Genomic DNA, 50,175 nt, shown 5'->3' with positions numbered 1-50,175 from the left:
TGTTCGGGATTTGTAATCCCGAACCCTGATACCATGTATTTTAGAATCGGTTTTTTTACCACATATTCACAGTAGATCACTACCAGTCCCGTAACCTGCTGTCACGCGGTTGCACCGCGGGACAATTGAATATGGAGCTTTCAGCTCATTTTTTTAACCGCTAAGGGCGCAAGGGTTTTCGCAAAGGAAACAAGGAAAAGAGGTTCTACGTTGTCACGCGTTTCCGAACGCGGGACCAATGATCCCTGAAATTCCGAATGCAGGAACCGAAAAACCGATCTCCTTTGTGTCTTTCAGTCTTTGTGGCCCATTATTCTATCTTAAATGCCTCATTCTTTTCTTCTATAGCGCCACTCCATTAAAAGGGTTGAAACGTCTTCTTCCTACCTGCATGCCAATGGCCCGGCAGACAGTTTTGTCTCCGTATTTCACGTTGATTTTGTCCAGGGCCTGATACAGACGGATCTGCTCTTCGGTGTCCTCAAAGAGGTTGATTTGATAATTTCCATGCACGAGATTACTGAAGCGCACGCCGATCAAGCGGATAAGCAGCCGGCGCGTGTACAGCTTTTTGAACAGCTCTTTCACCGTTTTGATGAGCGTATGGTCTGCAGAGGTATAGGGTATGCGTTGCTGTACCGTATGCGTATCAAAGTCCGAATAGCGGATCTTCACAGTGACAGAGGCTGTGAGCTGCTGCTTTTGCCGCAATTTACCCGCCAATTGCTCTGTCATCGCAATGAGGTTGGCCTCTAGCATCTTCACATCTATGGTGTCCTGTTCGAAGGTGTTTTCCGAAGAGATGGACTTGGCTTCTGAGTAGGGCACCACAGGGGAGCGGTCGATCCCATTGGCTTTTTCCCAGATGCTCAATCCGTTTTTGCCAAAAGTAGCTTCCAGTAATTCTGAGGGCATGACCTGCAGGGTCTTGACGGTCTTTACGCCCATATTGTAGAGGGTAAGGGAAGTCTTTTCCCCGATCATGGGGATTTTCCGCACAGAGAGGGGAGCAAGGAACGGTTTCTCTGTGCCCCGGATTACCTCTTTGTAATTGTTGGGTTTGGCTTCTCCTGTGGCCACTTTGGACACGGTCTTGTTTTCGGAAAGGCCCAGAGAAATGGGTAGGCCGCTTTCCTTCAGGATCTTTTCCCGCAGTTCTTTGGCCATCTTGAAGCAACCAAAAAACCTGTCCATACCAGTATAATCTATGTAGAATTCATCGATGGAGGATTTTTCAAATAGGGGTACATCCTCCCGGATGATTTCCGTGATTTCATGGGATTTTTGGCTGTATTTCTCAAAATCCCCCCGGATGATCAAGGCTTCCGGGCAGAGCTGTCTTGCAGTCCGCATCGGCATGGCCGAGTGTACCCCAAATTTTCTCGCTTCATAGCTGCAGGAAGCCACCACTCCCCGGTCTCCCGATCCCCCGATCAGGATGGGTTTACCATTCAACCTGCTGTCGTACAGTCGCTCCACCGACACAAAAAACGAATCCAAATCCATATGCACTATACTTCGCCCACTGCTCATTTTGTCAAATATTTTAACATTTTACTGTTTATAATTTAGACATATTTTGTATATTTGGAAAGTGAAATCAGAATGTATGACAGTAGCTGACATAAAAAATGCATCTCAACGCCAATATTAAATTTCTACGCAAGCAGAAAGGCCTCACGCAGGAAACTTTGGCCAATGCTTTAGGTATTAGTAGGTCCAAACTGGCAGGCTATGAGCTGAACATCAATCCTCCTTTGGAGACCATTTTGGAGATGGCGGATTATTTCGGGGTTTCGGTGGATATCCTTTTGAGGAAGGATCTGGGCGCACTTTCTGAATACAAACTCCGGCAGCTTTTGGAGACAGATCAGTTTCTCCGGGGTCGCAACCTCCGTATTCTCAGTACCACGGTAGATGCTGAGGGAAAGGAGTTGATCGAAGTGGTCTCACAAAAAGCCAAGGCTTCCTATCTGGCAGGCTTTTCTGATCCGGATTTTATAGAAGAGTTGCCCAGATTTTCCCTGCCCTTTTTGCCCCAGGATAAGAAGCACCGGGTTTTTCAGGTGGATGGGGATTCCATGTTGCCCATTCCCGAAGGCGCCTGGTTGGTATGTGAATATGTGGATGACTGGTTTTCCATCAAGGATGGGGAAAAATATGTGGTGGTCACCGAACAGGATGGGGTGACGTTTAAAATTGCCTACAATCAGATCAGGGAAAAGGAGCGCCTCTTGCTTTGCTCCAGCAATCCTATTTACAAGCCTTTCTATGTCAATATCTCAGATGTGAGGGAAGTGTGGAGGTACAGGTTGATGATGGTTTGAGTTTGGCTTAGCCAATCTAATTGACTAATTTGCATATAACCAGAATATTAAAGCCTTAGCGATAATGAAATGCAACTAATTTCAAGGAAAATCGGTAAGCTAAGCATAACATGTTGTTGTTCACATTCAAAATTTACTGGACTAATGAAATTACAAATGATACAAGACAGTAATGGTGAGGATATGGGGGTTTTTATTCCAATTAAGGACTGGCTTGCCATAAAAAATCTATATCCGGATATTGAAGAAATAAGTAAAGATCTTCCAAAATGGGAGAAAGATTTGATTGATCGGAGACTTGAAGAGATTTCTCAAAATCCAGAAAGGTTGATAGAGGGAAAAAAAATCTTTGAAGAGCTGAAGAGAAAATTATAATACCTTATAGTCTGCTATTTTTTGATGAAGTACTTAGGGCGTGCTGAAAAACGCCAATTGGAGAATAATTTCTTTAAATTTTGATGAATACCCCATTTATTAAGCGTTATCTTTTTAAGCAGGTGCAAACTTATTAAATGATCCAGTTTGATTTGCGTGCACCTGAAAATTTCAAAATTTGAAATTTTCAGGCTAGTCTCAGGCATACCATCTTCTTCATTGGGCTCATTCGAAGTATAAGCATACATCTTCAATCGCCCGCTTCGAAGCTGGCATACCTGAGACTTTTTCAGCAAGCCCTACTTAATGATGTAGAGCAGGCAAAAGAGTGGTATAAAACTCAACGCCAAGGCTTGGAAGAAGAATTTGCCCTGGCTGTGGAACTTGCTATCCAACAATTATTAAAAGAGCCATTCGCTCATGCGGTTCGATATAGAAATGTTCGGATTGCCCATCCAAAGAGATTCCCTTATAATATTCATTTTTACATAGATGAGCCCAATTTAACGGTGGTGATTACCGCTATTGTGCATAGTAAAAGAGATCCGCTTAGGTTTTTTAATCGAAAAAGTTGATTCTTTTATTGTTGTCTATCACTTTTTGGGTTTGTGAAAACTCGATCGGAAGAGGTGGTATTTTTTCTACGGAAGAAATAAAAATCCTATTTCCAAGACAAAATCTATTTAAATCCGTTATACCTTGTAACACGTTTGTGTATTCACCCGGAATAGCATTTTAATTTCTACGCCACGGTGCACCAATAATTACGAGTTATAATGCATAATCAGGGTTTAATTGACATGTTGAATTATCCTCACCCTTTAAAGAGTAATGGAATGAAAGAATTTGCAGTGATGGAAACTCCTTTGGGTAATGTCCGGGCAGAGGCTTGGGATGGATACCTGGTCAGGCTTCAATTTACAGACGAACCTGTAACTGACACCTTTTTGGATGGCGTTCTGATGGACGTTAGAATACAACTTGGGCTCTACTTTCAGGGCAAACTAGAGACATTTGATATACCGGTGGCTTTTGGAGGCACAGATTTCCAGCATCAGGTCTGGATGGAAGTCAATAAGATCCCCTTTGGTGAAACTAGTACCTATGAAAAGATCGCCAATAATATGGGAAAACCTTCTGCCATTAGGGCAGTGGGTACAGCCATTGGTGCAAACCCCATTTTGATTATGCTGCCTTGTCACCGAATTGTGGGGAAGAAAGGGCAACTCACCGGCTATGCCGGAGGACTTTGGCGGAAATCAAAGCTATTGGAAATGGAGCAGAAGGAAAAAGTAGGAGAGCAAGTGAAGCTTGAGTTTTAAGATACAAACTATGCTTCATTTAAATTTGGAATGAGGTTTTACATCTCATTTCCATTTTTTTCTCTGCCCAAAAGCTTTATTTTTGCGTAGCTTATTTGAAAATTAAACTTTAAAAATATGTCTTCGACGAAATATGATTTGATTGTTGTAGGGTCGGGTCCAGGTGGGTATGTAGCCGCTATTCGTGCTTCACAGCTGGGTTTGAAAACTGCAGTAGTGGAAGCCGCTGAATTGGGTGGTATCTGTTTGAACTGGGGTTGTATCCCTACCAAGGCCTTGATCAAAAGTGCCCAGGTTTTTGAATATATCAACCATTCCGAGGACTACGGCATTAAAGTCAAAGGTGCCGAAATGGATTTTGGTGGCATGATCAAAAGAAGCCGTGATGTGGCTGGAGGCATGTCCAAAGGGATACAGTTCCTGTTTAAGAAGAATAAAATTGACCAATTGTTGGGTTGGGGTAAAGTGCAGCCGGGCAAAAAAGTCGAAGTTGAAGATAAAGATGGTAAGAAAACAGTTTATACTGCTGATCACATCATCATCGCTACCGGGGGAAGGGCGAGAGAACTTCCGGCATTGAAAATTGACAATGAAAAAATAGTCGGTTACCGTAAGGCAATGGTATTGGACAAAAAACCTGAGAAAATGGTGGTAGTGGGTTCAGGAGCCATCGGTGTGGAATTTGCCTATGTCTACAGTGCTATTGGTACGGAAGTGACCATTGTCGAATTTATGGACAGGATTGTACCCAATGAAGACGAAGAGGTGTCTAAAGCTTTGGAGCGCATCTACAAGAAAAAAGGAATCAACATCATGACTTCTACGGAAGTTACTGGTGTGGATACCAAAGGTAAGGGTTGTAAAGTGACCGTTAAGGACAAAAAAGGCAAAGAATCCGTCATCGAATGTGATGTGGTGCTTTCTGCAGTTGGTGTAGTATCCAACGTGGAAAATATCGGTTTGGAGGATGTAGGGGTCTTGGTGGAAAAAGGAAAGATCAAAGTAGACGAGTACTACAGAACCAACATGCCAGGATACTATGCCATTGGTGATGTAACGCCTGGTCAGGCTTTGGCCCACGTGGCCTCTGCAGAGGGGATCATTTGCGTAGAGAAAATTGCAGGCCATCATCCTGAGCCTATGGATTACAATAACATCCCAGGTTGTACTTATTGTGTGCCTGAAATTGCTTCTGTAGGTTATACCGAAGCCCAGGCCAAAGAAGCGGGTTATGAAGTGAAAGTGGGTAAGTTCCCATTCTCAGCTTCCGGTAAAGCATCAGCTGCTGGTGCCAAGGATGGATTTGTGAAATTGGTGTTTGATGCCAAATACGGAGAGCTTTTAGGAGCCCATATGATCGGTGCTAATGTAACTGAGATGATTGCTGAGATTGTAGCCATCCGCAAGCTGGAGACTACTGGTCATGAGCTCATCAAAACAGTTCACCCACACCCAACCATGTCCGAGGCGGTGATGGAAGCTGCTGCGGCTGCCTATGATGAGGTGATTCATATTTAAAAATGAAGTGATTTTTATTTGATTATCAGTAAAATAGAAATAAGCCTGACTTCGAAGTCAGGCTTATTTTTTTGTTTTTTGGTATGTAAGTAGGATTGAGTTGTTTTTAGAAAAAATTTACTAAAGTTTAATTTAAGGGTTTTTTAATGGTATATTGGGGAAAAACGAGATTAGATTATGTCCAATACGAAAGCCCCAAAGTCAAGTAAGAATGTAAGAGGTACAATTACCTGCGACAATACCACTATCCATTTGCTGCAAGCCAATGATTTTGTTGCAGAAAGTATCCGAAACCAAATGTCAGAAAAAAAAGTACTGATGATCAACATCACCTCATCTGCTGGAAGTGGAAAAACCACTCTTATGCAGGAAACAGTAAAGCGATTGAATGATGAGATAAATATAGGGATTCTTGTTGGTGACCTTGAAACGGAGAGAGATGCCGACCGCATCAAGGAAGTAGGCGGGAAAGCTTTACAGATTGTGACAGGAGGTATTTGCCATTTGGAGGCCCAGATGGTGTGGCAGGCTCTAAAGAGTTTTGATATTTCCGGTTTGGATGTGCTCTTCGTCGAAAATGTAGGCAATTTAGTTTGTCCAGCCTCTTTTGATCTTGGGGAAGATTATAGGGTTACACTTATTGCCACCACAGAAGGTGATGATAAGCCTCAAAAGTATCCCAAAATGTTCCTGACCAGCGAGTTGATGTTGGTTTCAAAGGCAGATCTTTTGCCTTATCTCCCTTTTAGCGTTGAGGCGGTCACCAATGACGCAAGGGCTATTAATCCAAATATTGAAGTCATTGAAATTTCATCTGTGAACGGAACGGGCATTGAAGCTTGGTGTGATTGGCTAAAAGCAAAAATCAAAGAGAAAAAATCATCAGATTCAGTTGCTGTCTAGTGCCATTTTGGAGCGTTCATATTGAAGGACAGGTGCAGGGAGTGGGGTTTAGGCCACACGTTTCGCGCATTGCTCAAGCAAAGGGCTTGGGCGGTAAGGTATTCAATACAAGCAAAGGAGTAACCGTAGAAGTCTATTGTTCAAAACTTGATCTCGATGAGTTTTTGGAAGAATTACAATCCAAGCTTTCGCCACTGGCAGTAATTTCCAATTTACAGATTGAGCAAATTTCCAACATAGGAGACATTACCAAGGATTTTCAGATTCTACCCTCTCAAGAAGGTGAGAGTAAGAGTGCCAACGTCAGTCCAGATTTTGGAATTTGTATGTCCTGTCAATCGGAGTTGTTAAATCCAAAAAGCAGGCGCTATCAATATCCTTTTATTTCCTGTACACAATGCGGTCCCAGGTATTCTATTCTAAGAGGCATTCCTTATGATAGGCATCGCTCATCCATGGGGAATTTTGGGATGTGTTCTTCTTGTATGGATGAATATCACGACGAACATGACAGGCGCTTTCACTCCCAAACCAATTCATGTCCTGATTGTCCAATAAATTTGAGGATTTTTCCCGAAACGGATCCTACTATTTCTAAGCCTATTGATTTTGTAGACCATGCCGTAACTATTATCCAATCAGGTGGAATTCTTGCAGTAAAGGGAACAGGAGGCTTTTTATTGCTAACAGATGCTACCAATTCGGATGCTGTAAAATTACTCAGAAAAAGAAAGCAGAGGCCCAGAAAACCCTTAGCCTTGATGGTTCATGATGAAAATATGCTTTCAGATTTTTTCACAGTTTCACATGAAGAAATAGAGTTGTTAAGATCAGCTGCCCGGCCAATTGTGCTTTGCAAACCGAAGGAATATACTTCTCTTCATGGCACTCAAGCTTGGGTTGCTCCAGGTCTTTCTCTTTTAGGTGTTTGCTTGCCTGCAGACCCATTGATGTTCCTTATTTCCAGAAAAGTTGGCAAACCAATTATTGCCACTAGTGGTAACCTTCACCTAAGCCCCTTGCAATTTAAAGATCAAGAAGCCATACAAAATCTTCTCGGAATTGCCGATGCCGTCATTTATCACAATAGGGAAATCCATTTCCCTCAAGATGATAGCGTTTTGCGCATTGCTGAAAATTCCCAACAAAAAATAATTCTGAGAAGGAGCAGGGGCTTGGCCCCGACTTTTTGGAATAAGGTCAGGATAAAAACTGAGCTTCCGATTTTAGCATTAGGGGCTGATTTAAAAGCTACTTTTGCCCTTTGGGATGTGTATAATGTTTATGTGAGTCAGTACTTAGGAAACCTGGACAGTTTTGATACACAGGAGAGATACCTGGACACTTTGACCAAGTTTTTAGACCTTACTGGTATCCAACCTCAGCAAATATTGATGGATAAGCATCCCTTGTACCATAGCAGAAGGTTTGCAGGCAATTTCCCTCATGTGAATGTTACAGAAGTTCCCCATCATGAAGCACACTTTGCCGCCTTGCTTTGGGAATATGCCGCTCTTGATGCTGATGAACCCATCTTGGGAGTGATTTGGGATGGGCTGGGATTTGGAAATGATGCAGCTTTATGGGGCTCAGAGTTTTTTGTTTTCAATTCAGGAGAATTTGAGCGGGTTTGTTCTTTTGACTATTTTGATTATATCCTGGGGGACAAAATGTCCATTGAACCACGACTTTCGGCTTTGGTGCTTTATTATCATACAGGAGAACCGCTTGACTTCCTCAAAGAAAAGTATTCTACTACCGAATGGGTACTTTATACCAAAATGCTTGATAAAGGTGGCCATGCCCAAACCAACAGCATGGGGAGGATTTTTGATGCAGTCTCTTCCATATTGGAGCTTTGTGATTTCAATACCTATGAAGGGGAGGCCGCCATGCTATTGGAACAATTGGCCAGGAACTACTTTGACGCAAATGGTCATGCTGCCACCCAATCTTATTTTATGGATTCCATTGTAAAAGATAAGATTTCGGGTGCTGATTTAATTTCTCAAATAATAAAGGATAAGTCAAACGGCTTGGATTCAGGCCTTATTGCTGCCAAATTTCATCTGACCTTGGTTCACATCATTTCTCAAGTCATCCAAAATACATCTTGTAGGAAAATTGGATTTTCAGGAGGAGTTTTCCAAAATGCCCTTTTGGTTGATTTGCTTCAGCAATACTTGGGGGATGATTATCAACTTTTATTCCATGAACAGTTGTCACCCAATGACGAGAATATATCCCTTGGCCAAATGGCCTGGTATCATATAAAAAATAGATCACAAAACCTTAAAATAAAATCTTATGTGCTTGGCGATTCCCGGTAAAATAAAAAGTATAGAGACCATGTATGATGGTCTGGTCAGAATGGCTAAAATCCAATTTGGAGGCATCATGAAGCAGGCCAGCCTTGAAATGGTTCCCCAAGCAAAAGTTGGGGATTATGTGCTTGTCCATGTAGGCGTTGCCATCAGTATTGTGGACGAGGAGGAAGCCAAGAAATCATTTGAATACCTAGAGCAGATTGGTGAAATTGATGAATTGATCGAACATACCCAAACCGATAGAAACGACCTGCCCTCCATCAATTCAAGTAAAAGCCAATCGGCGGATGGTGCTTAAGGTTATATTATAAGCAAGGCTTGATTTTTAAATTTCTTGCTCTAAAAACAATAAACTCACTTAACCACAAAATCTGATCGAAATGAAATACCTATCGGAATACAGAAATCCTGAATTGGTAAAGAAATATTTAGATGAAATACACCAATCCTGTACAAAACCTTGGATGATCATGGAAGTGTGTGGAGGACAGACCCACAGTATTGTGAAAAATGGATTGCTCCAATTGCTTCCCAAAGAAATTACCATGGTTCATGGACCAGGTTGTCCGGTTTGTGTGACGCCCATGCACCTGATAGATAAAGCAGTTTATCTGGCGCTTAAAGAAAAGGTGATTTTGTGTTCCTTTGGAGATATGTTAAGGGTACCGGGGTCTACAGATAGTTTATTGGAAGCCAAGTCCAAGGGAGCGGATGTAAGGATATTGTATTCTCCTTTGGAAGCTGTGAAATTGGCCAAGGATAATCCTGATAAACAGGTGGTTTTCTTTGCGGTGGGTTTTGAGACCACTGCGCCTGCCAATGCCCTTTCTGTGCTTCATGCCCACAGGGAGGGATTGGAAAATTACTCCATTCTGGCTTCTCATGTACTTGTGCCTCCTGCCATAGATGCAGTGATGAATGATGATTTGGTAAAAATACAGGGTTTTCTTGCAGCAGGACACGTATGTACAATTATGGGAATTGGGGAATATGGCCCTCTGGTAGAGAAATACCAAGTGCCTATTGTCGTTACAGGGTTTGAGCCTGTAGATATTTTGCATGGGATATTAATGGTAGTCAAGCAATTAGAAAAAAGTGAACATAAACTTGAAAACCAGTATGCCAGAGTAGTCAGGCCTGAGGGCAATCCGGAGGCAAGAAAAGTGATTGAGGAGGTTTTTGAAATTACGGATAGGGAATGGAGAGGAGTGGGGAATATCCCATTAAGTGGATATCAAGTAAAAGAACAGTATGCAGCATTTGATGCCAATAAAAAATTCTCTATCAAAATGCCCAAAGTGGAGGAAAACCCGGAATGTATTGCAGGTCAGGTCCTGAAAGGGATAAAGAAACCACATGAATGCCCACAGTTTGGAAAAGGTTGTACACCGGAAAGACCACTTGGTGCGCCTATGGTAAGCAGTGAAGGCGCCTGTGCTGCTTATTACCATTTTTCCAAAATCAGCGGTCAGTTAACTGAAGCCTGATACGTAAAACCAGATTAAACTTAATTTATGTCGGATTATAAAAGTATTTTATCGGCTTCTTGTCCAATGCCCAAGCTAGATTTTGAGATCATCACTATGGGACATGGCAGTGGGGGCTTGCTTACCCACAAACTTCTGGATGCAGGGGTTTTTGATGTCCTTTCCAATGAATACCTCGACAAGCAACATGACGGGGCTGTCTTTGACGTAACTCCTGGAAAAATGGCATTTACCACAGATAGCTATGTGGTTTCTCCCATATTTTTTCCGGGAGGAAATATTGGGGAACTGGCGATCAATGGGACGGTGAATGACCTTTGTATGTGTGGTGCCAAAGCGGCGTTTATTTCATTGTCTTTTATCATTGAGGAAGGTTTACGGGTAAGTGATTTTTGGGAAATATTATTGCATATCAAACAGGCAGCAGATCATGCCGGAGTCAAAATAGTAACAGGGGACACCAAGGTGGTAGAGCGTGGAAAAGGGGATAAGATTTTCATCAACACAAGTGGTGTTGGGAAGGTACATCCAGAAGCAGCTATATCGGTTGACCGAATCAAAACAGGGGATAAAGTGATTATATCCAATGATATTGCAAGGCATGGTATTGCCATCATGAGCGTGAGGGAGGGCTTGGAATTCGAATCCGATATAGAAAGTGATACCTGTCATTTCAATCATATAGTAGAGCAGCTTTTGGAAGGTTTTGGAAATGGAATTCACTTTTTAAGGGATGCCACTAGAGGCGGATTGTCCACCATTTTGAATGAGGTCTCCCAGTCTTTATCCAAAGGAATTGCCATTCACCAAAAAGACATCACCGTAGATGAATCAGTCGCAGGAGCTTGTGAATTATTGGGTTTGGACCCACTATATGTAGCCAATGAAGGAGTTTTTGTGGCTTTTGTAGAGGCTTCTATTGCGGATCAGGTGGTCCAAAAATTAAAAAGTTGGGAAAATGGGTTGCATGCAGCAGTGATTGGAGAAGTTGCCGACCAACATCCCGGTCAGGTGGTGCTGCATAGTCAAATTGGAGGGAGAAGGGTTGTCAATATGTTGGTAGGAGAGCAATTGCCGAGAATTTGTTGATATGGATGATAAGAAACCAAATATAGCGCTGAATATAACCTTGAAAAGAGCTGCAGCACCTTCCCTGAATCCTGCTAAGGAAGTTCCAAAAATTGAAGGTCCAAGCAGGTTCTTTTTAGGTGATCCTGAAAGTCCATTTCTTGCCCCCAGAGGTGTTTGGGTTAATGGAACTAAACTTCTTGTTTCTGATACAGGACAAAATAGGGTTTTCATTTGGCATCAGATTCCTGAAAGTGAGCAGCAAAAACCAGATTTAGTCATCGGTCAATCTGATCGAAAGAATACCGGTAGAAATGAAGGAGGAGATGCTTCTGCCCAATCCCTTCAATATCCTTCGGCGGTATGGACTGATGGGAAAAAGTTAATTGTAGCAGACGCATGGAACCATAGGGTTTTGATATGGAAGGAGTTTCCTCAGCAAAATCATCAACCTGCGGATGTTGTGTTGGGTCAGGAGGATTTTCGAGGTAACCTACCCAATAGGGAAGGAGTAAACTCAGACCCTTCCGCTCACTCTCTTTATTGGCCATACGGGATAGCTGTGTCTGATGAAAAATTATTTGTAGCGGATACCGGTAATAGAAGGGTACTGGTTTTTAATAAAATTCCTGAATGCTCAGGCCAAGCCGCAGATGCAGTTATCGGCCAAGAAAATTTTGGAAGTAAAAGCTATGACCCAGACAATGCCATTTGGCCCTATGGAGTTGCCCTTGGGCCAAAAGGAGAGTTGGCGATTACAGATACACAGTACTACCGGGTCCTTCTCTGGGATCATTGGAAAGATTCGTTAAATCAGCAAGCTACCTGTCTTGTTGGCCAACCCAATTTTGAATCCAATGGACAAAACCAATTTGGCTTATCACCAGGTCCAAATACATTGAATTGGTGTTATTTTGCAGGTTTTTACAAAGAGGGAATTTTTGTCAATGATACAGGGAATTCGAGAATTCTTTGGTTTGAAAAAGTCCCTAAAGAGCATGGCGTATCAGCTGATGCTTTGATAGGTAAGCCGGATTTTTATACGGGCAGTGAATTTGGAGATACAGTATTTGGAACTGAAAAGTCTTTATACTGGCCTTTTAGTTTTAGTGTGTTTCCTGGAAAAAATCAAATAGTAATTGCTGATACAGGTAATCATCGAATCGTATTGTGTGATTTACAAATGTCTTAAAAAGGTTAACATATGAATGGGACAGAGAGCTTGTTAGAAATGATGAAGCAATTTAACCTGCCGGTTTTATCTCAGCATGGGAAGCATATCGAGACACAGAATGGCTATGTGATTGAGGTAGAAGGGCCTGATCTTTATAAGCTCATCCATTTGGGTGATGTCATAGCTCCGTTTGATGATCTTGAGGAACTATGTGGATTTATTAAAACTTACAGCTGAATGAAGGATACTTTAAAACTGGTGGAAGTTTTTATTGTTGCCATGTCCCCAAGCACGAATTTCCCGGGTAAATTTGCATTGATTTTGGAGGATTTGGATAAAAAAAACAGGTTTCCTTTGCTTATTGGCGAGGCTGAAGCTTTATCCATTGGGGTTGCTTTGGAGCAGATTAAAACCCAGCGGCCACTTACCCATGACCTTTTTTTCGATGTGGTGAGTTTGTTTCACGCCAAAGTGGAATATGTTTGGATTAAAGAGATCAAGGATAATATTTTTAAGAGCGAAATTGTTTTCAAAACGACTGAGCGCAAGGAGCTGTGCGTGGACAGCAGGACATCAGATGCTATTGCCTTAGCCTTGAGGTTTGATAGCCCGATCTTAATTCCTAAGCAACTTTTGGAGGAACAACGCATAGATATGGACATTTATGTAGGGGAAAGCAAGCGAACTGCCTTTTCTTCGTATACCATGGAAGAATTGGAGAACCTCTTACAAAAGGTACTGGAAAAGGAAGATTATCAAAGCGCTGTCAGGATAAGAGAGGTAATTGCAAAGAGAAAAAATATTAATAACTAATCATGCACGAAATATCATTGGTCAAAAATATTTTCGGATCCCTTGACTCAGTCTATCCGGAAAAGGAAAGAAAAAGAATTAAAAAGATCCATATGAAAGTTGGGCTACTTTCCAATGTTGAGCCCATTTTGATGCAAAATGCATTTGAAGCGGTAGTGGCTACTGAGAGAAAAGAGTACATGGATTGCGAGCTTTGTATTGAAGTATTGCCTATTTTAGTGCATTGCGATGAATGCAATAAAGAATCGGAGGTGGTGAATTATAAGTTTGTTTGTTCTTGTAATAAACCTACCAATAAGGTAACTCAAGGAAATGAGTTGTTGATTTCAGGGGTTGAATTCCTGGAGTGATTTTTTTTACAAAAATTTCTTAGAAAGATGCCTAGAAAAGATACCAAAATAAAAATTAAGGAGGTAGCGTTGAAACTTTTTAACAGGGATGGTTTCGTCAATGTTCGATTACAACATATTTCAGATGTCTGTGGGCTAAGTTTGGGTAACATTGGTTACCATTTCAGAACAAAAAATGATATTCTTTATGCCTTATTCAGTGACTTTGTAGAAGAACAAAAGCTTTTACTGTCAGAATTTCGTGTTTTGCCACTTTTTGAAGATTTTAACCGTTTTCTCAATTCTAATTTTGAATTACAAAAACGGTATGTGTTCTTTTATAAAGATGCTTTGGATTTGACAAGGTTATATGAAAATATATCGAAGCAATACAGGGAACATTTGACCTGGCAAGAGCTACAATTACAAGGAATGTTGGTTTTCAATGAAGCAAGGGGGGCTTTAGACTCAAAAGGGAATCAGGATTTCGTACAAAAAATGTCCTCGCTTTTGGTTTGGGCCAGTGAAAGTTGGATCAGTAGGCAGGCAGTAACAGGTGCAGAAGAATTGGATAAAAGTAGCTATCTGGAAATGGTTTGGTTTTTGTTGAAACCATACTTTACGGATACAGGAATAGAAGAATTTGAAAATAGGGTTATAATACATGAACTATGAAAAAAAATCCGGTTTTAGATTTTCAAATGTATAAATGGTTACTTCGCTCCATCAATCAATTATCATTGTATGAGGATAGATTGGGAAATGAGTCGGAATTCAATTTTTTGCGATCCAACGAATGGCTTGTAGATACTGCTGTAATAGACAGGTTAATTTACAGAAGAGGAGCTTTTAGAATAGATCTTGTTTTTGCACATCATAAACAACCCTTAAAGTTCTTGGTCCGAAACATTACAGTCCAATCAGATAGAAAAAAGGCGGAAATTATGTCCCAGTTGTTTAGGCGACAAGCAGCAAAAGATCAACGGGGAACATTGATGATCAAAGAGGGGTTATTAAATTTAGATTATAATTAACAACTGGAAAAATGTCTAAAACGAAAGACAGAATTTTAGAAGCAGCGATAAGCACTTTTAATGAACATGGGGTAGCCAATGTAAGGTTGCAACAGATAGCGGATGCTGCTGATATAAGCGTAGGAAACTTAGCTTATCACTTTAAAAACAAAGAGGCAATAGTTTCTCATGTCTATGACTTCATTTTTAGTGAGTTCTCTGAAATATTGTCTGATTATCTTTTTATAGAGAACTTTCAAGGACTGGACAGAAATCTCGAGCAATACTATGCTTTTTTCATGAAGTACCGATTTTTCTTTACGGACATGTTTGAGATAGAGCGTAATTATCCCGATATCTTGGAGAAATGGCACAAGTATTCCAACCGGATGTTATTACAGGTCAAATCCAGAATTGAATTTGATGTTCAGCGCGGTGTCCTTGTTCCGCAATCTGATGAAATGAATGAGTTGCTTTCCAGCAATATCTGGATGTCTATAATTTTTTGGTTACCGCAGAGAATATTAAGAGGTCTTCCAGCAGAGGAGAAACTTTTCAAAGAGGCAGTTTGGAGCCAAATGACGCCTTACCTTACAGACAGGGGAGAAGAAGAGTTTGTAGCCTATATTTATCCTGTTCTTATATAAAGATCATTTTTAGCTCATTTATTTATTGAACCTTAGTATTTAAGATTGATGGTTTCAAAAAAAACCTCTTATTTATCATATTTCGCATTTTTAGAATATTTTTTCTAATTTTTAGAAAAAATATTCAAATAAAATTAGGAAACACTTTCTAATTTGGTTGAGAATTTTTAAATTTGATTTCGATGCTTGATTTCAAAATTTTGTTTTGTATTCAAGTTAATTTCATTTAACAATTTAACCCAAAACAACAACTCAAATGGCAAACGTTCTTTGGTTGCAAGGAGGGGCATGTAGTGGTAACACCATGTCTTTTTTAAATGCAGAGGAGCCAACTGTAGTGGAATTGGTAACCGATTTTGGTGTCAATATTCTCTGGCATCCATCTATAGGCCTTGAAATAGGTCACCAGGTATCTGATCTTTTGGAAAGCATTGTTGCTGGTAAAACCCAATTGGATATTCTGGTTTATGAAGGTTCCATCGTGCAAGGGCCAAATGGAACCGGTACGATGAATTATTTTGCTGAAAGACCCATGATGGACTGGATTAAAGACTTGTCCAAAGTTTCAGGATATGTGGTCGCTATAGGTGACTGCGCAACGTGGGGAGGTATTCCAGCAGTGCCACCAAATCCTTCTGAAAGTACCGGGATGCAATTTCTCAAAAAAGAGAAAGGTGGTTTCTTGGGTGCAGATTATGTTTCTAAAGGAGGTTTGCCTGTGATTAATATTCCTGGTTGCCCTGCGCACCCTGATTGGATTACCCAAATTTTAGTAGCTATTTCCACAGGGAGAATTGGGGATGTTTTATTGGATGAGTTTCATCGGCCTAAAACCTTCTTCACCGATTTTGTTCAGACAGGTTGTCCAAATGCCATTTCATTTGCCCAAAAAGTGGATGGTCAGTTCGGTAAGCGGGGCGGATGCTTATTTTACGAAGTAGGCTGTAGAGGTCCTATGACCCGTGCTAGTTGTAACCGGATATTATGGAACCGCCAATCCAGTAAGACCAGGGCAAATCACCCTTGCTTAGGCTGTACAGAACCAGGGTTTCCTCACAATGATCTCGTTAAAGGATCCGTATTCAAAACCATGAAATATCTGGGTTTTTTGCCAAAGTCAGTCCCGGCAGGTAATACCAAAGCAGGGTACTATGCGAGAGCCGGATTTGAAAAAGCAATGGGTACCCTGGATAAAGTGGTTGTAGGAACAAGACCTCAATTTGAAAGCTCAAAATAACCAAAGTAATGTCAACATATAAAGAATTAAATATATCTCCAGTCGGACGCGTTGAAGGAGACCTGGACGTAAAAGTATATATGGAAAATGGGGTAGTGACCAGAGCACATACCCAAGCTGCTATGTTCCGTGGTTTTGAACAAATCATGGCGGGAAAAGATCCTCAATCTGGACTTATTGTCACCCCAAGAATTTGTGGAATATGTGGTGGCTCACACCTTTATTGTGCTTCTTCCGCTTTGGATACCATTTGGAAGACCCAGCTTACTCCAAATGCCTTACTGCTTAGAGCAATTGGACAAGCGACTGAAACTCTACAGAGTATTCCTAGGTGGTTCTATGCCATATTTGCTACAGATATGGCCAATAAAAAGTTTGCTAATAAGCCGCTCTATGAAGAAGTGACCAAAAGGTTTGCAGCCTATGTGGGCACTTCCTTCCAAACTGGCTTAACAGCTTCTGCTTTACCAGTTGAAGTGTATGCAATTTTTGGAGGACAATGGCCACATTCTTCCTATATGATTCCTGGTGGGGTAATGTGTGCCCCAACCTTGAAAGATATCACGAGAGCACATGCAATCCTTAATCATTTTAGAAACAGATGGTTGGAGACGAATTTTCTTGGCTGCTCTATAGAAAGGTATTTGCAAATAAAATCCTGGGATGATATGTTGGCCTGGGTGGAGGAAAATGAAAGCCAGAGAAACAGTGATTTGGGACTGTTTATCAGAGCAGGCCTTGAATTTGGAATAGATAAGTTTGGTCAGGGAGTAGGCAAATTTATCGCCTATGGTACTTATCTGCACAAGGATAAATATAATAATCCAACCATCGAGGGCAGGAATGATGCTGTTATTTCAGCTGGAGGATTTTATGATGGGGCAAAATTTCATAGCCTAAATCACCTCGATATTCAGGAACATGTGGATCATGCTTGGTATAAACAAGTGCCACCTGCTCACCCTTGGGATGAGCCAATTCCGACACCTGTACCTTCCCAAAATTTAGAGAATACTGACTTTTCAGGTAAGTATAGCTGGTCCAAATCTCCAAGATATATGGGTTTTGCTGCTGAAGCAGGTCCATTATCCAGGGTGATTATGGCAGGAAATCCTGATAATTTGGATCACCAAAACAGAGACCCTTTGTTTTTGGATATCATGGATAAATTAGGACCTTCTGTATTTACAAGAACTTTGGCCCGGCTTCATGAGGCCCCAAGAATCTATGAATATTTGAATGAATGGCTCAGTCAGATAGATCTGGACGGTGAATTCTATATCAAGCCAGAAGAAAGAGATGGAAAAGGATGGGGAGCAACAGAAGCGGCCCGTGGTGCTTTGGCACATTGGGTTGAGATAAAAAATGGTGTGATTGAAAATTATCAAGTGATGGCCCCAACCACATGGAATGTAGGCCCAAATGATGGTAAAGGAAACCCTGGCCCTATCGAAGCGGCACTCGAGGGAACTGAAATCGAAGATCCGCATGATCCCGTAGAAGTGGGGATGGTGGCGAGGTCCTTTGATAGCTGCCTTGTATGTACAGTTCATGCCCATGATGGAAAGAGTGGAAAAGAATTGACCAAGTTTAAATTATAATGCCTTCCCCAGCTAAAAAGTGGAATCCTGGAAAGGCTTCCACTTTTTTATTTTCATAACTTGGCATTTGTCAAGTTTAAGGGATTTCCACTGTTATTTACTCTTTTAGAAATCATGATAAAAACTGCCATACTTGGATTTGGTAACCCTGTGAGAAGTGATGATGCTGTAGGTTGTGAGGTAATTCGCTTATTAAAAGAAAAGTTGGATCCTGTTCATGAAAAATTAACCATTATTGATATGGGGACTTCAGCCTTCGAGGTCTTGTTTTCGCTTAAAAATCATGACAGGATTTTACTCATAGACGGTGTCATACATTCTGGCCACGAAGACGGAAGTTTATTTAAATTGCCTGCTGAGGAGATCCAATCAGCCATACAAGATGATCCCATGGTTTTTCTGCACAGTCTCAAGTGGGACCAAGCGCTCTCCTACGCCAAAAAAATCTTTAGGGATGAATTTCCTGAAGACAATATCACCGTTTATTTGATAGCAATCACAGATACTAAGTTAAGCGTTGGTATGTCAGAAGTCATCCAACGATCTGCGCACAACTTGGCCAATAAAATTATTGAAGATTTAGAACTATTTGAGAAAAATGGAAAGGGCCTTTGATTTCAATCAAAATATTCCACAGCAAAGCAAAATACTGGATACTCCTGTTCAACTCCATAATCAACACCTGATTATCCAAAATGATTTGGCAAACCAGGTGATTGGTGAGGAAAGACAAACCTATGCGGCGATGATGCCAGAAGAAAAGAAAATTCTTTTGACAAAGGCCAGTAATAAGGCATTTAAGGCAAAGTATAAACCCATCATGCTATTTGTCAAACAAAAAAATATTCAGGGGGATAAATCAATTTCCTTACAGGAGTTTTTTGCTGATCACCCTGATTTATCTCAAGAAAATCATGCACTGAAATATAGTTTTGCAGATAAAGAAGCTATTTTAGAAATACATATCTTATGATTAAGTTATTCTGCCACAAAAGTTTATGGGAAGAAATAAAAGATGCTGTTTATTTCGATTTTAAAATTCAAGAGTGGATTGAATTTGCAGATATTGAGACCATGAAGCCTTCAGCTTCTGCTAACCACCTTATCGTGGATAAAGGGTATATTACCCTGCCTGTAGATTGGCAAAATGCAATGCCTCCCTATCTCCTTCCGGAAAAAATTTTATTCAGTGAAAAGGCACTTTTGGCCTTAGTCATGATAAGATTGGGGGAGTTTGAAAAATCCTTGCAACTCATTTCATTTTCCCCGACACTAAAATCAGAATTTCAAATCATTATCGGTTTGATGGAAGGTGGCGAAATAGATCCTCGGCTAATTTCTGTAGAGAGCTATGAGGAGTTTGATGACTATAGGCTGATGCATAATCATGCAGTGGTAAGACATTATGGACATGTGACAGATCCCGCCAAAGTTGACTATTATTACCAGGAAGCTACGATGTCTGCCCCAACTGAGGAATACGCTGCATTTTCAGCCTTTCATTATTTCAATTATCTGTTTGATGAAGGGAGATTTGCTGAAGCGGAGGGACAATTGAGAAGAATCCATACAGCAGAAATTTCCCAGGAAGGAAAAATGAAAATCCAGGCTACATTGGCCCATCTATCCACGCAGTTGTTAAGCCCTCCTTATGATGAGGAAGGTTTGACAGTATTGAAAGATAAGTTGTGGCAATGCGTCACCTACTATGATATTCACGGGTTTAAAGTAGAAGAAGCGCAATGTCTTTTGGACGCTGGGATGATAGCCAGCTTTTCTGAAAGCTTTTCAGAAGCATTGGGCTATTATACCAGAGCCGTCAAGCTTTTTCAGGAAGAGGGAATGGAAGAATTTGCCCATCAAACCTTGTTGCAAAAGGCCAGACTGCTAACCACCTGGGCTCAAAAAGGCAATCCTCAGTTTTTTAAACCGGCTATGGAAGCCTATCAGCAGGCCAGTAGGTTTTTTACGAAGGAATATTTCCCCTTGGCCTATGCAGAGATTCAAGAAAGCTTAGGGATCATTTATTCAGAAATCCCTGATGAAGCGAAAAAGAAAAGTGTTTGGGCGGCAGTTTCAGCTTCGTGCTTTGCAGAGGCCTTGACCATTTTTACCAAAGAAGAATTCCCTTACGATTATGCCAGAGTCTGTACCCATTATGGGAACGCTTTGATGAAATACCCACAAGCTGTAAGGTCAGATAACTTTGTAAAAGCACTTAGCTATTTTCAAGAGGCTTTGGCTGTCAGGGATGCAGAAAATTTTCCGATTGAAAGAAGTATTACTATATTGAATTACTTAGAAGCGTCTTGGTATGCCGATAATTCTTCTGATGAAAACAATCCTGGTAGGCTTCATGAGATGCAAATGCGGATCGATGAATTGATGGACATCCACGCAGGTGAAGAATTTATGCGTGAGGCCCAGCAACATCAAGAAAAATTGAACCAACTTAAAAATATTATTGCAGAAGAAGGTAAGAGTTAGTGGAATTCAAGCATTTATTTATGGTATGACAAAATCAATCCAACTAACTCATTCGAGGAAGGACTATCTTTTTGTTTGCAACAGCTTCCAAGGTACACATGGTACCATAAACCTGCTGTAGTAACTGCTCTGTCATCACTTCTTTTGGTGGACCGTCAGCGATCAACTTCTTATTGTCCAAAATGAGTACGCGGTCACAAAACCAAAGTACATGATTGGGGTCATGGGTGCAGACCAAGACTGACTTTCCCTCCTTCTTCAATTGTAACAATGTACGCCAAATCAGCAATTGATTTTTAAAATCCAAAGAGGAAGTGGGTTCATCCAATAACATCAATTTGGTCTCCTGGGCCAGTGCCCGTGCGATTAATACCATTTGCCGCTGTCCACCACTAAGCTGATTAAAGGGTTTATCCGCTAAATCCCCTAAAGAAAGTGCTTGTAATGCCTCTTCTACTTTGAAGTATTGCTCATCTGATATTTTTAAAAAATTAGCAATGTGTGAAGTTCTTCCCATGAGAACCATTTCTCTGACCAAGTAAGGGAAAGTAATGGGATGATCTTGAGGGACATAAGCTACTTTTTTTGCGATTTCGATGATTTTATGTCGTTTGACATTGATTCCATCAAAAGAAATGCTCCCCCTTTTTGCATGTATAAAGCCCATAATACACTTAAAGAGTGTGGACTTTCCACTTCCATTAATACCCAAAATAGCACATAGTTCCCCGGCTTTCAAAGCAAAACTGACATCCTGAAAAATAGGTTTGGTATCATACTGAAAACTTAATTGATCTACCTCCAGCAACATGTTATACGGTTTTGGTTCTTAGTAAATAAATCAGATAAGGAGCACCTAAGATTGAAGTAAGAATACCAATCGGGATTTCTCCAGTGGCCATATTTCTGGCAAGGGTATCACAAAAAAGTAAGAACAAGGTTCCAATTAAAGCGGATAATGGAATTACATAACGGTTATCAGGCCCAATGATCATTCTTGCTGCATGGGGAACCATCAATCCTACCCAGGCTATAATGCCTACGTAGGCCACCGAAAGGGATGTTAAAACTGTAGCACACAGGATCAGGATAATCTTATTTTTTTTCGGGTCCACACCTAAGCTCTTGGCTTCTTCATCTCCAATCGAAATCACATTCAACTTCCATCCTAACAACCAAACGAGTCCGGATACAGGAATGATTATTGGAGCTAAAAGATAGATTTCATTCCAACCGCTGTGGTAGAATCCTCCTAAAAGCCAAAATACTATTTCTCTTAGAGCAGCATCATTGGATAAATATTTTAAAATAGAAACTAGGGATGAAAAGAAAGAACCTATGACCACCCCTGCTAAGATTAAGGATAATGTTTGAATCTGTCCCCTGACAACTCCCAGGGACAAGGTCAGTAAGACCGTCAATCCGGCAAAAAGAAAGGCGGATAATGGAATAGAAAAAAACATGGCAGGAAAAACGATGGCCATCGAAGCCCCGAAAGCCGCACCACTGGACACTCCAAGGATATAAGGCTCCACCAAAGGATTCCTAAAACAAGATTGGAAGATGTTTCCGGAAATGGATAAGGCACTGCCAACCAAAACTGCCAATATGATTCTTGGCATTCGAATTTCCCAGATGATTAACCTTGCCAAACCCCCTCTTTCCGTGGCAGGAAGCGGAAGACTTTTGGTCTGAAAGATCCCATTTAACACCTCCTTTATTGATAAGTCATATGGGCCAATACTCAGAGAAATCAAGCCTGTCAAGATCACGAAAATCCCCAGAATTAGCAGAAGTGCCTTCTTTCTAGTGTAATGTTTTTTGGAAACAAATACCTTATGCATGGTTTTAAAAATAATCAATTGTCCAATCTAACCATTGAGCGCTTCTTAGCTTGATAGCCATTTCCCGATCTATATGGTAAGTTTTTTGATAAAAGTCTAAAACCCATTCATGAATTTGAATGTCTGCAAAAGCTTCCGGATAAGCACTTTTGGCAATCATCATTACCTCTATGGGGTATTCCAGTCTTTTGGAGCAATTGCAAGGTGTCCAAGGTAATGCGATGACTTTTTTTTCTTTAACGGCCCGAAGGTTTTGTAATCGGGAATAGTAGGATGCTTCATAGATTTCCTCAGGTGGATGATAGCCTGAAGCCGTATGTAAAATTATTACATCAGGGTCAAGAGCCAAGATCTGCTCTTCGCTAAGCATCAAGGAGGATGATCTTCCACCTCTACCCTGAATGGCATTATTGGCATTTATAACTGTTTCTATAAAATATCCTTCGATAGTATCAGTTCCTCTAGTGACACCTGCACTCCCACCTTCCCTTGCTACTGGAGATAGTCCCAGCATAAGGACTTTAGGCTTTTCATGTTCTTGGAGATCAAAGGTTCGGTTTTTGATAAATTGAATGGTTTCATTTAAATAAGTCACCAATTGCTGCGCTTCTTCTGTTTTATCAAACAACATCCCTAGTAACAGGATTTCCTGGTTCAACATATCCAAATTTGGCGGGTCGTAGGAGGTGGTGCCCTTTAAAACCACTACTGGAATACCCATTGATTTCAACATTGATAAGGCCTGTTGGCTTTTAGGGTCATCCAAATTGTTGAGGGTGCAACTTCCTTCTCTGAGAATTACAAGGTCTGGTTGTAAGGCTACCATCTGCTCTAACTGCAGTGGTAATCCAGAACTGGCGATTAAAGGTAATTGTGCAGTTTCCGGATAAAGCACGCGGACAGGATTCATTCCATCTGTATAACTGTAAGTTTTGTTCTTACCGGGAATATCGTAGGAAAAATTATGTTGCACGCATCTTGAACCTAGGGCAATTACTTTATCTAACTTTCCAAAGGCCCACAATACGGATTCTAGCATCCCATCACTTACGGTAATGATCCGTTCAGGTGAAATGGGAACATCCACTGAAACATTCCGCATATCAGTGATCGTTTTGATTCCTTCTTTAGTATTGCTGATGGCAGTATGACCTGATTTATGATTGCAGGCTCCCAAAAGTATAACAACCCACATCAATACAAAGTTGATAATACGGATATCAATCTCAGGTTTAGTCTTACACATTTTAAGTTGTATAATTGTTGCTGCTGAATAGGCAATTCATGCTCAAACTAATCATTCGAAAGTGATTCTTCACCATTCTTAATTAGTAAAAATTTTCTAGATTCAATTCAGAATTGTAGAGATTAGTGCTAGTTGTATATATTTCATAGCTTTACATTGACCTTATTTATGGAACTCCAACTCTCCACACCTGCTTTGCTTTTTTCAGCCATCACTTTGATGATGTTGGCCTTTACCAACAGGTTTTTGGCCATTGCCAATCTGATCAGGGGACTTCATAAAAAATACCTCGAAAATCCTGAAGAAGAGATCATCATTGGACAAATTCACAACTTGAAAAGGCGATTGAGCATGATCAAGTACATGCAGCTTTGTGGGGTCTTGAGCTTCCTGCTCTGTGTGATTTGTATGTACTTGATTTTCATTGAAGCCCAGGAAGCGGCCAATTACGTATTTATAGGCAGTATGCTGGCACTCTTGGTTTCATTGGGGATTTCAATGATTGAAATATTGGTTTCAAACCAAGCGTTGAATTTGGAGATTCAGGACATGGAAGAATTGTTTCAAAAACGCTCTTCCGGATTTTGGTTTAAAAAAGATAAAAATGAAGAGTAAGATTTACGGATTTTTAATATTGTTGCTTCTTTTTTCCTGTAGAAAAGAGGCCTCAGACAGTCAAACAACAGCACTTGCTTCAAATGAGCTGCATAGGATAGTACTATCTACGGTAGAAGAGGCCAGGGACTTCTACGCTTGGACTTCTGATAGGATCCCGATGGTATCTGCACACAGGGGAGGACCTTATCCGGGTTATCCCGAAAATTCCATAGAGGCATTTGAAAACACTTTAAAACATACGCATTCCATCATTGAATTTGATGTGGCGCTCACCAAAGATTCGGTCTTGGTTTTGATGCATGACAATACTTTGGACCGTACCACGACGGGTAAGGGAAGGGTAATTGATCATACTTTTGAAGAAATCAGAGAATTGTATTTGGTAGATAAAGAAGGTTTACAGACAGATTTTCGTGTACCTACCTTGGATGAGGCATTGGCCTGGGGAAAAGGAAAAACTTTATTTACCGTGGATATCAAAAGAGAGGTACCTTTTGATATGGTTGTGGATGCCATCAAAAGGCATCAATCCGAGCCCTATGCAGCGGTAATTACATACAGCGTAGATGCGGCCAGAAAGATACACAGGTTGCATCCTGAGTTGATGCTTTCTGTGACCATCCGCAATGAGGAAGAGCTGGAGCGCTTCGAAAATTCCGGAATTCCCGTTGACCGTTGGATTGCATTTACAGGGACATCAGAGAGGCCGGAAGCCTTTAATGCCATGCTTCATGAAAGGGGCGTTTTTACCATTCTTGGGGTTTTGGGCAACTTAGACCGAAGTGCCATTGCCCGTGGGGACCAAATCTATGCAGAGTTTGTTGAAAAGGGAGCAGATATTTTGGCTACAGACAGACCGATAGAAGCAGCAATGGCGATTGTGGGCTTGAGTCCGGAAAATAGTTCCAAGTTGAAGTATTTTAGGTAAGAAGCGAGAACTTAGACTTTAGATGCAAGACTTAAGACATAAGATTTTGAACAATTAAGGAGTTTAGGGATTCATTAAGAGCTAAGGTAAAAGAGGACTGAGCGTAAATAAAAGCTGTAGTAAAGCTTTTTAGCGAGGGGCCAGGTTGCAGCGCGGGGAAAAGGCGGATTTCGGAAATAGGCCTGAAGGGCCGCTCTGTAACAGCCCAGGATGCAGTCCTGGGTAAAGAAAACAAAATCATCCAGAGGTCTGAAAGACCGATCTTGTGGGAGATTTCGGATTTCGAAAGTGTGATTTCGGAAATAATTAAGGATAAAGGAAGATGGAAAGCGAGAGATCAGGTTTAAGTGTGGTTTCGAATGGCGGTCGACGGGAAGTTCTAGATCTCAAATCTTGCATCTTATGTCTTACGTCTAAGATTTTTAGTCTTTATATTTACCATTTGCGGAAAAGTCTAGCATCTCGCTTCTCGCATCTAATCTCTTAAAAAATATGATAATCGATTTACGATCAGATACCGTGACCAAGCCTACCAATGGAATGTTGGAGGCGATGTGGTCTGCCCAAGTGGGCGATGATGTCTTTGGAGAAGACCCAACCGTCAATGCTTTAGAGCAAAAACTGGCGGAAATGTTCGGCATGGAAGCGGGGATTTTCTGTCCTTCAGGCACCATGACCAATCAGATTGCCATCAAACTCCATACTGGACCACATCAGGAAGTTATCTGCCACAAATATTCCCATATCTACCTCTATGAAGCCGGTGGCATTATGGCCAATGCCCGTGCTTCGGTTAAACTGTTGGACGGAGCATACGGTAAAATCACCGCTGAATCCATCGCGGAAAATATCAGCCCTGATGATGTACATGCTTGTGAGACCACGCTGGTATCTTTGGAAAACACCATGAACAAGGGTGGAGGCAGTATTTATACTTTGGATGAGGTAAAGCCGATTAAAATCCTTTGTGAAAAACATGGCATCAAACTCCACCTGGACGGTGCCCGACTTTTTAATGCCTTGGTGGCAAGTGGTGAAAGTGCCAAAGATTGGGGAGCTCGGTTTGACACCATCTCTATCTGTCTGAGCAAAGGTTTGGGTTGCCCGATTGGATCAGTGTTATTGGGAACCAAAGCTGACATAAAACGGGCAAGAAAAATCAGAAAGTCTTTTGGCGGAGGCATGCGACAGGCCGGTTATTTGGCTGCAGCTGCCATTTATGCCCTTGACCATCATGTGGATCGTTTGGCCGAAGACCATGACAGGGCAAAGGCTATAGGACAGCTGCTGGAAAAACATCCCCTTGTGTCAGAGGTTTTCCCGGTGGTGACCAATATCGTGATCGCGAGATTGCAGGACATCAGTCCGGAAGATTTCCTGTCCAAATTATCTGAAAATGGTATCAAAGCTGTGAAGTTCGGCAAAGACCAGGTCCGTTTTGTGACCCATCTGGATTTTAATGATGAAATGCTGATGTTATTTGGGGAAAGGATAAAGGAGATATAGTAGAAATATTGTGGAAATATGCTTCGCGAAAAATATGGAAAAAGGTGCAGAGTAATGTATAGTTGATATTGGTTGATATTTATTTCATGATATTAGATCTGCCTTGGCTAAATAGGGCGTGCTGAAAAACGCCAATTGGAGAATAATTTCTTTAAATTTTGATGAATACCCCATTTATTAAGCGTTATCTTTTTAAGCAGGTGCAAACTTATTAAATGATCCTGTTTGATTTGCGTGCACGTGAAAATTTCAAAATTTGAAATTTTCAGGCTAGTCTCAGGCATACCATCTTCTTCATTGGGCTCATTCGAAGTATAAGCATACATCTTCAATCGCCCGCTTCGAAGCTGACATACCTGAGACTTTTTCAGCAAGCCCTAAATATGATTTGTGAAATAATTTGAAATATGTTTCAATTACAAATTCCACGAGTAGTTTATGTTATAGGCATAAATTAATTTACTTTACAAACGTAAGATAGTTTATTTTTACAGAATAAATATTATTTTTGTGTTGTAAATCATTGATAAACATGTTGTTTAAAGAAGATATAGCGACAGCTTATAATGGTCAAAAACGAATTTTAGCTAGAGACGTTGGTTTGATCAATCGTAATTTGTTAGAGACATTCAAACCCTCCTCCTCTCATATTGAAGTGATTTCCGGAGTAAGAAGGTCTGGAAAGAGTACTTTGATGAGACAGATTGTCAAAAAGTATTTTGGAAAAGTCGCCTACTTTAATTTTGAGGATTCAAGAGTTTTTGGTTTTGGGGTAGGGGATTTTTCAAAGTTAGATGAGGTTATGGGAGATGAAATAGAAGCTTATTTTTTTGATGAAATACAGAATGTGGAAGGTTGGGAGATTTTTGTCAGACAGCTACATGATAGAGGGGAGAAAGTATTTGTAACAGGGTCGAACGCTTCACTATTGAGTAGGGAAATGGGTACAAGATTGACTGGCCGATATCTCAGTCATGAAGTCTTTCCATTTTCATATCAAGAATACCTTGCCTTTTTAGATCTAGATGATAGTCAGGAAAACTTCAATGACTATCTCGTCAAAGGCGGATTTCCTGAATTCTTAAGAGACCAGAATCCTGAAATCCTTCAAATGTTATTGAAAGATATCTTGTATAGGGATATAGCGGTTAGATTTGGTATAAAAAATACCCATGTCCTGATGGATATTGCGCTGTTCCTAGTTTCAAACATTGGAAAAGAGGTGAGTTTCAATGGTCTTCGAAAAACTTTCAATGTAGGTTCTCCGAGCACGGTATCAGATTATTTATCATGGATGGAAGATTCCTACTTGTTGTTTTTCCTTCCACGTTTCAGCTGGTCGTCTAAAAGTATATCCAAGAATCCTAAAAAAGTATATTGTATCGACAATGGATTTGCCAAATCTAATTCTTTGAGTTTTACAAAGGATAAGGGTAGGCTTTTAGAGAATCTTGTTTATTTGAATTTCAAGAAACAGAATCAAAAAATCTTTTATTTCAAAGAGCGAAAGGAATGTGATTTTGTGGTTTTTGAGGGTAATGTCTGTAAATGGCTGATACAAGTTACAGAGAGTCTGCATCCCGATAATAGGGATAGGGAATTGGAAGGGTTAATAGAAGCGATGAACTTTTTTGAAATCGATAAGGGCTTTATACTAACTTTAGAACAAAATGATCGGTTAGTTTTAAATGAAAAATCAATCGTGATTCAAGATGTAAGATCATTTTTTGGCCTATGAAATTAACTCTTTCTTTTTATGTCTGGTTAATAGTGGTACCTGCATTGAAGAATGTATAGTGAATCATCTTCTACTCTGTAAACCAGTCTGTGTTCTAGATTGATCCTTCGAGACCACCAACCTGAAAGGTCATGTTTAAGGGGTTCTGGTTTTCCTGTCCCCTCAAATGGTGTTCTCATGGATTCTTTGATCAACTCATCGATTTTTCAACCTTAATGCAGTATATTAGATAAAAAGTTGCCAAATGATTACAAAAGAGAAAGTATTAGAAACGTTGAAAACCATGCCAAATGAATTTTCCATTGATGATTTAATGGATAAATTGATCTTGCTTAACAAAGTTCAAGTTGGCATGGAGCAGGCAAAAAAGGGGGATTCTTATACATCAGATCAGGCGAAAAAACTGATTAAAGAATGGTCAAAGTAAAATGGTCCAAACAAGCAGTTGAGGATATTTTTGAAATCCGAAAGTTTTACAGTGAAACTTCAACTGCATTTGCTGAAGAACTTGTAGATTTAATTTTTTCCAAAGAGATTTTATTGTCTCAATTTCCAGAAATCGGGAGAATTGTTCCGGAATTAAACAACCGATTTGTCAGGGAGCTTATTTTCAGAAATTATAGGATCATTTACGTTATTTTTGATGAAGCGAATATTAGTGTATTAGCTGGTCATACCAGTTCTAGACCTTTGTCTGACATTTCCTTATTTGAGGGATAGTACTTTCAATTCCCTCCTTATTATTAATTTGCATCTTCAAAATTTCCGGGACAAATGATCGACAGTACCCCCTTGGCAGAACGTATGCGCCCTTCCCGATTGGAAGAGCTAATAGGACAGGAACACCTGACGGCCCCAACGGCATTTTTGTACAAAGCCATCAAGTCTGGGAATGTACCTTCTCTGATCTTTTGGGGACCTCCAGGGGTAGGGAAAACCACCATCGCCAATATTATTGCCAATGAGATCAAAGTCCCTTTCTATACCCTTTCTGCGATAAGCTCAGGGGTAAAGGACATCCGGGAGGTTATCGAAAAGGCTAAATTTCAAAGGGGAGCCGTTCTCTTTATCGACGAGATCCACCGCTTCAATAAATCCCAGCAGGATGCGCTTTTGGGGGCTGTGGAAAAAGGTGTCATCCGCCTGATCGGTGCCACCACGGAGAACCCGTCCTTTGAGGTCAATGCCGCCCTGCTTTCCAGGTGCCAGGTCTATACCCTGAATTCCTTGGGCAAGCATGAACTTGAGTCCATATTGCAGCAGGCCATGGAAAAGGATGTAGAGCTGAAGAAAAAGCGCATCGTGCTAGAGGAAACCGAAGCACTGCTCAGAATGTCTGGAGGGGATGGTAGGAAGCTGCTCAATTTGTTTGAAATCGTCATCAATGGCATCAATGAGGATCCATGTGTCATCTCCAATGAAAAAGTGATCCAGATCGCCCAGCAGAAAATTGCCCTTTATGACAAATCCGGAGAGCAGCATTATGACATCATCTCTGCATTTATCAAATCCATCCGGGGTTCTGATCCCAATGCTGCGGTGTATTGGTTAGCCAGGATGATAGAAGGAGGGGAGGACGTGAAATTCATTGCCAGAAGATTGGTGATCTTGGCTTCCGAAGATATAGGCAATGCCAATCCCAATGCCCTTTTGCTGGCCACCAATTGCTTTGAAGCGGTGAAAATGATCGGCTATCCCGAATCCAGGATAATTCTTTCCCAGTGTGTGACCTATTTGGCTTCATCTCCCAAGAGCAATGCGTCATATATGGCCATCAACCGGGCCCAGGCTTTGGTCAAGGAAACGGGGGATCTTCCTGTTCCCCTTCATTTACGCAATGCCCCCACCAAGCTGATGAAGGACCTGAATTACGGAAAGGAGTACAAGTATGCCCATGATTACGACCAGAATTTTGTGATGCAGGAGTTTTTTCCAGATGCTATCAAAAACACCAAGCTTTATGAGCCAGGCAATAATGCGAGGGAAAATGAACTGAAGCGGTTTTTGGGGGAAAGATGGAAAGGAAAGTACGGTTACTAAGGAGGTTTTCCACCATTAAGAAGTTAAGGCAGAAAGGTTTTCATTTAGTTTTTAATCAGGTAATGATTTGAAATATTCATTTACCATTGGGATAGTGTTTTTTGAAAGGTTATCTGAAAAAAAATTCATCAATAAACCTTGTGGGATTTTCAAAAGCCTCATGTAGGTTAATAATTGGGCCTCATGAACAGGTAATAGACAATCAACAGTTTTTAGCTCAATTATCAATGATTCATTAACTATTAGGTCCGCTTTTAATTCCACCTCAAGACTAAGCTCTTTGTAATACAAAGGTGCTTTAACTTGCTGCATAACTTTAAAACCTTTTGATTTCAATTCATAGATTAGACATTTTTGATAAACGCTTTCCAAAAGGCCTGGTCCGACCTCTCTATGTACATTAATTGCGCAACCAAGCACATCATATGACAACTGAGTGATTTCCTTTTTATTCATACATGAAACTACTTTGGAATGAATTTACTCTTGTTTCAAGTATCTTTCAAATTCTAATCGGATATAATCGGATAAGTTTATAAGTAGTACTTAGAACACCTGAGGGGGCAATAGCCTTACTTACTTCTAAGGCCGGTTTACACTATATTTTTCATTAAAGAGATTTAAAGAATTACTCTTAATGAAATCCTTAAAAGCCTTAACTACTTAATGGTTTCACCTACTTTTCGAAGATAACCTCCTCACAACCCACCCTGAACCTCTCCCCATAAACCCCCTCAGGAAGTCCTTTGCCGCACCCAATGATCATGCTGATTTCAGCGCTGGATGGCAATTGTAATAGTTTTTTAACCCTCAAAGAGTCAAATCCTTCCATGGGGCAAGAGTCATAGCCTTCGGCTTTCATGGCATACATAAAGGTCATGGCTGCCAATGCCACACTTTTATGCACAGAAATCCGTACATCAGTTTCACTTACCTCCCTGACCATGGGTCTCTGTAATCCAACAAAAAATGCGATCGTTTTTTTTACAAAAGACCAGAGTGGGTATTTGGAGTAGAGCTTGGGAATCAAACTCCCAAAATAAGATAATGCCTGTTTTTGCTTATGGGCAGGCGCATTTTTAAATCTTTCTTGAATATGATCATAATTGGCCTTTGCCCTGCTTTTCCAAAGATCTCTTCTGGCCACCACGACCACCAATTCCCTTGCTGTGGTGGCTGCCTTTTGCTTCATGCAGAGTTTGGCTAGGTTCTCTTTTAAAGGGGAAGATTCAGGAACCCTGTAGAATTCCCAAAGCTGTAAATTGCTGCTGTTTGGGGCGAGGACTGCAGCTTCTAAGCATTTTTGAACCACTTCATGATCAAAAGGGGACTCCTGGTCAAAAATTCTAACTGACCTGCGTTCATTAATAACCTCAAAAAATCTTGTTTTTATTGCTTTTTCTTCCATTTGGTCAATTTTTTTGGAGCCCTTTAATGTGCTGTATTTTCTTTTTCTTATCTTCAAATGTCAAAAATAAATGTTATTCCCTAAACCACCTTGCTTGCCAGCCTATGATATTAACTTTATTGAAGTTGGAACTGTTGAAGACCATGCGGTCCACTTCATTTGCAAAGAGCATTTTGGTAGCTGCTTTTTTAGGTTTTTTAGCCATCGTTCTGCTTTCTTATGTGCTATTATTGGGGCTTTTCCTGAAAGAAATTATAGAGAAAGGGTTTGAAAGTCCCGATGCCTATGCAACCCTGAGTGGGGTTTTGATTTATTTTTATTTGTTCGAATTTATTTACAGATACTTTGTACAAAAACTTCCTGTATTGGATTTGCAGCATTTTCTTCACCTTCCGATTAAGAAAAGCTGGATAATCCATTTTCTGCTGGCCAAAAGTTTTGTTTCACCCTTAACCCTTATTGCAGTACTGCTCTTTTCCCCCTTTGCATTCAAAGAAATTGCGCCGAGGTTTGGAGATATGGCGGCTTGGTCATGGTTGGGAGCAGTGTTGATGAGCAGCTGGTCCCTGCATTGGTTGATGCTATGGTTTAAGCAAAAGTTTGAAGATAGCTTGGTAGGTATAGGAATTGTATTCGTAGTGCTTATGCTGGGAGCAGGGTCCAATTATTACGGATGGTTCAATTTGGGGGCTATCATGAAACCCATATTTGACTGGTCTCTGATCTCTGTTTTTCCTCCAGTGTTAATGACTGTATTATTTCTGGCACTCTATGTTTTGGCCTATAATTTTTATTTTAAAAATGCCTATTTAGAGGATTTGGTAGAAGAGGAGGAAGCAAGATTCCTCAATCAAAACCTGGGCATATTTAACCGATTTGGACTGGCCGGTGAACTAGCTAATCTGGAATGGAAACTGATCATCAGGCATAAAAAAAGCAGGACTTATCTTATGCTTGCAGGATTTTTCCTTTTGTATGGATTGATTTTTTATACCAATCCCCAATATAAGACTGAAGAAGGCTTTAATCACCTCTTTGTTTTTGTGGGTTCATTTATCACCGGAATTTTTATGCTTCAGTATGGCCAACTTTTCCTCAGTTGGAATTCTGCCAATTTTGATTTCTTCCTGAGTAGGAGAGATGGGGTACAGGCCTTGGTAAAAGGGAAATACCTCTTATTTATTGCCACGTCCGTATTGTGTTATTTGTTGTCTGTTCCCTATGTTTATTTCGGTTGGGATATTTTACTTATCCATAGTGCTGCGTTTCTTTTCAACATTGGTGTAGTCATGCATTTTGTAGTGTATTTGGCCCTTTGGAAACCGAAACCTATGGACCTGAACAAAGGGGCCATGTTCAATTATGAGGGTGTTGGGATAGCCCAGTTCTTGATGATTATTCCCATGCTTGTTGCTCCTTATGTCATTTACCTACCTTTTGCCCTTTTGATCAACCAATATGCGGGATTGGCTGCAATGGCTATTTTGGGTGGCGTAGGGGTCATTGCTTTTCCTTACCTGTCACAACTATCCGTTCAAAGGGTGCTTTCCAATAGATATCAGATTTCATCATCTTTTAGACAAGAACTATGATCCTCGTACAAAATCTTAAGAAACAGTATAAAGATGCCGTGGTGTTGGATGTGGAAGAATTATTTATCCCTAAAGGGGAATGCTTTGGGTTAGTGGGTAACAATGGTGCCGGAAAAACCACTCTTTTTAGGATCATGTTGGATTTGGTCAGGGCCACTGAAGGGCATGTGATGCTTGAGGAAGTGGATGTAGCCAAAAGCGAGGACTGGAAATCCAAAATGGGGGCTTTTTTGGATGAACATATGCTGCTCAGTTACCTTACACCGGATGAATATTTTGAAACTTTAAGAAAAATTTACCAACTCTCCGAAGAGGATTTACGCTTGCACCTCGAAAAGTTTGATGAACTCTTTAATGGCGAGATTATAGGGAAAAAGAAATATATCAGAGACTTATCTAAAGGAAACATTAAAAAAGTGGGAATTGCTGCTGCCATGTTGGGCAATCCTGAAGTGGTAATGTTGGATGAACCTTTTGAAAATTTAGATCCTAGTTCTCAGGTCAGATTAAAAAAGCTCGTCATACAGGAAAAAGAATTGTCCAAGGTCACTTTTTTAATTTCCAGTCATGACCTTAACCATGTCACAGAAATTTGCGATAGGATTGTCCTATTGGAAAAGGGAAAAATCATCAAGGACCTGAAGGAGAAGTCTGAAATGGTGGAGGAGTTAAATACCTATTTTGGCACTTGAGTTTATTAAATGAATAAGGAAAAACTGAAGGGAGCGCTGTTGACGCTCCCTTTTTTGATGGGCAGATTGTCATTAGTATGATTAAGCCTTAAATTAGGCTTTGAATAAAATTAAAAATGAAGAAGGGGAAGGGAAAACAAAGAAGAGCCTTTATCAAAAATTCGGCTTATTCCATTTTGGCATCTTTGGTAGGAATGGAAATTGTTTTTGCAAATAAAATGCCAGTTGGTTATGAGCCCATCATTTTCCAGGAAAAAGAATCTTTGAAATCATTGGGGAAAGAAGCTTCACTGACTGTATTGAATGATAAACCTTGGAATGTGGAAACTCCAGTTCACCTTTTAGATGATCAAGTGACACCTGCCTCCAAAATGTTTATTAGGAATAATGGTTTGCTACCAGATCGGATTAAATTGGAAGATTGGACCCTGACCCTACAGGGGGAGTCTGTAAAATCTACCAAGACCTATTCCATGAGTGATATCAAGGATAAATTCAGACATTATTCTTATCATTTGGTACTGGAATGTGGGGGAAATGGGAGGGGAGAGTTTTATCCTCCGACTGAAGGCAATCAATGGGGAGTGGGGGCTGTCTCTTGTGCCAAATGGACGGGAATTCGATTAAAAGACCTATTGCAGGATGTGGGCATCAATAACGATGCTGTATATATTGGCTATCATGGGTTGGACAGTCATCTAAGTGGAGATCCCAACAAAGAGGCTATTTCCAGGGGGATTCCCTTGTGGAAGGCGCTACAGGAAGAAACTTTGCTGGCTTTTGCCTTAAATGATGAGGAATTGCCCTTGGCTCATGGCTTTCCCCTTAGGTTAGTAGCCGGAGGCTTCCCTGCATCTGCTTCGGGAAAATGGCTAAAAGCACTTTCTGTACGGAATAAAGTTCACGATGGATCAAAAATGGAGTCTCCTTCTTACAGGATTCCTATTTCTCCCATTGAACCTGGCAGTTCCGTGGATGAGGATAATATGCGGATCATTGAGTCAATGCCTGTCAGATCCATCATCACCTATCCTAAATCAGGTGCACAGCTGCCCTTTGGTAGAAAACTGAACATCAGGGGACATGCTTGGGCGGGGGAGGAAGCGGTCAAACAAGTAGAGTATTCCATAGATTTTGGAAGTACCTGGCAGCTTTGTAACCTTGAAAAACCCATCAATAGACTGGCCTGGCAGCATTTCTCCGCAACAATTGAATTTCCCATAAAAGGTTATTATGAGGTTTGGGTCAAAGCGATAGATATGAAAGGTGTCAGCCAACCTATGGTTGTACCCGCTTGGAATCCAAAGGGGTATTTAAATAACGCCTGTCATCGGATTGCAGTCAAACTTACCTGATATGAAGGATGCAGACCTAAAAAAAATACTCGTTGCTTTGGCTGGTCTTTCTACCCTGCTCCTTTTGTTGGTTATGGCAGCCATTTTTTCTGTGGTCTTTTTGTATTTCCCACCGGTAGGTCGCTCCTTGGAAAATTCAGAAAGCATCGAAAAGTTTGAGATTCTATCTGATGAAATCCAAAATGGTTTTCATGTCGAAACAGGTTTTGTTGAAGGCGAAGGGCTTCAACTTGTAATAGCGAATTGCACCAATTGTCATTCTGCCAAGTTGGTGACGCAAAACCGCTTTACCAAGGAAGGCTGGACCAATGTCATCCGCTGGATGCAGGAAACGCAGGGGTTATGGGACTTGGGGAATAATGAAGAAGTGATTGTTGCTTATCTAGCCAAGTATTATGCCCCAGAGGCGAGGGGGAGAAGGAAGGCTTTGCAGGTGGAATGGTATGACTTGGAGTAGGAGGGTTTTTCCGTATCTTTGATTTTGTTAGTTTTAAATGAGAGCATAAAATCGATAATTTGCTATAGCATACAGTCAATAAATTAAAAAATCCCTCTCTTTTCCAAAACGTTCCGCGTTCGGGGAGGGAGGGATTTTTAGTGGAGCTGGCGAGATTCGAACTCGCGTCCAGATAGGGAAACACCGTACCGTCTACATGCTTAGTCACCTGTTGGATTTTCGACCAAACACTGCTGGATGACACACCGATGTTTGGCTTAGCCACTGGTCTTAGTTCCGCTTAGTAGCCTCACGGAAAGCAGCTCTGTCTTGTCGACACCCCAAATCCTTCCGGACAAAACAACAGAAGGTGAGATGTGGCTGGGGAATCTCTATAGAGACTCAACCCTTTAAGCAGTATCTATCCCCTTAGGGTTAGATTAGGCAGCCATGGCGTAACGAGTTTCGCCAATTATCTTTGCATGAATTATTTAAGGCCGTACATACTCCAGCCTGCATGCGAGCCCGATCTTCACACCTACTGTCAAAACCGGTCAGCCCCTTTATATAAGAATTCAAATCTATGACAAATATATGTTCAAAATAGTTCATTTGCCTATTTTTTTGGATTAGTAATGATATTTTAAAAACTTTGTATGAATCAAAAAAGCCAACGTTTTGAATCGTATCTTATTAATTGCTTTGTTTTTAACCTCTTTTTCTTCGCATGCGCAAATTCTCAACATCGAAAGGTACAGACTTGAAACAGATACCACCAAAAGCCTGATGATCAAGGCTACCGGGGGACTAAATATCTTTAATAGAAGTGCTGCCATCGATGCCCCTGTCAACCTCTTCGGTTACAAGTGGGACATCAATTCCATGTACCACACAGGCAAGCATGCCCTGATTTTCGTCACCAATTTTGATTACCTCCGGATCAATGATAATGACTTCCTTAATTTTGGTTTGATGCATGGCCGAGCCGTATATAACAGGGAAAGAAGGAAGAACTTTGAAACTTATGTTCAATACAGCTTTGATAATTTTAGGGGTTTGGCCCCCCGCTGGATTGTTGGGGGTACATTTAGAAATAAACTGGTAAAGAGTGAAAAAATAACCCTTGTCTTGGGAATCGGCGCACTTTACGAAAATGAAACCTGGGAAGACCCTTATGGAGAAGGGTTTGTACAGGTTTCATTCATTAAGAGTGCCAACTATGCCTCTCTCCGCTGGTCTATCAACGATTTTGTGGACTTGAACCTGGTGAATTATTATCAAGTGGGATATGACAGAGAAATCGCTGCTTTCCGAAACAGAATCAGTGGGACGGCCAATCTTAATACGAAAATTACAGATAGGTTTTCTTTCAACAATTCATTTGAATATTCTTATGAGGATAGACCAATCGTACCAATCACCCCATTTATTTTTGCTATCCGTTCAGGCATCTCTTTTGATTTTTAAAGTGATTAATAATCAGCCTCCTGTAAAAAAAGAACGCCATTAAGCTTGTCAGCCTGAGTACTAAATTCCAATAATTTTATATCTTGCGGTGATGGAAAATTTTGTTGTTTCTGCCAGAAAGTATAGGCCTTCCAATTTCAAAAGTGTCGTAGGGCAAGGTCATATCACCACTACCCTCAAAAATGCCATAAAAAATAATCATTTGGCCCAGGCCTTTCTTTTTTGTGGTCCTCGGGGAGTAGGTAAGACGACCTGTGCCAGAATTTTAGCTAAAACCATCAATTGTCAAAATCTAACGGCTGATTTTGAAGCCTGCAATGAATGTGACTCCTGCAAGGCTTTTAATAACAACGCATCTTTTAACGTACACGAATTGGATGCTGCATCCAATAATTCTGTGGACGATATTAGGAACCTTGTAGATCAGGTGCGTTATGCACCTCAACAGGGCCAATACAAAGTATATATCATTGATGAGGTTCATATGCTGTCCAACCAGGCTTTCAATGCTTTTCTGAAAACCTTGGAAGAACCTCCCAAGTATGCGATTTTTATTTTGGCCACTACAGAGAAGCACAAAATTATTCCAACTATCCTTTCACGTTGTCAGATATTTGATTTCAATAGAATTCAGATCAATGACATTGCTGAACACCTTAGGTATATTGCGGGAGAAGAGAAAATTGAGGCAGAAGAGGAAGCTTTAAGGTTGATTGCTACAAAAGCAGATGGGGCCTTGAGGGACGCCCTATCCATTTTTGATCTGATCGTGACCTACTCAGCAGGGGTTAAATTGACTTATCAGGAAACCATCAGTAACCTGCATATCCTTGATTATGATTATTATTTCAAGGTCGTAGAGGGATTACTTGCGGGTAATATTTCCAATCTCCTGTTGATTTTTGATGAAATTCTGAAAAATGGATTTGATGGTCATAACTTTATTGTGGGTTTATCCGAGCACTTGAGGGACTTAATGGTCTGTAAAGACCCGGCAACTGTGGAATTGATACAGGTATCTGATGGTACTAAAGAAAGGTATTTAGAACAATCCAAGCTTTGCGGCATATCATTTTTACTCTCCGCCCTTCATATCTGTAACCAATGCGATATACAATATAAGGCCAGTAAAAACCAAAGACTGCACGTGGAACTGGCTTTGATGAAAATGGCTAAAATTCCCCAAGCCATTCATTTGGCAACCGTCGCACAGGAGGAATCAAAAAAAAAAGCCTGAGTAATACCGAAAACGGTACTGAGTCCAAGGGTTCCATAGCCCCATCACTTTTTAAGAATGAAGCCAACCCATTTGCTTCAAAAAAAGTCTCCTGTTCAAAAAACCATTGCCATTCCAGGGAGTCTATCTGCGGCAAAAAAAGCAATAAACGATCAACCCACAGCAGTTAAAGAGGTATCTAAAGCGGTAGAACCGGAAATTGTTCAAGCCAAAGCACCACAATTGGCCGAGGTTTTTGATTTGGAAAAGCTCAATTATGTCATGCAGGAAGTGATAGGGCAATACAAAGACCAACATAAAAATTTGGAAGTCACCGTGCTCAAACAGCCCCTACTCTTGGAAAAGGAAACCATCACCTTTCAATTGAACGGCGAGATCCAGCAGGATATTTTCCATAAAATAAAACCGGAAGTACTTCAGGTTTTGAGAAGGAAACTGAATAATTACAGTGTGAGTCTTGAGGCAATAATAGTGGAAGAAGCAGTGGATGGGAAGAAAAAACTCTACACCAGTTCGGATAAGTTACAATTTCTGAGAGAAAAGTCACCTGCTTTAGCAGAACTTCAAAGACGTTTTGGTTTGGAAACGGACTTCTAAAATTCCAGTGCCAAACCAAAATTGATCATGTTTTGAAATTGAATGGCCTGCCGGGGGGGACCACTATCCTGCTGAATAAAAACACGTTCATCATAAATCAGGATGGTCTCAACACGTGTTGTGATATACTTATTGACTTTCATACTGATGATGGAGTTGAAGTTGACCACAAAGTTGCCTAGCTTTTCAAAATTGGTAAAGAGGTTGAGGTCAGCCCGCCAACGGATGTCTTCCATGAGGCCAATGTCAGTGGTCGAACCAAAGGATATACCTGCTTCAGGCCTAATCCGTTCTCCCGGAATTACCCCAAATGCCCCGGCATTACTCAGTGAATCATCTAGAACTACCGTAAAACGGCCTGTAAAGGGAGAAGCGATCAAGGAAATCCTGTCTTTATTATCGTATTCCTTCCTGTAATTCAAACCCGTAGACGATTGTATATATGCTGGAGCGAGTAGATCCGAAATTCTATTACGGGAATCCAGTTCTGCTCCAGAAGGGCGAAAGTAGCGATAACCTGCCAATAACTGCGTCCTTGCATCTATCTGAGTCGATAAGTACCAGGATTCAGTTAATTCCCTACCGTATTTGGTAATGAATATGAAATTGTCATTTGTTTTTCTTGTTTTAAACCTCCGATCTGCCTGCCGGTTGAAACCGGCATTCACCGTTAGCTTACTGTCCCAAATGATCTTGTCTTTTTTATAATTGGCAAACATCACCAAGCCGGTATTGATGGCGAGGTTACTGGCACCACCTGCATTCCAGTTAGATAGACTGACTTGTTGGATACTGAGGTTAAAATTTCCACCTTTTTCCCAATAAATGGGCTTGATTCTTTGCTTCATGACAATGGAATCACCGATCATAATGATGGTATCTCCTGCAATCAACAGGGTATCTGCCAAAATTAAAGGATCCTGAGCCTTCGTCAGACTCATGGATCCCAAAAGTAGAAATACTGCTAATACCAGCTTTTTAAACATGTAATTTCGCCAGAATAGTGACTTTTAGGGTTTGTTGATCCTTATTTTTTGACCCACCTGTATGGTATTATCCGGCAAATTATTCCATCTTTTAATATCATCCACACTTACGCCATAGTTTTGACTTAACCTGAACAGGGTTTCTCCTGCGGCAACGGTATGAATAATAGTTCCATCAGCTTCTCTTGCACTTGTGCCTGTAGCAGCAGCAGGTGCAGCAGCAGGAGCTGAGGCACTTGGTCGGATTTGGATTTCTTGTCCTACCTTAATGGTATTGTCCGGCAAGTTATTCCATTTTCTAAGGTTTTCGACACTTACACCGTAATTTTGACTCAGGCGGAAAAGTGTTTCTCCAGGCGCAACACGATGTACTAAGGGTTCAGTAGTTGATGGAGCGCTGACAGGTTCTGGTCTTTCAGACCTAGTACTAGGCTGCTCTCTGACCGGCTCAGGTGTTCTGACCGGCGGATTGCTTTCTGTCCTGTTGGGTGCAGGAGTAGGCTGGGTAACTGGTGGTGTTACTGGGGTAGTCGTCGGTGTTGGAGCCGGTTGGGGCTGTGCCTGGGTTTCTTGCGCCCTTACCGGTTCCGCTGTGGTTTCCCTAACTTCTTCTTTGCTGTCCCCCGTCAATGCTTCAAGCATTTTTCTGTATTCTTGGCCAGAAACCATGACGAAATCCTCACCTCTTTTTCTTGGATCCTGAAGGTTCAAGACCATGCCAGGTGAAAGGTCTTCATCGGTCCTGATTCTGTTTTTCGCTTTGAGTGCCGCTAATCGAATCCCATATTTCTGGGAAATGGACCAAAGTGTTTCCCCGGGCATCACCACATGATTGGCTACCTCAGCTTTAGCCCCTTTTTTATCCAGGTAATAATATTGACCGGCTATTACAGGATCGTTCCTGTTGAGGTCGTTCAGTTTACGAAACTTATTGGTCTTTAATCCGATTTTTTCAGCAAAGCCAGCCTGTGTTGTGGTGGTAGCCGCTTTTATACCATCAATATTATTGACTCGTATTTGATTAGGTGTGTTGGCATTTTGTTGATTGCCACTGATTTTAGGGAAACTATAAGCTGATAACTGGCTTTGTTGTGCAGATAAAGGTTCATTTCTTTGTGCCACAATAGCCCTGCTTGGAGGTGTTCCTTGTTTCAGGAATAGTACAGAATAGGTTTTATCTCCCGGAATTTCTCCTCTGGTTGCCCATTTATTAAATTCTTTTAATTGCTCTTCATTCACGCCCAGCCTGTTAGATAATTCTCTGAAGGAGGTTGGACCCTGAACCTTTGTTTCTTCCAAATAGCCTGCGCTGCTCACGAAAGAAACGCCGGTATGGTTTTCAAAGGCGATTTTATGAGCCAGGAATTTTTTAAAATACCAATGTGAATTTCTATCTACTTCGATTACCTTTTTTCCGTTAAATTGGCTGCCAAAATAGGCTTTTGCACCCCCTAAACCCATTTGATAAGAAACCAAAGCGCACATCCAATTATCAAATTGGTTGTTGTTTTTTTTCAGGTAAAGGGCTGCACCTCTGGAAGAGGCTACAATATTTTTTCGTTCATCAACCTGATTGTCGATTCGTAAAAAAACTTCTTCTGCCGTCCCTTGTTTGAACTGCCAAAACCCTACAGCATTGGAAGAAGAAACAGCATCAGGGATAAGACTGGATTCTTGTAAAACCAGGTATTTGAAATCCTCGGGTACCCCCGCTTCTCTCAACTCTCTTTCTACAAAGGGGAAGTAAAGGTGGGCTCTTTCCGCTTTATTGTTGAAATAAATTTTGTTGCGGTGCAGAGCGTCCACATCCAATTGGATTTCACGCCTGGCTTGTTCATTGATCTTCACCGTAAGGTCAGCAAACCGCATTTCCCTAGGTACTTCTGGCCCCTGAGCCATTACTTGATGCGAAAAGTCAAGTAATATGATGGTAATCAGTAATTTACAAAACAATAAAATCTTTAAGTTCTTCATATTTTTCTCGCCATCATTAAACCATCTCTAATCGGTAAAAGTACATTTTCCACCCTTGGGTCTTCCTGTACCATTTGGTTGTAATCTAATAATACTTTTGTGTCTTTGTCAATTTTTTGGCCATCTTTTAAAATTACTTTTCCGGACCAAAGTACGTTGTCTGCTATGATGAGACCTCCAGGGCTTACACGGTCTATTACCAGGTTGTAGTAATTGATATAATTACGCTTATCCGCATCAATAAAAACCATATCGAAATCCCCTTCCAAAGTAGGGATAGTTTCCATTGCATCTCCTATTCTGTAATCAATTTTATGGTTTAATCCTGATTTTTCAAAAAAATTCCGCACCATTATTTCCAATTCATCATTGACATCCAAAGTGATAAGCTTGCCTTGTGGGCCTAAACCTCTGGCCATACAGATCCCTGAATAACCTGTATAAGTTCCAATTTCCAATATAACTGAGGGCTGATGAATTTTGACCAGAAATTCCAAAAATTTACCTTGAAGTGGCCCTGAAAGCATCCTGGGCATCAAAACTTTAGCATGGGTCTCCCGGGTAATATGTTGCAAAAGTGGGTCTTCTACCGAACTGTGTAACTCACAATAGGCAAGCAAATCCTGCGAAATAAACTCCATGTTATGCGGGTAAATAGGTTAAATAACTCATTTGATGTGGATCAAATACTTCATTGGCAATCTCTAACAATTCCTCTGCAGTTGTACTTCTTATCACCTCAAATATACTGTCAAGGGAGTCTATTTTCCCTTTATCAAGAAGATTTTTTCCAAAGACTAGCATCAATGCAGCATAATTCTCCTCTGCCATCGCCATTTGTCCTATGGCCTGCTCTTTGGCCATGTGCAGTTGTAAGCTGCCTAACTGCTGTGTACGGAGTTTTTCAATTTCTTTCAACACCAACTTGCGGGCCCGGTTAGCTGTTTTTTGTTCGGTGCCAAAAAACACCCCAACAAAACCCGTATCCGAATAAGCTTGATAATGGGATTCTACACTGTATACATAGCCATGTTTTTCACGAAGGGCTAAGTTGAGACGGGAATTCATGCTTGGACCTCCCAAAATATTGTTAAGCAGGTAAAGTTTGAACCTCCTTGGGTCATATAAGGAATAAGCAGGTTTCCCAATAGCACAATGTGCCTGGGTTATCTCTTTCATTACCACTTTTGTCTTTGCATGGTAATTGGAAAAACCACAGCGAACATACAGACTTCTTTTTATAGGTACTTCGGAAAGTAGGCCTTCGATTTTTTGTAGGACCTTTTGGAAAGAAATATTTCCGATTACAGAAAATACGATCTGAGTAGTGTCAAGTCTACTGGATATAAATTCAAAAAAATCCTCTTGTGAAAATTGTCCTACCGTATCTTCAGTCCCCAATATATTCCTGCCTAATGCATGTCCTTCAAAAACCATGGCATCAAAGTCATCTTGAATGGAATCGTCGGGTGAATCCCTGTACATGGCCATTTCTTCCAGAATGACCTGCCTTTCTTTTTCTATCTGCTTTTTCGGAAAAGTGGAATTGAAGGTAATATCAAACAATAATTCTGCTGCTTTGGGATAATGCTCCTTTAAAGTGCTGGAATAAAAGCATATTTTTTCTTTCGTAGTGTAGGCATTCAGCTCTCCACCCAAGGATTCGAGCCGGTTAATGATATGGTAAGCCTTTCGCTTTTTTGTCCCCTTGAAGGCCATATGTTCCCAAAAATGGGCAATTCCCTCTTCTTCTTTGGACTCATCCCTACTTCCAATGTTCAATATGAAGCCGCAATGAACAATCCGGGTATGGTTGACTTCCTGATGAACAATCCGAATGCCATTGGACAAAGTTTTTAAATTATACTGCATGTAAAATTAAATCTGCCATCAAGGTACAAAATTATAAGAATTGTAAATCATTTGTGCTCAAGGCTTATCACTAAATTAAATAACAATGTTTTTTTAAGACGGTTTGAATTGATAATTTAGAACAATCTTTATGTATAACGCTATCCATGTTCAATTTGGATATTAAAAATCCGAAAATATCCGTATGAAGTATCAACCCCTGCCTTCAAGTCTATATGTGAAAAACCGTACTAAATTGGTTCAGAAGTTATTGCCAAAATCGCTTGCCGTTTTTCATGCCAATGACATTATGCCTACCAATGCTGATGGTACCATGCGCTTCCGTCAAAACAATGATCTTTTTTACCTCAGTGGAATTGACCAGGAAGAAAGCATTTTATTGATGTGTCCGGATTTTCCGGATCCGAATATGCGTGAGATTTTGTTTCTAAGGGAAACCAATGAGCATATTGCCATTTGGGAAGGGCACAAGTATACCAAGGAAGAGGCCATAGAAGCATCCGGAATTGGAAATATCCAATGGTTGGACAAATTCGAAAATACGCTAAACACTTTAATTGCGCTAAGCGATCATGTTTACCTAAACACCAATGAGCACCTTCGCGCTGATGTACAGGTAGAAAGCAGAGATGCCCGCTTCATCAGAAAGTGCAAAGAACGTTATCCACTGCATCATTACCATAGGGTTGCCCCGATAATGCATGAATTGAGGGCCATCAAAGAAAAAGAGGAAATAGATCAGTTACAGCTCGCCTGCGATATCACAGAAAAAGGTTTTCGCCGCATACTCTCTTTTGTACGTCCCGGAGTCACGGAATATGAAATTGAAGCTGAATTCATCCATGAATTCACCAGAAACCGAAGCAAGGGGTTTGCCTATGAACCTATCATTGCAACCGGGGCGAATGCCTGTGTACTGCATTATATTGAAAATAAAGCTACTTGTAAGGATGGGGAGTTGATTTTGTTTGATGTAGGAGCTGAATATGGCAATTATAATGCTGATATGACTAGGACCATTCCTGTCAATGGTAAATTTACCGATAGACAAAGGAAAGTTTATGATGCGGTACTTCGGGTACAACGTGGTGCCATGGATATATTGAGGCCTGGTATCAACATACAGGACTACCACAAAGAGGTTGGCTTGATGATGCAGTCCGAGTTATTGAACTTGGGTTTGTTAGATCAAACGGATATCAAAAATCAGGATCCCAAATGGCCTGCGTACAAAAAATATTTTATGCATGGAACCTCCCATCATTTAGGTTTGGATGTGCATGATGTAGGGACCATGCATGAGCCAATTGTTGCAGGGATGGTTTTTACCGTTGAGCCCGGCATTTATATCAGAGAAGAAGGCTTAGGTATTCGCCTCGAAAATGACATTTTGATCCAGGATAATGGTTACTATGATCTGATGCGTAACATTCCGATTGAGGCCGAGGAAATAGAAGATTTGATGAATAAGTAAGAGGTGAAAGGGACGAGGTAAAAGGCAAAAGGATCGAGCCACTATTCCCTTTCTCCTTTTCCCTTTTCCCTAATTTTTATAGCTTATCCTGTAAATGCAATTGGCCATGTCGTCTGATACAAGTAGGCTTCCGTCTGGCAGTTGAAGCACATCTACAGGTCTCCCCCATACTTCTTGGGTATCATGATTGAGCCAACCTTCTGCAAACACTTCTTCCCTGATCACTTTTTGATTTTCATCTAAGATGACATTGGTCACCTCATAACCGATCTTCTTGCTACGGTTCCATGAACCGTGTTTGGCAATAAAAATATTGTGATTATACTTCTCAGGAAATTGATTGCCTGTGTAAAAGCGCATACCCAAGGGAGCAGTATGGGGCCCTAACTTTGCAGCAGGAGCTACATAGGCCTCCTTAGATTTGCCCTTATTCCCAAACTCAGGATCTTTGACATCTCCGGCATGCCAGTATGGATAGCCAAAATGCAGCCCTTTTTCCGGAGCATGGTTGAGCTCACAATCAGGAATATCATCACCCATCATGTCTCTGCCATTGTCCGTAAACCATAGGTCGCCACTCTCGGGGTGCCAGTGAAATCCAACGGTATTCCGTACACCATGGGCAAATATTTCAGGTTGGATAATGTTGGCATTCACATCTATTCTTGTGATAGAAGCAAAAATTTCTTCCGACTCACAAATATTACAGGGAGCGCCAACCGGTACATACAACTTCCCGTCTGGGCCAAAGGCAATGAACTTCCAGCCATGATGTGCTTTGTCAGGGTATTGGTCAAACACGACCTCAAAACTGGGATCTGAAAGGTTTGCTTCTATATTTTTAAACCTCAGAATCCGGCTGACTTCTGCCACGTAAAGATCGCCATCTTTGAAGGCTACACCATTTGGCATACGCAGACCGGAAGCTAAGGTAAATTTTTTATCTGGTTTGCCGTCTCCATTGCTGTCTTGAAGGGCATAAACATTTTTGCCTTGTCTGTTGCCTACAAAAATGACACTTCCATCGCTATTCATGGCCAAAGACCTTGCATCAGGGATGTCTTCTGCCCATACTTCTATTTCAAAGCCGGCAGGAAGTTTCAGGGTTTCCAACTGGATGAAACCTGAATTTTTGTTTTGACCGGAACAGGCAGCAGAAATAAATAAAAAGGATAGTAACGTGAAATATCTAATCATGCCATTGGGTGTTTTTTTATAATGCCAATTTAACCAATTCATTGGTTTATTGTTCCCTTTAGAGCTAGACTTTGCCTATTTTTGCGCCTATGTTATCCATTAATAATCTTTCGTACTTCATAGGAGGCAGGGCGCTTTATGAAAATGCTTCCCTTCACATCAGACCCAAAGATAAAATAGGGCTTGTGGGATTGAACGGCACAGGGAAATCTACCTTGCTCAAAATTATCCATGGAGACTATCAGCCCAGTGCCGGTGAGGTGCAAAAAGCCAAAGATTGTACCATCGGTTTTCTTAATCAGGACCTGCTCTCTTATCAATCAGAAGATTGTATTCTGGATGTAGCATTGGAAGCTTTTCAAGAAACCCTCAAGCTGCAGGAAGAAATAGACGAAGTGCTAAAAATGATGGAAACGGATTATTCTGAAGCCACCATCAATAAGCTGGCAAGGCTTCAGGATCAATTTGAGGCCAATGAAGGCTACACGATCAAGGCAAAAGCAGAAGAAGTGCTGGAAGGCATAGGCTTTTCAACAGCAGACCTTAAAAGACCTTTGAAAACCTTTTCAGGGGGATGGAGAATGCGTGTGATGCTGGCCAAATTGCTATTGGAGAAGCCTTCATTGCTGATGCTGGATGAACCTACGAACCATCTTGATCTGCCATCCATCCAATGGGTTGAAAATTACCTCAGGACTTACGAGGGGGCAGTGATCGTGGTTTCTCACGATAAGGAATTTCTGGACAATTGTATTGAAACCACTGTGGAGGTCTCCAATGGTACCTTGACAGCGTATCAGGGCAATTACTCCTTTTATCAGCACGAGAAAAAGGAAAGGATGGAAATCCAACAAAATGCCTTTGAAAACCAACAACAAATGATCAAACAGACCGAACGCTTTATTGAGCGCTTTCGTGCCAAAGCTTCTAAATCCAATCAGGTACAATCTAGGATCAAAGCCTTAGACCGGATGGACAGGGTGTCTGAAGTGGTGGATGATAATATCGCTGTCAATTTTAAATTCAAATTTTCCCAGAAGTCAGGTAGGGATGTGGTGGTTTTGGATCATGTATCCAAATCCTATGGAGAGCTGGTCATATTGAAAAACACCTCTGCCCGGATCGAAAGAGGGGACAAAATCGCCCTGATCGGAGCCAATGGAAAAGGAAAGTCTACCTTATTGAGAATTATCGATGGGACTGAACCTATACAGGGAGAAAGACTTCAAGGTCATAATGTGATCAAATCCTTCTACGCACAGCACCAATTGGAAGCATTAGGCGTAGACAATGAAATCCTGCAAGAACTTCAGCAAGCCGGGTCTGGGAAAACAGATACTGAACTCAGGAATGTGCTCGGCTGCTTTTTGTTTACTAATGAAGATGTTTTCAAAAAAATTAAAGTATTGTCCGGTGGTGAAAAATCCAGGGTGGCTTTAGCCAAAACCTTGATTTCTGAAGCGAATTTCCTTTTGTTGGATGAGCCAACCAACCACTTGGACATGCAGTCCGTTAATATTCTTATTCAGGCAATGCAGCAGTATGAGGGCACCTTTGTCACCGTTTCCCATGACAGACATTTCATAAGGGGAGTAGCCAATAAAATCTGGTACATAGAAAATCAGGAAATCAAAGAATATCCGGGTACCTATGATGAATTTAGTTTATGGAAATCCCAGCAAGAAGAGTCTTTAAGACAGGAACCACTGCAGAAAAAGAAGGTACCCAAGAAAAAACAATTGACTGATCCGGAAATCCAACAGGCCAAAAAAGAACTCAAAAAGAAAGAGGCGGAGCTCGAACATGTAGAAGCCTTGATCATGGAAAAAGAAACCTTGAAAAAGGAATTAGAGGAAGAAATGGCCTTGCCGGAGGTCTTTTCCGATATGCAAAAGCTGGAAGGAGTCAATCAACGATATGCCCAGGTTCGGACAGAGGAGGAAAACCTGAACAAGAAATGGGAGATATTGGTAGAAGAGATTGAGGAGCTTCAACATGCCATTTGATTGTCAGGCTTGGTACAGCATTTGGAATGTAACCCTTATCATTAACCTTATAAATTTGATGTCTATGCGCAGTTTACTTATTGTCTCTTTATTTTTTATGGTGATTCAAGCAAGCTGGTCCCAAGGTAATAAGACGTATTATGACCGTATTTTTGAAGAAAACATACAGTCAGTAAGGATTTTTCCCAACAGTGGAGATTTTGCAGCTCAACTCAATTCCCCGGCAATTGGCCTCAACAGTGGTGTCGCGCTTAACCTTACTTTTGATGATCTGGCTTACGACCCTGATATGTATTCCCTTAAAATCATCCACTGTAATATGGATTGGACACCATCCGATCTCAAGGAACCTGAGTATTTGGAAGCTTTTAATGAATTTAACATCAATGATTATAATTATTCCATAGATACCCGAATTCCTTATATACATTATAATATTGTGCTCCCTAGGGTGACAAAGTCGGGCAACTATGCTGTAGTGGTTTACAGAAACAGGGATCAGAATCAGGTGATTTTGACGCGTCGCTTTATGGTTTTCCAAAATATGGTTAATCTGGCTGCAAGGGTGGTTCCTCCCAGTCAAACTGAGATGCGCCGACAAGTCCAACAGATAAATGTGAATGTCAATTATAAAAGCAGGGATTTATTTGATCCGCGGAACAACCTCCGTGTGATGATAAGGCAAAATCAGAGATGGGACAATATCAAAGTATTAGGAAATCCTACCATGCTTAGGGAGGACATCAGGATGATTGAATATAATCTCTTTGATGGCAGCAATGCCTTTTTTGCAGGCAATGAATTCAGGTTTGTTGATTTGCGCTTGGTCAGGGCAAGAGGAGTCAATGTCAGGGCAATTCGTATGGAGGAAGATGTGGTCTATGCAGAAGGTGGACTGGATAAAAGCAGGACCAATACGGTATATTCAGAGTACCTGGATCTTAACGGACAATATGCTATCATGAATATGGAAAGACTGAACCATGAACTGGAAAGTGAATACATGATCATGACTTTTAATCTTGATGCTGATGGGGTAACCGAAACACCATACATTATTGGTGCCCTTACAGAGTGGGGATTCAGCCCTGATGCCAAAATGACGCTAAATAAGAAAACCAACGCCTATGAAGCCACATTGATTCTAAAGCAAGGATGGTATGATTACCAATATGCGTATAAAGGCCCTGATGCTTGGAACCCCATGCCTTTAGAGGGAAGTTTTTTTGAAACAGAAAACGAATATGAAGTTTTGGTCTACTACAGGGATATGGGTTCGAGGTATGATGAATTGATAGGGTATCATAATTTAAATCCCAATAAGCGGAGGTTAT

51 protein-coding genes and 1 other RNA gene are annotated in these 50,175 nt (G+C 40.9%); 39 read left to right on the top strand and 13 right to left on the bottom strand.

Annotation, left to right across the window (positions count from 1 at the left end; all coding sequences use genetic code 11):
* Positions 1 to 342 precede the first annotated feature (342 nt).
* Positions 343 to 1,533: a DNA polymerase IV gene (dinB, locus tag B879_RS10330; RefSeq protein WP_009185121.1), complete on the bottom strand. Its 1,191-nt coding sequence runs from the start codon at positions 1,531 to 1,533 to the stop codon at positions 343 to 345.
* A gap of 98 nt (positions 1,534 to 1,631) precedes the next feature.
* Here dinB and B879_RS10325 point away from each other — a divergent pair, with 98 nt between their 5' ends.
* From B879_RS10325 to B879_RS10220, 22 genes are all read left to right on the top strand, one after another.
* Positions 1,632 to 2,327, top strand: a complete 696-nt coding sequence (locus B879_RS10325) for an XRE family transcriptional regulator (protein WP_009185120.1) — start codon at positions 1,632 to 1,634, stop codon at positions 2,325 to 2,327.
* A gap of 144 nt (positions 2,328 to 2,471) precedes the next feature.
* Entirely contained in the window at positions 2,472 to 2,702 is a 231-nt protein-coding gene (locus B879_RS10320) for an addiction module protein (protein ID WP_010608498.1), read from the top strand.
* A 353-nt stretch (positions 2,703 to 3,055) separates the two neighbouring features.
* Positions 3,056 to 3,277 carry a hypothetical protein gene (locus tag B879_RS23570; protein WP_009185118.1) on the top strand — a complete coding sequence of 74 codons (222 nt, stop codon included), beginning with the start codon at positions 3,056 to 3,058 and terminating at the stop codon, positions 3,275 to 3,277.
* A 261-nt stretch (positions 3,278 to 3,538) separates the two neighbouring features.
* Positions 3,539 to 4,024, top strand: coding sequence for a methylated-DNA--[protein]-cysteine S-methyltransferase (locus B879_RS10310; protein ID WP_040400441.1), 486 nt, complete (start codon positions 3,539 to 3,541; stop codon positions 4,022 to 4,024).
* A gap of 117 nt (positions 4,025 to 4,141) precedes the next feature.
* The gene (lpdA, locus tag B879_RS10305) at positions 4,142 to 5,542 is read left to right on the top strand and encodes a dihydrolipoyl dehydrogenase (protein WP_009185116.1); all 1,401 of its coding nucleotides are present in this window, start codon (positions 4,142 to 4,144) and stop codon (positions 5,540 to 5,542) included.
* 177 nt (positions 5,543 to 5,719) lie between these two features.
* Positions 5,720 to 6,445, top strand: coding sequence for a hydrogenase nickel incorporation protein HypB (hypB, locus tag B879_RS10300; RefSeq protein WP_009185115.1), 726 nt, complete (start codon positions 5,720 to 5,722; stop codon positions 6,443 to 6,445).
* Positions 6,391 to 8,775, top strand: a complete 2,385-nt coding sequence (gene hypF, locus B879_RS10295) for a carbamoyltransferase HypF (protein ID WP_051012667.1) — start codon at positions 6,391 to 6,393, stop codon at positions 8,773 to 8,775. Before hypB ends, hypF begins: the two co-directional genes overlap by 55 nt.
* On the top strand, positions 8,753 to 9,070 hold the full coding sequence (locus B879_RS10290; protein WP_009185113.1) for a HypC/HybG/HupF family hydrogenase formation chaperone: 318 nt from the start codon (positions 8,753 to 8,755) through the stop codon (positions 9,068 to 9,070). Before hypF ends, B879_RS10290 begins: the two co-directional genes overlap by 23 nt.
* A gap of 82 nt (positions 9,071 to 9,152) precedes the next feature.
* A complete protein-coding gene (gene hypD, locus B879_RS10285) occupies positions 9,153 to 10,259 on the top strand; it encodes a hydrogenase formation protein HypD (RefSeq protein ID WP_009185112.1) in 1,107 nt (368 codons plus the stop codon).
* Between the two features lie 27 nt (positions 10,260 to 10,286).
* A complete protein-coding gene (hypE, locus tag B879_RS10280) occupies positions 10,287 to 11,348 on the top strand; it encodes a hydrogenase expression/formation protein HypE (RefSeq protein WP_009185111.1) in 1,062 nt (353 codons plus the stop codon).
* 1 nt (position 11,349) lies between these two features.
* Positions 11,350 to 12,519: an NHL repeat-containing protein gene (locus B879_RS10275; RefSeq protein ID WP_009185110.1), complete on the top strand. Its 1,170-nt coding sequence runs from the start codon at positions 11,350 to 11,352 to the stop codon at positions 12,517 to 12,519.
* Positions 12,520 to 12,531: 12 nt separating this feature from the next.
* Complete coding sequence (locus B879_RS10270) at positions 12,532 to 12,738, top strand: hypothetical protein (protein WP_009185109.1); 207 nt, start codon at positions 12,532 to 12,534, stop codon at positions 12,736 to 12,738.
* Complete coding sequence (locus B879_RS10265; protein ID WP_009185108.1) at positions 12,739 to 13,314, top strand: bifunctional nuclease family protein; 576 nt, start codon at positions 12,739 to 12,741, stop codon at positions 13,312 to 13,314.
* Positions 13,315 to 13,316: 2 nt separating this feature from the next.
* Entirely contained in the window at positions 13,317 to 13,664 is a 348-nt protein-coding gene (locus tag B879_RS10260; RefSeq protein ID WP_009185107.1) for a hydrogenase maturation nickel metallochaperone HypA/HybF, read from the top strand.
* Positions 13,665 to 13,691: 27 nt separating this feature from the next.
* Positions 13,692 to 14,318: a TetR/AcrR family transcriptional regulator gene (locus B879_RS10255; protein ID WP_009185106.1), complete on the top strand. Its 627-nt coding sequence runs from the start codon at positions 13,692 to 13,694 to the stop codon at positions 14,316 to 14,318.
* Positions 14,315 to 14,677, top strand: coding sequence for a hypothetical protein (locus B879_RS10250; RefSeq protein WP_009185105.1), 363 nt, complete (start codon positions 14,315 to 14,317; stop codon positions 14,675 to 14,677). The genes B879_RS10255 and B879_RS10250 overlap by 4 nt, the downstream gene beginning before the upstream one ends.
* Before the next feature lie 11 nt (positions 14,678 to 14,688).
* Positions 14,689 to 15,303 carry a TetR/AcrR family transcriptional regulator gene (locus tag B879_RS10245; protein WP_009185104.1) on the top strand — a complete coding sequence of 205 codons (615 nt, stop codon included), beginning with the start codon at positions 14,689 to 14,691 and terminating at the stop codon, positions 15,301 to 15,303.
* A 256-nt stretch (positions 15,304 to 15,559) separates the two neighbouring features.
* Entirely contained in the window at positions 15,560 to 16,540 is a 981-nt protein-coding gene (locus B879_RS10240; protein ID WP_009185103.1) for an NADH-quinone oxidoreductase subunit B family protein, read from the top strand.
* 8 nt (positions 16,541 to 16,548) lie between these two features.
* Positions 16,549 to 18,141, top strand: a complete 1,593-nt coding sequence (locus B879_RS10235) for a nickel-dependent hydrogenase large subunit (protein WP_009185102.1) — start codon at positions 16,549 to 16,551, stop codon at positions 18,139 to 18,141.
* Between the two features lie 114 nt (positions 18,142 to 18,255).
* Positions 18,256 to 18,756 (top strand): hydrogenase maturation protease, encoded by a 501-nt coding sequence (locus B879_RS10230; protein WP_009185101.1) that lies wholly within the window; start codon positions 18,256 to 18,258, stop codon positions 18,754 to 18,756.
* A complete protein-coding gene (locus B879_RS10225) occupies positions 18,740 to 19,114 on the top strand; it encodes a hypothetical protein (RefSeq protein WP_009185100.1) in 375 nt (124 codons plus the stop codon). Before B879_RS10230 ends, B879_RS10225 begins: the two co-directional genes overlap by 17 nt.
* Positions 19,111 to 20,628, top strand: a complete 1,518-nt coding sequence (locus B879_RS10220) for a hypothetical protein (protein ID WP_009185099.1) — start codon at positions 19,111 to 19,113, stop codon at positions 20,626 to 20,628. Before B879_RS10225 ends, B879_RS10220 begins: the two co-directional genes overlap by 4 nt.
* A gap of 43 nt (positions 20,629 to 20,671) precedes the next feature.
* Here B879_RS10220 and B879_RS10215 read toward each other — a convergent pair whose 3' ends face one another.
* From B879_RS10215 to B879_RS10205, 3 genes are read right to left on the bottom strand one after another with little or no spacing between them, the layout of a single operon-like run.
* Complete coding sequence (locus tag B879_RS10215) at positions 20,672 to 21,439, bottom strand: ABC transporter ATP-binding protein (protein ID WP_009185098.1); 768 nt, start codon at positions 21,437 to 21,439, stop codon at positions 20,672 to 20,674.
* A 1-nt stretch (position 21,440) separates the two neighbouring features.
* Complete coding sequence (locus tag B879_RS10210; RefSeq protein ID WP_009185097.1) at positions 21,441 to 22,472, bottom strand: FecCD family ABC transporter permease; 1,032 nt, start codon at positions 22,470 to 22,472, stop codon at positions 21,441 to 21,443.
* Positions 22,473 to 22,476: 4 nt separating this feature from the next.
* Positions 22,477 to 23,718: an ABC transporter substrate-binding protein gene (locus tag B879_RS10205; RefSeq protein WP_009185096.1), complete on the bottom strand. Its 1,242-nt coding sequence runs from the start codon at positions 23,716 to 23,718 to the stop codon at positions 22,477 to 22,479.
* Positions 23,719 to 23,886: 168 nt separating this feature from the next.
* Between B879_RS10205 and B879_RS10200 the strand changes: the two genes are divergently transcribed.
* The 4 genes from B879_RS10200 (at position 23,887) to B879_RS10180 (ending at position 28,508) form a co-directional block, all read left to right on the top strand.
* Positions 23,887 to 24,333 (top strand): DUF2721 domain-containing protein, encoded by a 447-nt coding sequence (locus tag B879_RS10200; protein WP_009185095.1) that lies wholly within the window; start codon positions 23,887 to 23,889, stop codon positions 24,331 to 24,333.
* A complete protein-coding gene (locus tag B879_RS10195; RefSeq protein ID WP_009185094.1) occupies positions 24,323 to 25,264 on the top strand; it encodes a glycerophosphodiester phosphodiesterase family protein in 942 nt (313 codons plus the stop codon). The genes B879_RS10200 and B879_RS10195 overlap by 11 nt, the downstream gene beginning before the upstream one ends.
* A gap of 492 nt (positions 25,265 to 25,756) precedes the next feature.
* A complete protein-coding gene (locus tag B879_RS10190) occupies positions 25,757 to 26,770 on the top strand; it encodes a threonine aldolase family protein (RefSeq protein ID WP_009185093.1) in 1,014 nt (337 codons plus the stop codon).
* A 532-nt stretch (positions 26,771 to 27,302) separates the two neighbouring features.
* Entirely contained in the window at positions 27,303 to 28,508 is a 1,206-nt protein-coding gene (locus tag B879_RS10180; protein WP_009185092.1) for an ATP-binding protein, read from the top strand.
* 26 nt (positions 28,509 to 28,534) lie between these two features.
* On the opposite strand, the gene B879_RS22120 is transcribed toward B879_RS10180, so the two are convergent.
* Positions 28,535 to 28,702 (bottom strand): Txe/YoeB family addiction module toxin, encoded by a 168-nt coding sequence (locus tag B879_RS22120; RefSeq protein ID WP_438501545.1) that lies wholly within the window; start codon positions 28,700 to 28,702, stop codon positions 28,535 to 28,537.
* A 50-nt stretch (positions 28,703 to 28,752) separates the two neighbouring features.
* On the opposite strand from B879_RS22120, the gene B879_RS10175 reads away from it, so the two are divergent.
* Genes B879_RS10175 through B879_RS10165 form a run of 3 tightly spaced genes read left to right on the top strand, consistent with a single transcriptional unit; the run spans position 28,753 to position 30,548 of the window.
* The gene (locus B879_RS10175) at positions 28,753 to 28,935 is read left to right on the top strand and encodes a hypothetical protein (protein ID WP_009185091.1); all 183 of its coding nucleotides are present in this window, start codon (positions 28,753 to 28,755) and stop codon (positions 28,933 to 28,935) included.
* Entirely contained in the window at positions 28,923 to 29,228 is a 306-nt protein-coding gene (locus B879_RS10170) for a type II toxin-antitoxin system RelE/ParE family toxin (RefSeq protein WP_009185090.1), read from the top strand. The genes B879_RS10175 and B879_RS10170 overlap by 13 nt, the downstream gene beginning before the upstream one ends.
* Positions 29,229 to 29,282: 54 nt before the next feature.
* The gene (locus B879_RS10165) at positions 29,283 to 30,548 is read left to right on the top strand and encodes a replication-associated recombination protein A (RefSeq protein WP_009185089.1); all 1,266 of its coding nucleotides are present in this window, start codon (positions 29,283 to 29,285) and stop codon (positions 30,546 to 30,548) included.
* 51 nt (positions 30,549 to 30,599) lie between these two features.
* On the opposite strand, the gene B879_RS10160 is transcribed toward B879_RS10165, so the two are convergent.
* Both B879_RS10160 and B879_RS10155 read right to left on the bottom strand, forming a co-directional pair.
* Positions 30,600 to 31,004, bottom strand: coding sequence for a GxxExxY protein (locus tag B879_RS10160; protein ID WP_009185088.1), 405 nt, complete (start codon positions 31,002 to 31,004; stop codon positions 30,600 to 30,602).
* Positions 31,005 to 31,224: 220 nt separating this feature from the next.
* Positions 31,225 to 31,956 (bottom strand): nitroreductase family protein, encoded by a 732-nt coding sequence (locus B879_RS10155; protein WP_009185087.1) that lies wholly within the window; start codon positions 31,954 to 31,956, stop codon positions 31,225 to 31,227.
* A 104-nt stretch (positions 31,957 to 32,060) separates the two neighbouring features.
* Between B879_RS10155 and B879_RS10150 the strand changes: the two genes are divergently transcribed.
* The 4 genes from B879_RS10150 to B879_RS10135 all read left to right on the top strand — a co-directional run bounded on the left by B879_RS10150 (position 32,061) and on the right by B879_RS10135 (position 36,052).
* A complete protein-coding gene (locus tag B879_RS10150) occupies positions 32,061 to 33,548 on the top strand; it encodes a DUF5687 family protein (protein ID WP_009185086.1) in 1,488 nt (495 codons plus the stop codon).
* Positions 33,545 to 34,240 (top strand): ABC transporter ATP-binding protein, encoded by a 696-nt coding sequence (locus tag B879_RS10145; protein ID WP_009185085.1) that lies wholly within the window; start codon positions 33,545 to 33,547, stop codon positions 34,238 to 34,240. Before B879_RS10150 ends, B879_RS10145 begins: the two co-directional genes overlap by 4 nt.
* 116 nt (positions 34,241 to 34,356) lie before the next feature.
* Positions 34,357 to 35,595 carry a sulfite oxidase gene (locus tag B879_RS10140; protein ID WP_009185084.1) on the top strand — a complete coding sequence of 413 codons (1,239 nt, stop codon included), beginning with the start codon at positions 34,357 to 34,359 and terminating at the stop codon, positions 35,593 to 35,595.
* A 1-nt stretch (position 35,596) separates the two neighbouring features.
* Positions 35,597 to 36,052 carry a hypothetical protein gene (locus B879_RS10135; protein ID WP_009185083.1) on the top strand — a complete coding sequence of 152 codons (456 nt, stop codon included), beginning with the start codon at positions 35,597 to 35,599 and terminating at the stop codon, positions 36,050 to 36,052.
* A 138-nt stretch (positions 36,053 to 36,190) separates the two neighbouring features.
* Here B879_RS10135 and ssrA read toward each other — a convergent pair.
* Positions 36,191 to 36,593: a transfer-messenger RNA gene (gene ssrA, locus B879_RS22115) on the bottom strand.
* 116 nt (positions 36,594 to 36,709) lie between these two features.
* Here ssrA and B879_RS10130 point away from each other — a divergent pair.
* From B879_RS10130 to B879_RS10120, 3 genes are all read left to right on the top strand, one after another.
* Entirely contained in the window at positions 36,710 to 37,498 is a 789-nt protein-coding gene (locus B879_RS10130) for a DUF481 domain-containing protein (protein ID WP_009185081.1), read from the top strand.
* A 91-nt stretch (positions 37,499 to 37,589) separates the two neighbouring features.
* Positions 37,590 to 38,735, top strand: a complete 1,146-nt coding sequence (locus B879_RS10125; protein WP_009185080.1) for a DNA polymerase III subunit gamma/tau — start codon at positions 37,590 to 37,592, stop codon at positions 38,733 to 38,735.
* Between the two features lie 57 nt (positions 38,736 to 38,792).
* Entirely contained in the window at positions 38,793 to 39,332 is a 540-nt protein-coding gene (locus B879_RS10120; RefSeq protein WP_009185079.1) for a DUF8439 domain-containing protein, read from the top strand.
* Here the strand turns inward: B879_RS10120 and B879_RS10115 are convergent.
* From B879_RS10115 to B879_RS10100, 4 genes are read right to left on the bottom strand one after another with little or no spacing between them, the layout of a single operon-like run.
* Positions 39,329 to 40,318, bottom strand: a complete 990-nt coding sequence (locus B879_RS10115; RefSeq protein WP_009185078.1) for a DUF3078 domain-containing protein — start codon at positions 40,316 to 40,318, stop codon at positions 39,329 to 39,331. The two genes, B879_RS10120 and B879_RS10115, sit on opposite strands and share 4 nt — an antisense overlap.
* Before the next feature lie 24 nt (positions 40,319 to 40,342).
* Positions 40,343 to 42,292, bottom strand: coding sequence for a LysM peptidoglycan-binding domain-containing protein (locus B879_RS10110; RefSeq protein WP_009185077.1), 1,950 nt, complete (start codon positions 42,290 to 42,292; stop codon positions 40,343 to 40,345).
* The gene (locus tag B879_RS10105) at positions 42,289 to 42,933 is read right to left on the bottom strand and encodes an O-methyltransferase (RefSeq protein WP_009185076.1); all 645 of its coding nucleotides are present in this window, start codon (positions 42,931 to 42,933) and stop codon (positions 42,289 to 42,291) included. The genes B879_RS10110 and B879_RS10105 overlap by 4 nt, the downstream gene beginning before the upstream one ends.
* A 1-nt stretch (position 42,934) precedes the next feature.
* On the bottom strand, positions 42,935 to 44,164 hold the full coding sequence (locus B879_RS10100; protein ID WP_009185075.1) for a M16 family metallopeptidase: 1,230 nt from the start codon (positions 44,162 to 44,164) through the stop codon (positions 42,935 to 42,937).
* Between the two features lie 184 nt (positions 44,165 to 44,348).
* Between B879_RS10100 and B879_RS10095 the strand changes: the two genes are divergently transcribed.
* On the top strand, positions 44,349 to 45,638 hold the full coding sequence (locus B879_RS10095) for an aminopeptidase P family protein (RefSeq protein WP_009185074.1): 1,290 nt from the start codon (positions 44,349 to 44,351) through the stop codon (positions 45,636 to 45,638).
* A gap of 69 nt (positions 45,639 to 45,707) precedes the next feature.
* Here B879_RS10095 and B879_RS10090 read toward each other — a convergent pair whose 3' ends face one another.
* A complete protein-coding gene (locus B879_RS10090) occupies positions 45,708 to 46,835 on the bottom strand; it encodes a PQQ-dependent sugar dehydrogenase (RefSeq protein WP_040400427.1) in 1,128 nt (375 codons plus the stop codon).
* An 89-nt stretch (positions 46,836 to 46,924) separates the two neighbouring features.
* Here B879_RS10090 and B879_RS10085 point away from each other — a divergent pair, with 89 nt between their 5' ends.
* A complete protein-coding gene (locus B879_RS10085; RefSeq protein ID WP_009185072.1) occupies positions 46,925 to 48,841 on the top strand; it encodes an ABC-F family ATP-binding cassette domain-containing protein in 1,917 nt (638 codons plus the stop codon).
* Positions 48,842 to 48,938: 97 nt separating this feature from the next.
* Positions 48,939 to 50,175, top strand: a 1,237-nt coding sequence (locus B879_RS10080; protein ID WP_497706785.1) for a type IX secretion system plug protein, incomplete at its 3' end; no start/stop codon positions are given.

This window comes from Cecembia lonarensis LW9, from assembly GCF_000298295.1.
GTDB lineage: Bacteria > Bacteroidota > Bacteroidia > Cytophagales > Cyclobacteriaceae > Cecembia > Cecembia lonarensis.
Note: the sequence above shows the minus strand (reverse complement) of the source record. Positions and strands in the feature narration are given on the sequence as shown.

Bases quoted from the DNA above. Each gene is read 5' to 3' on its own strand.
- B879_RS10320 (WP_010608498.1), top strand. From the start codon at position 2,472: ATGAAATTACAAATGATACAAGACAGTAATGGTGAGGATATGGGGGTT.
- B879_RS10265 (WP_009185108.1), top strand. From the start codon at position 12,739: ATGAAGGATACTTTAAAACTGGTGGAAGTTTTTATTGTTGCCATGTCC.
- B879_RS10290 (WP_009185113.1), top strand. From the start codon at position 8,753: ATGTGCTTGGCGATTCCCGGTAAAATAAAAAGTATAGAGACCATGTAT.
- B879_RS10160 (WP_009185088.1), bottom strand. From the start codon at position 31,004: ATGAATAAAAAGGAAATCACTCAGTTGTCATATGATGTGCTTGGTTGC.
- B879_RS10260 (WP_009185107.1), top strand. From the start codon at position 13,317: ATGCACGAAATATCATTGGTCAAAAATATTTTCGGATCCCTTGACTCA.
- B879_RS10275 (WP_009185110.1), top strand. From the start codon at position 11,350: ATGGATGATAAGAAACCAAATATAGCGCTGAATATAACCTTGAAAAGA.
- B879_RS10245 (WP_009185104.1), top strand. From the start codon at position 14,689: ATGTCTAAAACGAAAGACAGAATTTTAGAAGCAGCGATAAGCACTTTT.
- B879_RS10105 (WP_009185076.1), bottom strand. From the start codon at position 42,933: ATGGAGTTTATTTCGCAGGATTTGCTTGCCTATTGTGAGTTACACAGT.
- hypD (WP_009185112.1), top strand. From the start codon at position 9,153: ATGAAATACCTATCGGAATACAGAAATCCTGAATTGGTAAAGAAATAT.
- B879_RS10230 (WP_009185101.1), top strand. From the start codon at position 18,256: ATGATAAAAACTGCCATACTTGGATTTGGTAACCCTGTGAGAAGTGAT.
- hypE (WP_009185111.1), top strand. From the start codon at position 10,287: ATGTCGGATTATAAAAGTATTTTATCGGCTTCTTGTCCAATGCCCAAG.
- B879_RS10165 (WP_009185089.1), top strand. From the start codon at position 29,283: ATGATCGACAGTACCCCCTTGGCAGAACGTATGCGCCCTTCCCGATTG.
- B879_RS10270 (WP_009185109.1), top strand. From the start codon at position 12,532: ATGAATGGGACAGAGAGCTTGTTAGAAATGATGAAGCAATTTAACCTG.
- hypB (WP_009185115.1), top strand. From the start codon at position 5,720: ATGTCCAATACGAAAGCCCCAAAGTCAAGTAAGAATGTAAGAGGTACA.
- B879_RS10100 (WP_009185075.1), bottom strand. From the start codon at position 44,164: ATGCAGTATAATTTAAAAACTTTGTCCAATGGCATTCGGATTGTTCAT.
- B879_RS10180 (WP_009185092.1), top strand. From the start codon at position 27,303: ATGTTGTTTAAAGAAGATATAGCGACAGCTTATAATGGTCAAAAACGA.
- B879_RS10175 (WP_009185091.1), top strand. From the start codon at position 28,753: ATGATTACAAAAGAGAAAGTATTAGAAACGTTGAAAACCATGCCAAAT.
- B879_RS10190 (WP_009185093.1), top strand. From the start codon at position 25,757: ATGATAATCGATTTACGATCAGATACCGTGACCAAGCCTACCAATGGA.
- B879_RS10235 (WP_009185102.1), top strand. From the start codon at position 16,549: ATGTCAACATATAAAGAATTAAATATATCTCCAGTCGGACGCGTTGAA.
- B879_RS10145 (WP_009185085.1), top strand. From the start codon at position 33,545: ATGATCCTCGTACAAAATCTTAAGAAACAGTATAAAGATGCCGTGGTG.
- B879_RS10220 (WP_009185099.1), top strand. From the start codon at position 19,111: ATGATTAAGTTATTCTGCCACAAAAGTTTATGGGAAGAAATAAAAGAT.
- B879_RS10095 (WP_009185074.1), top strand. From the start codon at position 44,349: ATGAAGTATCAACCCCTGCCTTCAAGTCTATATGTGAAAAACCGTACT.
- B879_RS10135 (WP_009185083.1), top strand. From the start codon at position 35,597: ATGAAGGATGCAGACCTAAAAAAAATACTCGTTGCTTTGGCTGGTCTT.
- B879_RS10210 (WP_009185097.1), bottom strand. From the start codon at position 22,472: ATGCATAAGGTATTTGTTTCCAAAAAACATTACACTAGAAAGAAGGCA.
- B879_RS10200 (WP_009185095.1), top strand. From the start codon at position 23,887: ATGGAACTCCAACTCTCCACACCTGCTTTGCTTTTTTCAGCCATCACT.
- B879_RS10255 (WP_009185106.1), top strand. From the start codon at position 13,692: ATGCCTAGAAAAGATACCAAAATAAAAATTAAGGAGGTAGCGTTGAAA.
- B879_RS10205 (WP_009185096.1), bottom strand. From the start codon at position 23,718: ATGTGTAAGACTAAACCTGAGATTGATATCCGTATTATCAACTTTGTA.
- B879_RS10085 (WP_009185072.1), top strand. From the start codon at position 46,925: ATGTTATCCATTAATAATCTTTCGTACTTCATAGGAGGCAGGGCGCTT.
- B879_RS10125 (WP_009185080.1), top strand. From the start codon at position 37,590: ATGGAAAATTTTGTTGTTTCTGCCAGAAAGTATAGGCCTTCCAATTTC.
- B879_RS10155 (WP_009185087.1), bottom strand. From the start codon at position 31,956: ATGGAAGAAAAAGCAATAAAAACAAGATTTTTTGAGGTTATTAATGAA.
- B879_RS10195 (WP_009185094.1), top strand. From the start codon at position 24,323: ATGAAGAGTAAGATTTACGGATTTTTAATATTGTTGCTTCTTTTTTCC.
- dinB (WP_009185121.1), bottom strand. From the start codon at position 1,533: ATGAGCAGTGGGCGAAGTATAGTGCATATGGATTTGGATTCGTTTTTT.
- B879_RS10150 (WP_009185086.1), top strand. From the start codon at position 32,061: ATGATATTAACTTTATTGAAGTTGGAACTGTTGAAGACCATGCGGTCC.
- B879_RS10325 (WP_009185120.1), top strand. From the start codon at position 1,632: ATGCATCTCAACGCCAATATTAAATTTCTACGCAAGCAGAAAGGCCTC.
- lpdA (WP_009185116.1), top strand. From the start codon at position 4,142: ATGTCTTCGACGAAATATGATTTGATTGTTGTAGGGTCGGGTCCAGGT.
- B879_RS10250 (WP_009185105.1), top strand. From the start codon at position 14,315: ATGAAAAAAAATCCGGTTTTAGATTTTCAAATGTATAAATGGTTACTT.
- B879_RS10310 (WP_040400441.1), top strand. From the start codon at position 3,539: ATGAAAGAATTTGCAGTGATGGAAACTCCTTTGGGTAATGTCCGGGCA.
- B879_RS10120 (WP_009185079.1), top strand. From the start codon at position 38,793: ATGAAGCCAACCCATTTGCTTCAAAAAAAGTCTCCTGTTCAAAAAACC.
- B879_RS10215 (WP_009185098.1), bottom strand. From the start codon at position 21,439: ATGTTGCTGGAGGTAGATCAATTAAGTTTTCAGTATGATACCAAACCT.
- B879_RS10090 (WP_040400427.1), bottom strand. From the start codon at position 46,835: ATGATTAGATATTTCACGTTACTATCCTTTTTATTTATTTCTGCTGCC.
- B879_RS10225 (WP_009185100.1), top strand. From the start codon at position 18,740: ATGGAAAGGGCCTTTGATTTCAATCAAAATATTCCACAGCAAAGCAAA.
- B879_RS10140 (WP_009185084.1), top strand. From the start codon at position 34,357: ATGAAGAAGGGGAAGGGAAAACAAAGAAGAGCCTTTATCAAAAATTCG.
- B879_RS10115 (WP_009185078.1), bottom strand. From the start codon at position 40,318: ATGTTTAAAAAGCTGGTATTAGCAGTATTTCTACTTTTGGGATCCATG.
- B879_RS10240 (WP_009185103.1), top strand. From the start codon at position 15,560: ATGGCAAACGTTCTTTGGTTGCAAGGAGGGGCATGTAGTGGTAACACC.
- B879_RS10170 (WP_009185090.1), top strand. From the start codon at position 28,923: ATGGTCAAAGTAAAATGGTCCAAACAAGCAGTTGAGGATATTTTTGAA.
- B879_RS10110 (WP_009185077.1), bottom strand. From the start codon at position 42,292: ATGAAGAACTTAAAGATTTTATTGTTTTGTAAATTACTGATTACCATC.